General features: G+C 35.9%; 66 protein-coding genes and 1 riboswitch (1 of these 67 only partly in view). Of the genes, 54 read left to right on the top strand and 12 right to left on the bottom strand.

Features of this window, described 5'->3' with window-relative positions:
* On the bottom strand, positions 1-128 hold the 5' portion of the coding sequence (locus tag F9U64_RS05250; protein ID WP_153401950.1) for a DUF2627 family protein. 115 nt of this gene lie to the left of the window's left edge; only the first 128 of its 243 coding nucleotides appear in the window; it begins with the start codon at positions 126-128; its stop codon lies beyond the left edge, outside the window.
* Between the two features lie 149 nt (positions 129-277).
* Here F9U64_RS05250 and F9U64_RS05245 point away from each other — a divergent pair, with 149 nt between their 5' ends.
* The 8 genes from F9U64_RS05245 (at position 278) to F9U64_RS05210 (ending at position 9,096) form a co-directional block, all read left to right on the top strand.
* Positions 278-1,936 (top strand): AAA-type ATPase lid domain-containing protein, encoded by a 1,659-nt coding sequence (locus F9U64_RS05245; protein WP_194287282.1) that lies wholly within the window; start codon positions 278-280, stop codon positions 1,934-1,936.
* A complete protein-coding gene (gene buk / locus F9U64_RS05240; RefSeq protein WP_153401948.1) occupies positions 1,933-3,003 on the top strand; it encodes a butyrate kinase in 1,071 nt (356 codons plus the stop codon). The genes F9U64_RS05245 and buk overlap by 4 nt, the downstream gene beginning before the upstream one ends.
* A gap of 18 nt (positions 3,004-3,021) precedes the next feature.
* Positions 3,022-4,440 (top strand): dihydrolipoyl dehydrogenase, encoded by a 1,419-nt coding sequence (gene lpdA, locus F9U64_RS05235; protein ID WP_153401947.1) that lies wholly within the window; start codon positions 3,022-3,024, stop codon positions 4,438-4,440.
* Positions 4,433-5,419: a thiamine pyrophosphate-dependent dehydrogenase E1 component subunit alpha gene (locus F9U64_RS05230; protein ID WP_153401946.1), complete on the top strand. Its 987-nt coding sequence runs from the start codon at positions 4,433-4,435 to the stop codon at positions 5,417-5,419. The genes lpdA and F9U64_RS05230 overlap by 8 nt, the downstream gene beginning before the upstream one ends.
* Positions 5,420-6,403 (top strand): alpha-ketoacid dehydrogenase subunit beta, encoded by a 984-nt coding sequence (locus F9U64_RS05225; RefSeq protein WP_153401945.1) that lies wholly within the window; start codon positions 5,420-5,422, stop codon positions 6,401-6,403.
* Positions 6,404-6,444: 41 nt separating this feature from the next.
* The gene (locus tag F9U64_RS05220) at positions 6,445-7,701 is read left to right on the top strand and encodes a dihydrolipoamide acetyltransferase family protein (protein WP_407647289.1); all 1,257 of its coding nucleotides are present in this window, start codon (positions 6,445-6,447) and stop codon (positions 7,699-7,701) included.
* Between the two features lie 129 nt (positions 7,702-7,830).
* Complete coding sequence (locus F9U64_RS05215; protein ID WP_153401943.1) at positions 7,831-8,448, top strand: transporter; 618 nt, start codon at positions 7,831-7,833, stop codon at positions 8,446-8,448.
* Between the two features lie 9 nt (positions 8,449-8,457).
* Positions 8,458-9,096, top strand: a complete 639-nt coding sequence (locus tag F9U64_RS05210) for a trimeric intracellular cation channel family protein (RefSeq protein WP_153401942.1) — start codon at positions 8,458-8,460, stop codon at positions 9,094-9,096.
* A gap of 1 nt (position 9,097) precedes the next feature.
* Here the strand turns inward: F9U64_RS05210 and F9U64_RS05205 are convergent, their stop codons facing one another.
* On the bottom strand, positions 9,098-9,775 hold the full coding sequence (locus tag F9U64_RS05205) for a TerC family protein (protein ID WP_153401941.1): 678 nt from the start codon (positions 9,773-9,775) through the stop codon (positions 9,098-9,100).
* Between the two features lie 281 nt (positions 9,776-10,056).
* Here F9U64_RS05205 and F9U64_RS05200 point away from each other — a divergent pair, with 281 nt between their 5' ends.
* From F9U64_RS05200 to F9U64_RS05190, 3 genes are all read left to right on the top strand, one after another.
* Positions 10,057-11,046 (top strand): BMP family ABC transporter substrate-binding protein, encoded by a 990-nt coding sequence (locus tag F9U64_RS05200; protein ID WP_153401940.1) that lies wholly within the window; start codon positions 10,057-10,059, stop codon positions 11,044-11,046.
* 29 nt (positions 11,047-11,075) lie between these two features.
* Entirely contained in the window at positions 11,076-12,887 is a 1,812-nt protein-coding gene (locus tag F9U64_RS05195; protein WP_153401939.1) for a sensor histidine kinase, read from the top strand.
* 69 nt (positions 12,888-12,956) lie between these two features.
* Complete coding sequence (locus F9U64_RS05190) at positions 12,957-13,388, top strand: BrxA/BrxB family bacilliredoxin (protein WP_153401938.1); 432 nt, start codon at positions 12,957-12,959, stop codon at positions 13,386-13,388.
* Positions 13,389-13,448: 60 nt separating this feature from the next.
* On the opposite strand, the gene prli42 is transcribed toward F9U64_RS05190, so the two are convergent.
* Positions 13,449-13,550, bottom strand: a complete 102-nt coding sequence (gene prli42 / locus F9U64_RS05185; protein WP_153401937.1) for a stressosome-associated protein Prli42 — start codon at positions 13,548-13,550, stop codon at positions 13,449-13,451.
* Between the two features lie 108 nt (positions 13,551-13,658).
* Here prli42 and F9U64_RS05180 point away from each other — a divergent pair, with 108 nt between their 5' ends.
* Positions 13,659-14,774, top strand: a complete 1,116-nt coding sequence (locus F9U64_RS05180; RefSeq protein ID WP_153401936.1) for a M20/M25/M40 family metallo-hydrolase — start codon at positions 13,659-13,661, stop codon at positions 14,772-14,774.
* Between the two features lie 18 nt (positions 14,775-14,792).
* A complete protein-coding gene (locus tag F9U64_RS05175) occupies positions 14,793-15,881 on the top strand; it encodes a DNA polymerase IV (RefSeq protein WP_153401935.1) in 1,089 nt (362 codons plus the stop codon).
* Positions 15,882-15,915: 34 nt separating this feature from the next.
* Here the strand turns inward: F9U64_RS05175 and rnz are convergent, their stop codons facing one another.
* Positions 15,916-16,830 carry a ribonuclease Z gene (gene rnz, locus F9U64_RS05170; protein WP_153401934.1) on the bottom strand — a complete coding sequence of 305 codons (915 nt, stop codon included), beginning with the start codon at positions 16,828-16,830 and terminating at the stop codon, positions 15,916-15,918.
* Between the two features lie 12 nt (positions 16,831-16,842).
* Complete coding sequence (locus F9U64_RS05165) at positions 16,843-17,577, bottom strand: glycerophosphodiester phosphodiesterase family protein (RefSeq protein ID WP_153401933.1); 735 nt, start codon at positions 17,575-17,577, stop codon at positions 16,843-16,845.
* Positions 17,578-17,802: 225 nt separating this feature from the next.
* On the opposite strand from F9U64_RS05165, the gene F9U64_RS05160 reads away from it, so the two are divergent.
* Both F9U64_RS05160 and F9U64_RS05155 read left to right on the top strand, forming a co-directional pair.
* Entirely contained in the window at positions 17,803-18,597 is a 795-nt protein-coding gene (locus F9U64_RS05160) for an SDR family NAD(P)-dependent oxidoreductase (RefSeq protein ID WP_153401932.1), read from the top strand.
* 14 nt (positions 18,598-18,611) lie between these two features.
* Positions 18,612-18,929 (top strand): iron-sulfur cluster biosynthesis family protein, encoded by a 318-nt coding sequence (locus tag F9U64_RS05155; protein WP_153401931.1) that lies wholly within the window; start codon positions 18,612-18,614, stop codon positions 18,927-18,929.
* A 144-nt stretch (positions 18,930-19,073) separates the two neighbouring features.
* Here F9U64_RS05155 and F9U64_RS05150 read toward each other — a convergent pair whose 3' ends face one another.
* A complete protein-coding gene (locus F9U64_RS05150) occupies positions 19,074-19,988 on the bottom strand; it encodes an aldo/keto reductase (protein ID WP_153401930.1) in 915 nt (304 codons plus the stop codon).
* Between the two features lie 90 nt (positions 19,989-20,078).
* Between F9U64_RS05150 and F9U64_RS05145 the strand changes: the two genes are divergently transcribed.
* The 19 genes from F9U64_RS05145 (at position 20,079) to F9U64_RS05055 (ending at position 36,422) form a co-directional block, all read left to right on the top strand.
* Positions 20,079-20,621, top strand: a complete 543-nt coding sequence (locus F9U64_RS05145) for an NUDIX hydrolase (RefSeq protein WP_153401929.1) — start codon at positions 20,079-20,081, stop codon at positions 20,619-20,621.
* A gap of 2 nt (positions 20,622-20,623) precedes the next feature.
* Positions 20,624-21,781: an endonuclease Q family protein gene (locus F9U64_RS05140; RefSeq protein WP_153401928.1), complete on the top strand. Its 1,158-nt coding sequence runs from the start codon at positions 20,624-20,626 to the stop codon at positions 21,779-21,781.
* Positions 21,782-21,862: 81 nt separating this feature from the next.
* Positions 21,863-22,504, top strand: coding sequence for a stage II sporulation protein M (spoIIM, locus tag F9U64_RS05135; RefSeq protein WP_153401927.1), 642 nt, complete (start codon positions 21,863-21,865; stop codon positions 22,502-22,504).
* 104 nt (positions 22,505-22,608) lie between these two features.
* Positions 22,609-23,058, top strand: coding sequence for a ferric iron uptake transcriptional regulator (gene fur, locus F9U64_RS05130; protein ID WP_153401926.1), 450 nt, complete (start codon positions 22,609-22,611; stop codon positions 23,056-23,058).
* Positions 23,059-23,128: 70 nt separating this feature from the next.
* The gene (locus F9U64_RS05125) at positions 23,129-23,350 is read left to right on the top strand and encodes a DUF4227 family protein (protein ID WP_153401925.1); all 222 of its coding nucleotides are present in this window, start codon (positions 23,129-23,131) and stop codon (positions 23,348-23,350) included.
* Positions 23,351-23,361: 11 nt separating this feature from the next.
* Positions 23,362-24,246, top strand: coding sequence for a site-specific tyrosine recombinase XerD (gene xerD / locus F9U64_RS05120; RefSeq protein WP_153401979.1), 885 nt, complete (start codon positions 23,362-23,364; stop codon positions 24,244-24,246).
* 234 nt (positions 24,247-24,480) lie between these two features.
* Positions 24,481-25,668, top strand: coding sequence for a phosphopentomutase (gene deoB / locus F9U64_RS05115; protein WP_153401924.1), 1,188 nt, complete (start codon positions 24,481-24,483; stop codon positions 25,666-25,668).
* The gene (locus F9U64_RS05110) at positions 25,665-26,483 is read left to right on the top strand and encodes a purine-nucleoside phosphorylase (protein WP_153401923.1); all 819 of its coding nucleotides are present in this window, start codon (positions 25,665-25,667) and stop codon (positions 26,481-26,483) included. Before deoB ends, F9U64_RS05110 begins: the two co-directional genes overlap by 4 nt.
* 25 nt (positions 26,484-26,508) lie before the next feature.
* Positions 26,509-27,810 (top strand): pyrimidine-nucleoside phosphorylase, encoded by a 1,302-nt coding sequence (locus tag F9U64_RS05105; RefSeq protein ID WP_153401922.1) that lies wholly within the window; start codon positions 26,509-26,511, stop codon positions 27,808-27,810.
* A 347-nt stretch (positions 27,811-28,157) separates the two neighbouring features.
* On the top strand, positions 28,158-29,333 hold the full coding sequence (locus tag F9U64_RS05100; RefSeq protein WP_153401978.1) for a D-alanyl-D-alanine carboxypeptidase family protein: 1,176 nt from the start codon (positions 28,158-28,160) through the stop codon (positions 29,331-29,333).
* Positions 29,334-29,453: 120 nt separating this feature from the next.
* On the top strand, positions 29,454-29,807 hold the full coding sequence (gene spoIIAA / locus F9U64_RS05095; protein WP_407647286.1) for an anti-sigma F factor antagonist: 354 nt from the start codon (positions 29,454-29,456) through the stop codon (positions 29,805-29,807).
* Positions 29,804-30,244, top strand: a complete 441-nt coding sequence (spoIIAB, locus tag F9U64_RS05090) for an anti-sigma F factor (protein WP_153401921.1) — start codon at positions 29,804-29,806, stop codon at positions 30,242-30,244. Before spoIIAA ends, spoIIAB begins: the two co-directional genes overlap by 4 nt.
* 9 nt (positions 30,245-30,253) lie before the next feature.
* Positions 30,254-30,997 (top strand): RNA polymerase sporulation sigma factor SigF, encoded by a 744-nt coding sequence (gene sigF / locus F9U64_RS05085; RefSeq protein WP_407647285.1) that lies wholly within the window; start codon positions 30,254-30,256, stop codon positions 30,995-30,997.
* Positions 30,998-31,293: 296 nt separating this feature from the next.
* The gene (locus tag F9U64_RS05080) at positions 31,294-31,908 is read left to right on the top strand and encodes a stage V sporulation protein AA (RefSeq protein ID WP_153401919.1); all 615 of its coding nucleotides are present in this window, start codon (positions 31,294-31,296) and stop codon (positions 31,906-31,908) included.
* Complete coding sequence (locus F9U64_RS05075) at positions 31,901-32,338, top strand: stage V sporulation protein AB (RefSeq protein ID WP_153401918.1); 438 nt, start codon at positions 31,901-31,903, stop codon at positions 32,336-32,338. The genes F9U64_RS05080 and F9U64_RS05075 overlap by 8 nt, the downstream gene beginning before the upstream one ends.
* Positions 32,339-32,369: 31 nt before the next feature.
* Complete coding sequence (locus tag F9U64_RS05070) at positions 32,370-33,839, top strand: spore germination protein (protein ID WP_153401917.1); 1,470 nt, start codon at positions 32,370-32,372, stop codon at positions 33,837-33,839.
* A 199-nt stretch (positions 33,840-34,038) separates the two neighbouring features.
* Positions 34,039-35,343 (top strand): diaminopimelate decarboxylase, encoded by a 1,305-nt coding sequence (lysA, locus tag F9U64_RS05065; protein WP_153401916.1) that lies wholly within the window; start codon positions 34,039-34,041, stop codon positions 35,341-35,343.
* A 2-nt stretch (positions 35,344-35,345) separates the two neighbouring features.
* The gene (locus tag F9U64_RS05060; protein ID WP_153401915.1) at positions 35,346-35,780 is read left to right on the top strand and encodes a peptidylprolyl isomerase; all 435 of its coding nucleotides are present in this window, start codon (positions 35,346-35,348) and stop codon (positions 35,778-35,780) included.
* A gap of 288 nt (positions 35,781-36,068) precedes the next feature.
* Complete coding sequence (locus tag F9U64_RS05055; protein WP_153401914.1) at positions 36,069-36,422, top strand: GNAT family N-acetyltransferase; 354 nt, start codon at positions 36,069-36,071, stop codon at positions 36,420-36,422.
* Between the two features lie 136 nt (positions 36,423-36,558).
* Here the strand turns inward: F9U64_RS05055 and F9U64_RS05050 are convergent, their stop codons facing one another.
* Positions 36,559-36,642 carry a YjcZ family sporulation protein gene (locus tag F9U64_RS05050; protein WP_022543564.1) on the bottom strand — a complete coding sequence of 28 codons (84 nt, stop codon included), beginning with the start codon at positions 36,640-36,642 and terminating at the stop codon, positions 36,559-36,561.
* 172 nt (positions 36,643-36,814) lie between these two features.
* On the opposite strand from F9U64_RS05050, the gene F9U64_RS05045 reads away from it, so the two are divergent.
* From F9U64_RS05045 to F9U64_RS04980, 14 genes are all read left to right on the top strand, one after another.
* The gene (locus F9U64_RS05045; protein ID WP_153401913.1) at positions 36,815-37,567 is read left to right on the top strand and encodes a segregation/condensation protein A; all 753 of its coding nucleotides are present in this window, start codon (positions 36,815-36,817) and stop codon (positions 37,565-37,567) included.
* 2 nt (positions 37,568-37,569) lie between these two features.
* Positions 37,570-38,151 carry an SMC-Scp complex subunit ScpB gene (gene scpB, locus F9U64_RS05040; protein ID WP_153401912.1) on the top strand — a complete coding sequence of 194 codons (582 nt, stop codon included), beginning with the start codon at positions 37,570-37,572 and terminating at the stop codon, positions 38,149-38,151.
* 96 nt (positions 38,152-38,247) lie between these two features.
* Positions 38,248-39,360 carry a D-alanyl-D-alanine carboxypeptidase family protein gene (locus tag F9U64_RS05035; RefSeq protein ID WP_153401911.1) on the top strand — a complete coding sequence of 371 codons (1,113 nt, stop codon included), beginning with the start codon at positions 38,248-38,250 and terminating at the stop codon, positions 39,358-39,360.
* On the top strand, positions 39,353-39,943 hold the full coding sequence (locus F9U64_RS05030) for a nucleoside recognition domain-containing protein (RefSeq protein WP_153401910.1): 591 nt from the start codon (positions 39,353-39,355) through the stop codon (positions 39,941-39,943). The genes F9U64_RS05035 and F9U64_RS05030 overlap by 8 nt, the downstream gene beginning before the upstream one ends.
* On the top strand, positions 39,940-40,473 hold the full coding sequence (locus tag F9U64_RS05025) for a spore maturation protein (protein WP_323125821.1): 534 nt from the start codon (positions 39,940-39,942) through the stop codon (positions 40,471-40,473). Before F9U64_RS05030 ends, F9U64_RS05025 begins: the two co-directional genes overlap by 4 nt.
* A 95-nt stretch (positions 40,474-40,568) precedes the next feature.
* Entirely contained in the window at positions 40,569-41,300 is a 732-nt protein-coding gene (locus tag F9U64_RS05020; RefSeq protein ID WP_153401909.1) for a pseudouridine synthase, read from the top strand.
* A gap of 55 nt (positions 41,301-41,355) precedes the next feature.
* A complete protein-coding gene (gene resA / locus F9U64_RS05015; RefSeq protein ID WP_153401908.1) occupies positions 41,356-41,928 on the top strand; it encodes a thiol-disulfide oxidoreductase ResA in 573 nt (190 codons plus the stop codon).
* Between the two features lie 31 nt (positions 41,929-41,959).
* Entirely contained in the window at positions 41,960-43,591 is a 1,632-nt protein-coding gene (locus F9U64_RS05010) for a cytochrome c biogenesis ResB family protein (protein ID WP_153401907.1), read from the top strand.
* Between the two features lie 26 nt (positions 43,592-43,617).
* A complete protein-coding gene (gene ccsB, locus F9U64_RS05005) occupies positions 43,618-44,808 on the top strand; it encodes a c-type cytochrome biogenesis protein CcsB (protein WP_153401906.1) in 1,191 nt (396 codons plus the stop codon).
* Positions 44,809-44,908: 100 nt separating this feature from the next.
* Positions 44,909-45,616, top strand: a complete 708-nt coding sequence (locus F9U64_RS05000; protein WP_153401905.1) for a response regulator transcription factor — start codon at positions 44,909-44,911, stop codon at positions 45,614-45,616.
* Positions 45,615-45,790, top strand: a riboswitch (cobalamin riboswitch). Its footprint overlaps the gene before it by 2 nt.
* Positions 45,791-45,874: 84 nt before the next feature.
* The gene (locus F9U64_RS04995; RefSeq protein WP_153401904.1) at positions 45,875-46,255 is read left to right on the top strand and encodes a DUF4430 domain-containing protein; all 381 of its coding nucleotides are present in this window, start codon (positions 45,875-45,877) and stop codon (positions 46,253-46,255) included.
* The gene (locus tag F9U64_RS04990; protein WP_153401903.1) at positions 46,255-46,767 is read left to right on the top strand and encodes an ECF transporter S component; all 513 of its coding nucleotides are present in this window, start codon (positions 46,255-46,257) and stop codon (positions 46,765-46,767) included. Before F9U64_RS04995 ends, F9U64_RS04990 begins: the two co-directional genes overlap by 1 nt.
* 80 nt (positions 46,768-46,847) lie before the next feature.
* Positions 46,848-47,378 carry an RNA polymerase sigma factor SigX gene (locus F9U64_RS04985; protein WP_153401902.1) on the top strand — a complete coding sequence of 177 codons (531 nt, stop codon included), beginning with the start codon at positions 46,848-46,850 and terminating at the stop codon, positions 47,376-47,378.
* A gap of 1 nt (position 47,379) precedes the next feature.
* Positions 47,380-48,606, top strand: coding sequence for a hypothetical protein (locus F9U64_RS04980; protein WP_153401901.1), 1,227 nt, complete (start codon positions 47,380-47,382; stop codon positions 48,604-48,606).
* A 49-nt stretch (positions 48,607-48,655) separates the two neighbouring features.
* Here F9U64_RS04980 and F9U64_RS04975 read toward each other — a convergent pair whose 3' ends face one another.
* Positions 48,656-48,883, bottom strand: coding sequence for a ferredoxin (locus F9U64_RS04975; RefSeq protein ID WP_153401900.1), 228 nt, complete (start codon positions 48,881-48,883; stop codon positions 48,656-48,658).
* 253 nt (positions 48,884-49,136) lie between these two features.
* Here F9U64_RS04975 and F9U64_RS04970 point away from each other — a divergent pair, with 253 nt between their 5' ends.
* Genes F9U64_RS04970 through F9U64_RS04960 form a run of 3 tightly spaced genes read left to right on the top strand, consistent with a single transcriptional unit; the run spans position 49,137 to position 52,243 of the window.
* Positions 49,137-50,183, top strand: a complete 1,047-nt coding sequence (locus tag F9U64_RS04970) for a YpbB family protein (protein ID WP_194287281.1) — start codon at positions 49,137-49,139, stop codon at positions 50,181-50,183.
* A gap of 17 nt (positions 50,184-50,200) precedes the next feature.
* Positions 50,201-51,736, top strand: coding sequence for a RecQ family ATP-dependent DNA helicase (locus tag F9U64_RS04965; protein WP_153401898.1), 1,536 nt, complete (start codon positions 50,201-50,203; stop codon positions 51,734-51,736).
* A 27-nt stretch (positions 51,737-51,763) separates the two neighbouring features.
* Positions 51,764-52,243 (top strand): LysM peptidoglycan-binding domain-containing protein, encoded by a 480-nt coding sequence (locus tag F9U64_RS04960; protein ID WP_194287280.1) that lies wholly within the window; start codon positions 51,764-51,766, stop codon positions 52,241-52,243.
* Between the two features lie 144 nt (positions 52,244-52,387).
* Here the strand turns inward: F9U64_RS04960 and F9U64_RS04955 are convergent, their stop codons facing one another.
* From F9U64_RS04955 to F9U64_RS04945, 3 genes are read right to left on the bottom strand one after another with little or no spacing between them, the layout of a single operon-like run.
* Positions 52,388-52,957 (bottom strand): manganese catalase family protein, encoded by a 570-nt coding sequence (locus F9U64_RS04955; RefSeq protein WP_153401896.1) that lies wholly within the window; start codon positions 52,955-52,957, stop codon positions 52,388-52,390.
* 13 nt (positions 52,958-52,970) lie between these two features.
* A complete protein-coding gene (locus tag F9U64_RS04950; RefSeq protein WP_153401975.1) occupies positions 52,971-53,222 on the bottom strand; it encodes a spore coat protein CotJB in 252 nt (83 codons plus the stop codon).
* 2 nt (positions 53,223-53,224) lie between these two features.
* Positions 53,225-53,443 (bottom strand): spore coat associated protein CotJA, encoded by a 219-nt coding sequence (locus F9U64_RS04945; RefSeq protein WP_228275588.1) that lies wholly within the window; start codon positions 53,441-53,443, stop codon positions 53,225-53,227.
* Between the two features lie 230 nt (positions 53,444-53,673).
* On the opposite strand from F9U64_RS04945, the gene F9U64_RS04940 reads away from it, so the two are divergent.
* Together F9U64_RS04940 and F9U64_RS04935 are read left to right on the top strand one after the other, a co-directional pair.
* Complete coding sequence (locus tag F9U64_RS04940) at positions 53,674-54,909, top strand: Glu/Leu/Phe/Val family dehydrogenase (RefSeq protein ID WP_153401894.1); 1,236 nt, start codon at positions 53,674-53,676, stop codon at positions 54,907-54,909.
* Positions 54,910-54,935: 26 nt separating this feature from the next.
* Positions 54,936-55,916 (top strand): YpdA family putative bacillithiol disulfide reductase, encoded by a 981-nt coding sequence (locus F9U64_RS04935; RefSeq protein WP_153401893.1) that lies wholly within the window; start codon positions 54,936-54,938, stop codon positions 55,914-55,916.
* Positions 55,917-55,920: 4 nt separating this feature from the next.
* Here the strand turns inward: F9U64_RS04935 and F9U64_RS04930 are convergent, their stop codons facing one another.
* A complete protein-coding gene (locus F9U64_RS04930; RefSeq protein ID WP_153401892.1) occupies positions 55,921-56,889 on the bottom strand; it encodes an asparaginase in 969 nt (322 codons plus the stop codon).
* A 48-nt stretch (positions 56,890-56,937) separates the two neighbouring features.
* Here F9U64_RS04930 and prsW point away from each other — a divergent pair, with 48 nt between their 5' ends.
* Positions 56,938-57,603 (top strand): glutamic-type intramembrane protease PrsW, encoded by a 666-nt coding sequence (prsW, locus tag F9U64_RS04925; RefSeq protein WP_153401891.1) that lies wholly within the window; start codon positions 56,938-56,940, stop codon positions 57,601-57,603.
* Positions 57,604-57,671: the final 68 nt, after the last annotated feature.

Raw genomic sequence — 57,671 nt, 5'->3', positions numbered from 1 at the left:
ATAAATTGCACAACTATATGGAAGAATATTGCTGTTAACTCCCCGAAAAAAGCATCCCTCATTAATTTAATTCCATAAGTCGCTAAAACCGCAGGCAGAACTAATAGCAAAAGCGCAACTAATCTCATAATAGAACCCCATTCTAAACAATTTCGCTCAACAAATACTATGAGTAGTATAGCATAATGGTAATATATATCGCAAAAAAAGTTCTAGCTTGCTAAATGTTGCATAAAATTATATCATGAATGTATGCAAAAAGATGCAGGGTGTGATAATGTTGTTTGCAAATGATGGTCAATTCGATAATATAACTAGTGAAACTATTATAAAAAACTTTCCGTTCGGTTTGTTAATCCTTAACGGGAGCAAACAAATAGAGGAGATAAATGAGCATGCAATAAATTACATGGGTATTGATAAAAACACTCCGTTAATTGGAGAGTCTTTATCAAGGTTCATGAGTCTGGACATGGTAGAGTCCGTTTGGCAACAAAGAAAAGTTGTTTTTCGTACAGAAACCCTATTGAATAATGGTGAGAAGGTCTTCTGCACATACAGCCCTATTCTGGATAAAAAGGGAATAACAATCAAGACATTCATAATTATCGAGGAATATGATTCTTTTATAGAAAAAGTACGGGAACAAACAGATCACTATCCTATGACAGAGCTGATCCCGTTAATTGCAGAATATTCTCCAGATGCGGTTTCTTTTATTTTACCTAATTTCGAAAAATCTTATTACAACAACAAATGGAATTTGCTTGTCGAACAAATGTGTAAATATGAAAAGAACGCTCGCACCGAACTTAATATGGTTCTGGCCCAAATTGTAAAAGATACAATAAAACAGAGACGCAAAATCATACAAGTTGTCACAATAGGAAACAATTTAGAGATTGAAATAACTTCAAAACCAATTATTATTTCCGGCAAATTATATGGTTGTTTTCAAATGATTAAAGATTATAAGGAAGTCAATAAGTATAAAAGACAGTACCAGCTGGCAACATCGATCATCAGGAAATTAGAGAAGAGTTATCTAATGGATGATCTTGTTGGTGAGTCCTTTGAAGTAATAATGGCAAAGAAACAAGCAATACTATATTCAAATATGAATGTACCTGTTTTTCTTAAAGGCGAGCAAGGAACTGGCAAAGAATTAATGGCCAGAGCGCTGCATTTTGATAGTAAAAGAAAGGAATACCCCTTTAAAATAGTACGAGTAAATGGGAAAGAAGAGAATTTAGAAGCTATATTGTTTGGAGAAGGTTCTAATAGTGGTATTTTGCAAGAAGTAAGGAAAGGCACACTATTCATCGATGAATGTATGGCTTTTCCTAAGCAGATTCTTAACCGGATTGCAGAGAGAATCGAAAATGATACGGCTGATGATTTATTTCAATTGATTGTTTCTACAAGTAATCTGGACGAAGCACTTCCAAGAAGCTTATTTTTCGATTGGATAAGCAGATATCAAGTAGAACTTCCCCCATTAAAAAAGCGAAAAGAGGATATAGAACTGTTAACAGGTCATTTTATCGAGCAATATAACAGTAGATATAAGACAAACATACACAGCATTGATAAAGACTTACTTACTTTATTCCAGCAGTATGACTGGCCTAAAAATATTGCTGAGTTAGAGAGCCTGATCGAAAGTGCTGTATTGAAAGCTGATTATAGCGAAACAGTCCTTAGGAAAGAGTTATTACCCGCTCACCTTTTTTCTGAATTAGAAAAGAAGGAACCAACCTTCTCAGAAGGAATGGAATTGCAGCAGGCAATTGATTCATTTGAGAAGGATTATATTAAAACAACATTGGAAAATAATCATTTTAATAAAACAAAGACTGCAAAACAATTAGGCATATCAATTAGAAGTCTTTATTACAAAATGGATAAATACCATATGGACAGGGGGAGCTCATGAGTAATCGGACGTTTCGAATTTTAGTTATTAATCCATTGGTTCATTCAACCAAAATAGCCATTTATGAGAATGACCGTAACATATTCGAACAAGACATCTTGCTATTAGAACAAGAAAAAGATTTATACAAACAGATTGATTTTAGAATTACTTCAGTAACCGAAACCATTATAGATCTAGGATTGAATTTGTCATCAATTGATGCGGTTTGTGGCCGAGGAGGCTTACTCAGACCGATCAGTGGCGGAACATATCGTATCAACGACAAAATGATAAGTGATTTAATCAATGGGATAAATGGAACGCACGTTTCTAACTTAGGTGCAATCATAGCATATAATATTGCGAATAAATTAAATGTAAATGCCTATATAGTGGATCCTGTGGTTGTAGACGAAATGACTTCTTTGGCCAAAGCAACAGGAAGACCTGAAATTAAACGGAAAAGTATTTTTCATGCACTAAACCAAAAATTTGTTGCAAGGGAACTGGCAAAACAGTTAGATAAAAAAGTCGAAAACTTAAGTATGATTGTCGCTCATTTAGATGGTGGAGTAACTGTAGGCGCACACTTTCATGGCAAGGTGATTGATGTAAATAATGGTTTGGATGGAGAAGGACCATTTTCGTTTGAACGTTCTGGAAGTTTACCTAACAACGAACTAATCAATTTAAGTGTAGAAGCAGGCAGACAGATGCAGCAATTAAAACAAAAACTGATCCATCAAAGTGGTTTAAAGGCGTACTTAAGAGTAAATCAAATAAGTGATGTGATCAACCTTGTACAGCAAAAAGACACAGAAACGATGGAAGCTCTTGGTATTATGGCATATCAAGTAGCAAAAGAAATTGGGAAAATGGCGGCAGTTCTGGAAGGGGAAGTTGATGCCGTAATTTTAACAGGTAATCTGGCGAAGATGCATTATTTAAATAGTCGGATTATAAATAAAGTCAGCTGGATTGCAGATGTATTTACTTTTCCTGGTGAAAATGTGCTTTTAGCGTTAGCCAGAGGTACTTTAAGAGTTCTGGAAGGCAAAGAACAAGCGAAAGAATATGATTTTTAGCAAAAGTGAGGGATTTAAATGGCATTTGAGTATGACGTTGTCGTGCTTGGCGGCGGAACAGGCGGCTATGTAGCTGCAGTCCGTGCAGCGCAATATGGATTAAAAACAGCAATTGTCGAAAAAGATAAATTAGGTGGAACATGTTTACATAAAGGCTGCATTCCAACAAAAGCCTTGTTAAAAAGTGCAGAAGTATTCGGGATGGTTCAATCAGCATCCGATTTCGGAGTAGAAGCTGGACAACCGAGCTTTTATATGGATCAAGCAATCGAGCGAAAAGATAAGATAGTCGAAACGTTGCATCAAGGTGTTAAAGGGTTGGTTGCCACTGCAAAAATAGATATCTATGACGGCTTTGGACGTATTTTAGGACCATCAATCTTTTCGCCAATGGCTGGTTCTATTTCAGTAGAATACGATGATAACAGGGAAAATGATGTGTTAGTTCCCAAGAATGTAATTATCGCTTCTGGATCTTCTCCTAATCCTATACCAGGTATAGCAATTGATGGGGAAAAAGTAATCACTTCAGATCATGCAGTAAATATGGAGAAGCTTCCTGCTTCGATTATTATTGTGGGCGGTGGTGTGATAGGCGTAGAGTGGGCATCTTTCTATCAATCAGTTGGTGTCGACGTAACATTGGTAGAGGCTGCTGAAAATATTCTGCCAAATATGGACAAAGAGATCGCCAAAGAGATGAGCAAATATTTAAAACGACGAGGGGTTAAGCTGCATACTAGCACAAGTGTTGAGCCAGCCAGTTTAACGACAACAAATAGCAGTATTTCGATAAAATCCTCTGATAAGGAGCTTGAGTGGACAGCAGACCAATTGCTAATATCTGTTGGACGAAAAGCTAATGTTGGGAATATGGGAATAGATAACACGGATATCCAGCTCAACAATAACCACATCGATGTGAACGACTTTTTCCAAACGAAAGAGTCTCATATTTATGCCATTGGTGATGTGAATGGTGGTAAGCAGTTGGCACATGCAGCTACATATGAAGCGAATGTGGCTGTAGAACATATTGTTGGTAATCTGCCAACATTAATTCCACAAACTGACATTCCAGCTTGTGTATATGGTGAAATGGAAATTGCAGCAATTGGTCTTACAGAGTCTGAAGCAAGAGAGCAATATAATAATGTGAAAATCACAAAAACATCGATGCAAGCAATTGGTAAAGCACATGTTAATGGAAACAGTGCGGGCTTTGCCAAAATCATAATTGATCAAGATACAGATGATTTAATCGGTTTCCACATTATCGGAAAAGGTGTAACAGAGCTGATCGGACAAGTGAGTTTAGCGAAATACTTTGATGGATCAGGTTTGGAAATGTCAGAAGCAGTCAATCCGCATCCATCAATCTCAGAAATTATAAGTGAGGTTGCATTAGCAGCTGAGGGGAGGAAATTACATGGATAACGTGCAGGTAAGTAATGAACAGCATTTAGCAATGTATGAAGAAATGCTTTTAGCAAGAAGAATTGATGAAAGAATGTGGTTATTAAATCGGGCGGGCAGTATTCCGTTTGTAGTATCGGGGCAAGGTCAGGAAGTCATGCAAGTTGCTGCATCATTTGCGCTTGATAAAGAAGTAGATTATATTCTGCCATATTATCGCGATTTAGCTGTTGTATTGCATTTTGGCATGACAACTAGAGACATCTTTCTGATGGCATATGGGAAAGCGGAAGATCCTAACTCTGGCGGAAGACAAATGCCAAATCACTTCGGACAGAAAAAGAACCGAATTGTTACACAATCATCCCCTGTAACAACCCAAGTTCCACATGCGGCAGGAATAGCGCTTGCAGCAAAAATGGAAGGCAAGTCACTCGTTTCCTTTGCCACAATGGGAGAAGGATCTACAAATCAGGGAGATTTCCATGAAGGTTTGAACTTTGCTGGTGTGCATAAATTGCCTGCAATTTTTATGGTGGAAAATAATAAATATGCCATTTCTGTGCCTCTCAGCAAGCAAGTAGCTTGTGAAAATATTGCGGATCGCGCGATAGGATATGGAATGCCTGGCATTAAGGTTGATGGTAATGATCCTGTTGCAGTTTATCAGGCGGTTAAAGAAGCGCGCGATAGAGCATTAAATGGTGATGGACCGACATTGATTGAGGCAGAGTCCTATCGTCTTACACCACATTCAAGTGATGATGACGATATGACTTACCGTACAAAAGAAGAAGTGGATTACGAAAAGTCAATTGATGGCCTTTTGCAGTACAGAAAAAAATTAATGGAAGAAGGCATTTTAACAGAAGATAAAGAAAGAGAAATGGAAGAAAAGTTAAAACAAGAGATTAATGAAGCAACAGATTATGCAGAGAAAGCTGCAAGTCCAGATCCAAAGACATTGCAGGATTTTGTTTACAGTGAGGAGGGGTTTTAAATGGCAGTCTTGAATTATATTCAAGCGATAACAAAAGCACTCAAAGAAGAGATGGAGCGTGATGAGAAAGTTTTTATCCTGGGAGAAGATGTCGGGCCTCGAGGCGGAGTTTTTCGTGCAACAGATGGTCTGTATGAGCAATTTGGCGAAGCCAGAGTGCTTGATACACCATTAGCCGAATCAGCTATTGCAGGTGTCGGCATTGGTGCCGCAATGTATGGAATGAAGCCCGTTGCAGAAATGCAATTTGCTGATTTTATTCTGCCTGCTGTGAATCAGATTATGTCTGAAGCTGCCAGAATACGATATCGTTCCAATAATGATTGGGATTGTCCGATCACTATTCGTGCACCATATGGTGGAGGAGTGCATGGAGGTTTATACCACTCCCAATCCATTGAGGCTATTTTTGCTAATCAGCCTGGATTGAAAATTGTGATGCCTTCAAGTCCGTATGATGTAAAAGGTTTATTAAAGGCTTCGATTCGTGATCAAGATCCTGTTTTGTTTTTAGAACATAAAAGAGCTTATCGTTTGCTAAAAGAAGAAGTACCAGAAGAAGATTACACCATTCCAATTGGTAAGGCTGCAGTAAAACGTGAAGGCAGTGATGTAACGGTGATAACTTATGGTTTGTGTGTGCATTTTGCTAAACAAGCTGCAGAAAAACTGGAGCAGGAGGGAATCAGTACAGAGATTCTCGATCTGCGTACAGTGTACCCGCTTGACCAGGAAGCAATTATTAAGGCAGCTTCCAAAACTGGAAAGGTGTTACTAGTAACAGAAGATAATAAAGAAGGTAGCATTATTGGTGAAGTAGCAGCTATTATCAGTGAACATTGTTTATTTGATTTGGATGCACCAATCAAAAGACTGGGTGCACCAGAAGTGCCTGCAATGCCGTTTGCTTCTAAATTAGAAAAAGAAATGTTGATGAATTCGGACAAAATTGAAACAGCCATAAGAGATTTAGCAGAATTCTAATGGTAAGGAGTGTGAATGAATTGGGATTACAAAGAATTAATATGCCGCAGCTAGGAGAAAGTGTCACAGAAGGTACTGTGAGCACATGGCTGGTGAAAGCAGGCGATCATATTGAAAAATATGATCCAATAGCAGAAGTAATGACAGATAAAGTGAATGCAGAAGTACCATCATCCTATACCGGGGTAATCAAAGAGCTTGTCGCAAATGAAGGCGACACACTTGAAGTTGGACAACTGATGTGCTACATAGAAGTTGAAGGGGCGGAATCCGGTGAAAATCGTACCCAGCCTGAGAAGCCTGAAAAAGCACCAGAGAATAACGCACCTGCTGATAAAGATCAGTCAATGAAAAACAGATATTCCCCAGCTGTTATGCGCATAGCTCAAGAGAATGATCTGGATTTGACCCAGATAACAGGTTCAGGAAAAGGTGGGCGTATAACAAGAAAAGATGTCGAGAATGCTGTGAATAATAAAGATCAGGCAAGTAACCAGCCTAATGTGAAATCACAGCAGATTCCTGAAGAAAGTCAAAAAGAGCAAGTGGAAGATTTTACACCACCGATTATTCGGAGAAAGCCGATAAAAGTTAATGAAGGCGACCGGGAGATACCTGTGACAGGTTTACGCAGGACGATCGCGCAAAATATGGTCAGGTCTAAAACAGAAATCCCACACGCCTGGATGATGATTGAAGTGGATGTAACAAACCTAGTAGCTTACCGTAATGCAGAAAAAGATCAATTTAAAGAAAACGAAGGCTATAATTTATCCTATTTTGCTTTCTTCTTAAATGCAGTGGCCAAAGAATTGAAGAAATTCCCTGAACTGAACAGTTGCTGGGCAGGGGATAAGATTATCCAGCGAAAAGACATTAACCTGTCTATTGCAGTGGCACATGGCCATGAATTATATGTACCAGTTATCAAAAATGTTGATGAAAAAAGTATCAAAGGAATTGCCAAAGAAATTAATGAACTTTCAAGAAAAGCTCGAACAGGCAACTTGACCGCAGATGATATGGAAGGTGGTACATTCACAGTTAATAATACAGGATCATTTGGTTCGGTAGAGTCAATGGGTGTGATTAATTATCCCCAATCAGCCATTCTGCAAGTAGAATCCATTGTCAAAAGACCTGTTATCATTAATGATATGTTTGCAGCACGAGATATGGTCAATTTGTGCTTATCGCTTGATCATCGTGTATTGGATGGCGTGATTTGCGGTGCGTTTATGTCCCATGTAAAATCCATTTTAGAAAATATCTCAAGTGATACGACACCAATCTATTAATTGTCGAAAAAAGTGTTCCAATTTTATAATGAATCTCGTATACTTAATTGAGAAAAGAAACCCATCTTTGTTACAAATGGGTTTCTTTCCTGTTATTTTTTACTATCAATTTGATATGGTGTGGTTATAATGCAGGGAATTCTAAAAGTTACCTATGATATGTTCATGATTTGTTTAGTTATTTTAACAATCTTAACATTATGGACTGATAACCAGGTAAACTCTCCAATAAACTGGCTTGTCTGGCTAATTTTTTTCATTGATTTTATTGTACGGATCCTGACAGTTGAAGATAAATGGACTTTTATTAAGAAAAATCCATTTTTGATAATTGCGATTATTCCTTTTGATCAGTTCTTTCAATTAGCAAGATTTGTCCGGATTATTTATTTATTCCGGATTAAGACAATTACTAAATATTATATCCAGCCTTATTTACAAAAAATGAATCTATACACAAAGATTGCAATCATCACCCTTATACCGATCAGCTTAATCATTGAATCATTGCTGATTTGGCAGATGGATAATGACTTTCATAGTTGGATTGATGCACTTATTATTGTTTTTCAACATTTATTCTTTTTTGCCAATAGCCTGCAATCAGTAGATCATTTTCCTACAATAGTCTGTTTGACCATTACTTCTATTCTTGGTGTGATCATTCAAGGGTTGGCACTACAGTGGGTATTCAATAAATTAGATGTTATCTATAAAGGCTTTAAAGTACCTGATCAGGAAAAATAGGAGGTTGTCATGTTACTTATCGAAATGTTTGTATTTATTGGGACCATCGCATTTGCGATATCAGGTTCTTTGCTTGCTATTCAAAAAAGACTAGATATATTCGGAGTCATCTTACTAGGATTGACAACGGCTTTAGCAGGTGGTGTGATCAGGGATTTGATGATTGGGAATATCCCGCCAACAAACTTGGCCGAACCACAGTATTTTTTAGTTAGTTTGTTAGCTAGTTTAGCTACTATTCTTTTTTATGAGAGAATTGAGAAAGTAACCTACAGTATCTCTCTTTTTGACGCAATTGGATTAGGTGTTTTTACGGCAGTTGGTGCGAATGCAGCGCTTAGTTTTGAATTCTCTCAGCCATTCCTGATTATTGCAATGGGATTAGTAACTGGTATAGGCGGTGGAGTGCTTCGTGATGTTTTTGTTCAGGAAATCCCGCAAGTTTTTCGAAAAGAAGTTTACGGATTGGCTTCCATCGCTGGTTCTGCTGCTTTAATTCTAAGTGATGATTTTGTCACACCAATATTAAGCTTATATATTTGTTTAACGGTTACGTTTACGATCAGAATGCTGGCACTTAAATGGAAATGGAATATTCCGGTTGTTGAAAGAAAATCGAAAATAAAACAGAAATCTATAAATTCATAAATCATGAGTTTTGCTGTTTGGTAATAAAACCACTCCAGACTACCCCAATTGTTAGAATAATGGAAAGAATAATAGTGGTAAAGTGGTGGTTCAGATTAAAAGTCTGAAGAATAAAAGGCTCATGCATAATCATATCAGAACCTGTAAAAATCAGAATCCCTGCTCCGATATACATTAAGTAACTGTATTTATTTAGCAGGATAACGATAAATTTAGCTCCGAAAATCATTAACGGGATACTAATTAATACACCTATAGCTAGTAATGTTATATTCCCTTCGGAAGCACCAGCAATAGCAACAACATTGTCTAAACTCATCACAACATCAGCGGTTATAATGGTTAGCACTGCTCGATAGACAGAGTCATGAGAAGCGATATGTTGTTGCTCCTCATTATTAATCAGTAATTTATAACTGATCCAGACAAGCAAGATCCCTCCAATTAAATAAATAAACGGAAATTTGAGCAAGAAAATAATTCCGCTTGCAAATAAAATTCGCAGAGCAATAGCACCGCCAACACCAATTAAGATAGCTTTATTTTGAAATTTTTTCGGCAAATTTTTGGTTGCTAAAGCAATTACAAGAGCATTATCTCCTGAAAGCACAATATCTATTGAAATTATCTGCAGCAGCCTTAGCCAATCAATATCAAGTGTTGATAAAAAGAATAACATCCTCTTCCCTCCTGATTTTTCTTTGGACAATCTTTTTTATTGTATGCTTATCCATCTGTAAATTATGATTAATGAGCGAAAAGGAAATAACAACATAGATCAATATCGCATTTTGTCGAAATCAAATGAATGATGTAAAAAAATGTGTTCAAAATGGAAAAACTTATGTATAATGGGGTTGTAATACAATATTACTAAATCTTCTTTCTTAAATCCTGTCTGGGACAGCTTATATAGTAAAATCAGCGCAATTTCTGCAAGTGGAATATTGAGGTGCTTATATGAAACGAAATCAGCAAGTAAAATACATATTATTAATTACACTAGGAGTTACGGCTGTTGTTTTTGTCTTTCTTTTATCCCGTTCCATGAAGATAATGGATGATATGAACGCAGCAGTTGATAAAGAGCATGAACAAGTGTTAATACTGACAACTGATAAAGTAACGGATCAGAGTTGGGGCAGCAGGGCATATAAAGGCAAAATGAAAATGGAAAGCTTGTATGATGTGGAAGTGGACCTTGAAAGTGAAGTAAACCTGGAAAATGATTTAGATAGTTTAGTTCAGCAATATATCCAAGGTGGTACAGAACTGATCATCGGACATGGAAGGGAATTTTCAGAGAGTTTTTATGAATTGTCGAACCAACACAGTGAAACTCAATTTGTAACAGTGCACGGTGATTATATAAACAATAACTTGGCTGTATACACATTTGATCATCAGGAAATAGAATATGTTGCTGGTGCAGCTGCCGCTCTGAAAACAAAAGCACAAAAAATTGGTGTTATCGATGCGATAAATAATAAACATAAGGACTGGGGTTTCCCGGCAGGAGTTCAATCAATTAATCCTGAAATAGAACTAGTTTATGATGTTGTATATAGCAGAGATGATCATAAGAAAGCTTTGCAAATTGCTAGAGAAATGATGGAACAAGGTGTAGATGTCATTTACTCTAAGGGGAACAGTTACAACCAATCTGTCATTAATTTTGCTAAGACAAATGGTATATTCGTAATCGGTTACTTGGAAGACCAGGCATATATGGCGGAAGATGCTGTGCTGACAAGCGTACTGAATGATGTGTCACAAGTTTATGCAGCTATTATGAAGGACTTTTTAAGTGAGGAAGGAATAGAGGCGGAAAAAAAATACCTTACGACAAGAGATGGCGTATATGGATTAGCATCATTAGGTAACATGTATACAGAAGAAGAAATGATATTAATAGAGAACATAAAAAAAGAGATTTTGCAAGAATCTTAAATCTGTTTTTAAGTTAGGGGAAGAGTTTTATGACCAATTTAATTAGCAAATTATCTTTGCGAAATAAGCTGCTTACAATTCTTCTCATTATAATGGTTATATTTAGTGGATTTTCTATTTTTTTAATTCAATCAATAGATGAAGTAAGTAAGGTGACAAACTCAATTAAAGACACTAATCTTCCCCATCTGGTCTGGTATAATCATTGGGACAAAGAACTGGATATTAAAAGAAACCTCGTTCAGACATACGTGAACGATCAAAGCAACCAGAATATTAACAGGGAATATAGTTCTATTATCAGCGCATTACAACAAGACTCATTGGAAGATGTAATTAAGTTACCTGAAGACTTAGAAGATTTGCATAATAGAATAATGCTGTTAGATTTCATTATGACAAACAAAGTGGCTGGCTTATTAGAATATAATGAGGTTCAGGCTGCAAAAAACGTACTGCGAAATGAATATTTACCGGAATTAGAATCATTAAAGAAAGAGATCACAGAGAAGAGAATGGAAGAACTTTATGCTTTTGACGCAAATACAAAGGCATTTCCGGAAATTATAGAAAAGTCTATTTATATCTTATTGATCCTTACGTTTGTAGGGATAGTTATGTCCGTTTATTTGTCTTTCCGGATGAGTAGGAATATGACTAAACCTATTGAACAAATGGTGGATAAAGTGGATAAAATAGCGAATGGTGATTATGGAATAATATTAAAACAGCCTAGACAAATTGAATTTCAAAGCTTAACAAAGTCAATTAATCAAATGTCATTCAGTTTACTTCACTCCTTTCAGAAAATCGTCCGTGATAAATTAAAACATGAAAAGATACTTAATTCTTTGCCTATTGGTATTATTACATACGATAATAACGAACAAGAATATACTGCGAATTCTTTTGTAATGAATTTATTAAAGATTAATTTGAAAAGGTTTAGTGACCCGGTTCATCTAGAGAGTGCAAGATCAAATCCTTTGATTGAAATGTTTTTATCTGAAGAAAACTATTTTAACAAAAAAGTTACCATAACAATAACGGACAAAGAGTATGTATTACTAGTTTCACAAACAACTATGAAAGACAGCAATCATAATGTGATTGGAAGAATATTCTACTTTGTTGATATAACGGAAACAGCCATGCTTGAAAAGCGGATCGTTCAATCAGATAAATTGGCTCTGGTAGGAGAGATGGCTGCTTCATCAGCACATGAAATTAGAAATCCTTTAACTGTTATTCATGGATTTTTGACACTTATGCAAGAATCATTGAGTGAGGAAGAGTTAAAAAGATTCAATTTTCAATTAATGATGAAAGAAATAGAGCGTTTATTCGATATTGTTGAACAAATGTTATTGATGTCTCATCAAAAAGAGCCAGAGAGACGATCATTAAAATTAACAGAAATTCTAAATGAATTAGTACCTTTGTTACAAAGTACTTTTGATGCGAAAAGTATTTTGTTTACAATGGATATTAATGACCACGAGGTTTTTGTGGATTCGAAACAGATGAAGCAGGTGTTTCTTAATCTTATAAGAAATAGTCTTGAAGCAATTGGTGCTAATGGATCTATACATATTAAAACATTTGTCCAAGACAGAGAAGTAATATTAAGGATCAGAGACAGTGGACCAGGTGTCCCGGATTCTATTAAAAATTCTCTGTTTGAGCCATTTTCTACATCCAAATCCAATGGAACCGGATTAGGTTTAAATGTTGTCAGGAAAATAATTAACAGTCATGATGGACAAATTTCATTATATGAGAGCAATTCTAATGGAACTGCATTTGAAATAAGACTGCCGCTTTGCACTAAGTGTAAGTAATTCTGATTGAAAAAATAAAGGTATGTTGTTAAGATGATATATAATGAACTATGAAAAGGAGTTTGACAGATGGAATTTAATTTATTTATGGGTGATATTGTAGAAACTGCCAGAAATGAAATAAAAGAAGCAGGGTATGAAGAATTAAAAACACCTGATGAGGTTAAAGAAGCACTAGAACAAAATGGCACTACATTAGTTATGATAAATTCCACATGCGGCTGTGCCGGAGGGGTAGCAAGACCTGCAGCTGCCAGTGCTGTACACTATGATAAACGACCAGATCAGCTTGTTACAGTATTTGCTGGCCAAGACCGGGAAGCAACTGAAAAAGCGAGAGAGTATTTCGAAGGGTATCCGCCATCATCACCTTCTTTTGCTTTATTAAAGAATGGGAAAATTCAGAAAATGGTTGAAAGACATGAAATTGAAGGACATAGCCCTGTGGAAGTAGTTAATAAACTCCAGCAATTATTTGATGAATATTGTGAGGAAATTTAATTCCATTTTCTCTGGTTAATAAGAAAGGAATCAACATTGGATGTTGATTCCTTTTCATGATTAAATAAATGCAGACAGACCCATTGTTAGAGTAGATAATACCATTGCAATAATCATAATATATACAATTAGCTTAATACGCTTTTGTCGCTTTGACGCCATATTGACAGCCTCCTTTAATTACAAACAATACTATCATTATTTTACATGGTATTTATCTTTAGGACAAGTAAATAATAAGTGAAAAAATCGATCGGAGGAACATAAAGAGTGAAAACAGACAGAATTATCCAACAATTTATCGAATTAGTAAAAATTGATTCAGAAACAAAATATGAAAGAAAGATTGCAGATTATTTAATTAAGCTTTTCAAAGATAACGGGTTAGAAGTAACGGAAGATAATACACCCCTAGAGACGAACCATGAAGCAGGTAATATCCTTGCTTACTATCCTGGAAATAAACAGAAAGAAGCAATTTATTTCACCAGTCACATGGATACAGTAGTCCCTGGCAAAGGTATTCAACCTTCTATTCAAAATAATTACATTTGTTCAGATGGCACCACGATCCTTGGGGCCGATGACAAAGCAGGAATTGCAGCGATTATTGAGACAATTCATTTGTTAAAAGAAAATACAATCGATCACGGTGATATTTACTTCCTTATTACTAGTGGGGAAGAATCAGGCTTGGTTGGTTCTCGTTATTTTGATGAAACATCACTTCCGGTAAAATATGGTTATGCATTAGACAGCGATGGCGATGTTGGTCACATTATCACTTCGGCTCCATCACAAGTAAAACTTTATGCAACTATTTATGGAAAAGCTGCACATGCTGGAGTAAGTCCGGAAAAAGGGGTATCAGCTATCAGCTTGACTGCTAAAGCAATTACCAAGATGCCGCTTGGAAGAATTGATGAAGAAACTACTGCAAATATCGGCAGTTTTGAAGGGAAAGGGCCAACAAATGTAGTTTGTGAACAGGTATTATTAATTGCAGAAGCGAGATCCTTATCTGAAGAGAAGTTAGATAAACAAGTAAAAGCAATGGTGGAAGCACTTCAAACAACTGCAGAAGCAATGGGAGGGAAAGTGGATATCAAGACAGAAGTTATGTATCCATCCTATCGTTTCGATGAGACGGACAAAGTAGTCAAAACAGCGATCCAGGCAGCAAAGAAAATTGGAGCTGAACCAATTCTTACAACCAGCGGTGGTGGAAGTGATGCCAATCATTTAGCTGGTAAAGGTGTCCCAACAGTTAATTTAGCAGTCGGTTATGAGAATATACACACTACTAGTGAAAGAATACCGGTAAACCAACTAAAACAAATACCGCAATTAATGATAGAGATAATAAAAGGTGTGGACACTTTATAGTAAAAAGAAGTGAGACGTATGAGTAACTGGTATCCAAAAAACGGGTATGTAATATTACATGTTGATATGAATAGTTTTTATGCATCTGTGGAAATCGCTGAAGATTCTACTTTAAAAGGGAAACCTGTTGCAATTGCCGGAAATCCTGATGAGCGTAAAGGAATCATTGTTACATGCAGCTATGAGGCAAGAAGCTTTGGTGTAAAAACAACAATGGCATTATGGGAAGCTAGAAAACTATGTCCGAACTTAGTTGTATTAAAACCAGATTTTCCGAAGTATCGGGAGGTTTCTCAGCAAATTTTCAAATTGCTAGGAACCTATACACCATATATAGAACCAGTATCGATTGATGAAGCATTTATGGATATTACTACATGCAGCCATATTGGAAGTCCTGTTGAAATAGCTAACTCTATTCAGAAAGTACTATTAGAAAAGTTAGATTTGCCATGCAGCATCGGAATTGCACCAAACAAATTTTTGGCTAAAATGGCTTCAGATATGAAAAAACCAAATGGGATCACAATACTGAGGAAAAGAGATATTGCTGCGAAATTATGGCCGCTGCCAATCGAAGAAATGTATGGAGTTGGGAAAAAATCTGCTGAAAAACTAAAAAAGCATAACATCATTTATATTGGTGATATAGCAAAAGCGGAAACACACTTGATAAAGTCTCTGTTAGGTATTAATGGAGAAAAACTGAAAGCAAGAGCTTTAGGAAATGACCCAAGACCGGTTGACCCAGAGAAAGCAGCAAGTTTTAAGAGCATTGGCAGCTCCGCAACTTTTCCTGAAGATATAACTGACTTTGAAGAGCTCTTGATTCAATTAAAACTTCTGGCGCAAAATGTAACACTTCGCTTGGAGCGTAAAAATGCAGTAAGCGATACGGTTCAATTGACGATCCGTTATTTTGATCGAAAAACAATTACGAGAAGAATGAAGCTTCCAACATATATATTTTCAACAGAAGATATATTTTATTACAGTGAGTTACTGTTGAACCAACACTGGAATGGCTCTGCTATTAGGTTGCTTGGTATTACCATGCAAGATGCAAGGAGTAAGGATCATGCAACCTATCAACTGAGTTTTTTCTAATGAATAATAACAAGAAAGACTATACTTGATTGTTTTATACAGCAAACCAAGTATAGTCTTTTGCAATCTCGGTATTTGGAAAGATTTCTTTTGCTTCATTTTCTAATGAAGAAAGATCCTCCTCTTGAAACCTTGCTGAAATATGGGTGAGAATCAGTTTCTTTACTTTTGCTTTCTTAGCTAATGTTGCAGCTTGTTTGGTTGTGGTATGAAAATACTCATAAGCAAGCTTCTCTTGATCAGCAGAGAATGTTGCTTCGTGGATGAGAAGGTCCGCATTTTCTGCTAATTTATCTTGCTCTTCCTTAAAGCGGGTATCCCCGAAAATTGCGACAACTCTTCCGGGTTTTGGTTTCCCGATGAATGGCGCAGTTTCTAATGTTTGTCCATCAGGAAGGACTACTTTTTCCTGATCTTTTATTTGCTGATAGAGAGGTCCTGGCTGAATATTATGCTGTTTTAGTTTATCTACTAACAAGGCACCAGGCAGATCTTTTTCTATAATTCTGTATCCATAACTAATAACACCATGATCCAATGAATTAGCGACGACCTTGAATTTGTTATCTTCATAAATAATTCCATTATGTGTTTCTACAAAGTTAATTTGATAAGTTAATCTTGTTTGGCTTATTTCCAAACTGGTTTTGACATATTCTTCAATACCCCTAGGTCCAAAGATGGTTACTGGTTCAATTCCCCCTTGAAATGATCTGCTGCTCAGAAATCCCGGCAGCCCATAAATGTGGTCACCATGTAAATGTGTAATAAAGATTTTTGTCACTTTTCGTGGTTTTATATTCGTATATAAGATTTGGTGCTGAGTCGCTTCACCACAATCAAACATCCACATTGTGTTGTTTTCTTGTAACAAGTCAAGCACAAGGGAAGTCACATTTCTGTTTTTGCTTGGTAAACCTGCACCTGTTCCTAAAAATACTACTTGCATATGGCCACTCCTTTAATTTTCAAGTTTCTTCCTGATAGACCATGCAATATCTGGTACATCTGTAATTATGGCATGGCAATTGCTTTTTATTACTTTTGATATGGAGAATGGCTGATTAACAGTATACACAGCAGTGTAGAGGTTATTATTTGCTGCTTTATCTACTAACCTTCTTGATAGTAATCGAAAACGGATATGTAAGCCATCTACACTCAGGTGTTTCGCAGTCTCTATTAAATCTCTGGATCGTTTACTTGTGAGCAGGGCTGTTGCAATATCGAATTTCAGCTTTTTCATTTTCAGCAAGCTTTTTCGGCTGAAAGTGGAGATCACCGTATTTTCTTCCATTTGGTATTTTTTTATTTTTTCATATACTATTTTCTCTATGTTAGGATATTCAATTAAATTATTTTTTAATTCAATGTTTAATTTTAATTGTTTTTCCTTATTCCAAGTTAATAAATCATCAAGAGTGGGAATGACAGTTTGACGGAAATTTACTGAATGCCAGGAACCTGCATCAAGTTTTTTTAATTCATCATAAGAATAGTCTTGCACAAATCCCATACCATTGGTTGTACGTCTTAAATTCTCATCATGAATTAATACAGGAATATTGTCTTTGGTTAACTGTACGTCTGTTTCAATACCATCGGCTCCTTGTTGATAAGCTAATTCGAATGCTGGCATGGTGTTTTCAGGAGCTTTCTTACTAGCGCCTCTGTGAGCATAAATATATGTAGACACATTGAACACCCCATTTTTCATTGTATTCTTACTGTATTTTTATTACACTGCGAAAAGTCTGAAATACCATACTGGTCAAAAGCTCACTTTATTGTGCTTGATTTCGGTAATCCTGTCAAATTGATCTCTTCTTCCATTCATAGTATGCAAAAATTCCAATTGTATTAATAATCAGATAAATTCGACTCCTGTTCTATTCGTGTTAAAATAGAAATGGTGATGAGGATGAATCAATTAAAAGGAAAAGTAGTTGTGATAACTGGTGCCTCTTCTGGAATTGGGGAAGAAGTTGCCAAAAAATTAGCATGGTCAGGTGCAACTGCAATAATGATTGCACGATCAGCTAATAAGCTGGAATCTTTGCAAAAAGAAATAAGATCCACCTATAACCAGGAAGCTTATTATTATAGTGTTGATTTAACAGACCGGAAACAATGGGAAAATACAATAAACCGGATAATGAGTACCTTTCCAAGAGTTGATGCATTGATAAACAATGCTGGTTTCGGTGTTTTTGAATCTTTTGACGAAATGGATTGGGATAAAGCGGAGAAAATGCTCTCCTTAAATGTGAATAGTTTAATGTATACAACTTATCGTTTACTGCCTGCTTTAAAGCAACAGAGAAGTTCCCATATTATTAATATAGCTTCACAAGCTGGCAGAATTGCTACACCGAAAGCGGCTGTATATAGTGCGACAAAGTCGGCGGTGATTAGTTTTAGTAATGCCCTCCGGATGGAATTGGCGCAAAATACTCAAGTGAATGTGACGTGTGTAAATATAGGTCCAGTAAAAACGAGTTTTTTTGACCAGGCAGATCCTTCCGGGAAATATCAAGAAAGTGTTGCCCGCTATATGCTGGAACCTGAAAAAGTCGCAACCAAAATCTGCCAGGCATTATTCACAAATAAACGGGAAATAAATTTGCCAAAATGGATGCAGTTTGGATCAGTTTTGTATCAACTGTTCCCATCTGCTATGGAAAGATTATTAAAAAGTCAATTTGAAAAGAAATAAGGAGGAATAAGAGCATGGAACTGTCTATTACAGAACAGGCGCTTGCGAAAGTGAAGGAATTAAAGAGTGCAAACCAGCATTATCTCGCATTAACTTATGATACAGAGGGCTGTGGATGCGGTGTAAATGGAATGCCAACGATCAATTGGAAAGCAGAAAAAGAGAATAGTGATTTAGCTGTAGAATGTGAGGAGATACCTGTAGTGGTTCATTATCAGCAAAAGGTTTTCTTCGCTAAAAAAATGACGCTTGATTATAATGGTCAGACATTTCGATTAACAAGTCCTGAAGGTGTATTAAATCCATTTATTTCGCCAATGACGATAAATTAATAATCAACACTTGTTCATGAGGAAAGCATAATCACTTCCAGCTGTATAAAAGGCACTGGAAGTGATTTTTTTAGGAACTGACAGTATTATCACATCTTAAGACTGCCATATTGTGCAGATCAGGCCTCCCATTTATAAAGCAGTTTACCTGTGTTGCGTATAGGTGTTTTGTCTAACTATTTCTTTTACTTTCTCTAACTGTTCAGAACTGAATTGCTGTGATAGGGCATGGATATTATCATTCAACTGATCGATTGAACTTGCTCCAGCCACAACAGAAGAAACTGGATTATTTGCTAATACGTATGCAATAGCAAGTCCATTCAGAGTCTGAGATTCTGTTAAGAGATCCCCCAATTTATTTACAGCATGCTGCAAATCGGTTTTGCTGTGATCTAAATAACCATCTTCTGCTTTTGTTGCTATTTTAGTGGAAGCCTTACCCGATAACATTCCTTTCGCCAATGTTCCTCTTGTTACAACATTAATATTATTTTCCGCCAGTAAGTCCAATACTTCTTCTTCCGGTCTGCGGTCAAAAATACTGTATTGCATCATAACACTTGTGATGTTTGATTTCCTTACATATTCTCTAATAACATTTGGGCGAATGGAAGAAATACCGTAATAGCGGATGATTCCCTCTTGCACTAAATCTTCGAACGCTTCAATTGTTTCATCAATTGGATCATCAATTGTCCCGCCATGTAGTTGATACAAATCAATATAATCAGTTTGCAATCTTCTCAGACTATTTTTCACTTGCTGTTTAATATAAGCTTTAGATGGATCCCAAAACCATGTGCCATCATCTTTTAAGTGGTTACCAACTTTAGTAGCAAGAATTATATCCTGGCGTTTATGTTTAATAGCTTCACCTACGATTTCTTCATTCCTGCCGTGATCATACAAATCAGCTGTGTCCAAATAATTAATTCCCTTATCCAGTGCACTATCCATTATTGTTTTGGCTTTATCTTTGTCTGTGCCCAGTGACATGCAGCCAAGTGAGAGTTGGGATACATTCAGTTCCGATTTTCCTAATTTATTATAGTTCATAATAAACTCCTTTCCCGCTGATAGTTTCATATTCATTGTATATATTCCGGAAAAGAAATACAATTAATGTAGAAGAAAGGATGATGGGTAGTGAATTTTGAAGAGAAAACGAACAAGAGCAAAAACATTTTTGAAGGCAGGATAATTAAAGTGCAATTAGATGAAGTAACCTTGCCTAATGGTAAAACATCAACAAGGGAAATTGTTAAACACCCAGGTGCAGTTGCCATCATTGCTGTAACAGAGAATAATAAAATAATCTTTGTGAAACAATATCGAAAAGCTTTAGAAAAAACACTTGTTGAGATACCCGCAGGGAAATTGGAAAAAGGCGAAGAACCGGAAGTAACCGCATTGCGTGAATTAGAAGAGGAAACAGGTTATACAACAGACGAGTTAAACTATGTTACATCTTTTTATACTTCACCGGGCTTTGCAGATGAGATTATCTATTTATATGAGACAAACAAGTTAAAAAAACTGGAAGAGAAGAAAGAACTTGATGAAGATGAATTTGTTGAGCTTATGGAATTATCGATCTCGGAAGCTGAACAATTAATCAAGAATCAGGAAATCCATGATGTAAAAACAGCTTTTGCAGTCCAATTTTTAAAAAGTAAAGGTATGAGGTAGGAATGGATCAATTTTTTGCAGATTTGCATATCCATATTGGCAGAAATAAATATGGAAAACCTGTCAAAATTACTGGTGCAAAGTCGTTAACCATAACGAACATACTGAAAGAAGCATCTGACAGAAAAGGAATGAATATTGTAGGTGTCATTGATTGTCATGCACCTTCTGTTTTAGAAGAAATAGAAGATAACATTAATAAAGGTTTTGCGACAGAAGATAAAGATGGCGGTATTCATTACAAGAATACAACCTTATTTTTAGGAAGTGAAATTGAAATATATGACCCTAATTGCCAAGGACCAATTCATGTTTTATGCTATCTGCCGACTGTCGGAGTCATGAAGCAATTCAGTGCATGGCTAAGTCAACATATGAAAAATATTGAGCTTAGTTCTCAGCGATACTATGGCACGGCTAGTGAATTACAGGAAAAAGTGCAGGAGCTCAATGGAGTTTTTATTCCAGCTCACATATTTACTCCATTTAAAAGTGCTTTCGGTAAAGGCGTGAAGGAATCTCTTGAGGAAGTCTTTCAGGTTAAAATGATAGATGGAGTTGAGTTAGGGCTTAGCTCAGATACTCATATGGCAGATAAAATTGAAGAACTTCATCCATTTCCTTTTTTGACTAATTCTGATGCACATTCCCTGGCGAAAATCGGAAGAGAATATCAATTATTCCAAATGGAGGAACCTACTTTTCAGGATTGGAAGAAAGTGTTGAAAGGCGTGGGTGGCCGCAAGATAGTAGCCAATTACGGCATGCATCCAATGCTGGGTAAATATCATGCAACCGTGTGTAAAAATTGTCTGACCCCTATTGAGAAAGTGCCTTGTATTCATTGCGGGTCTGTCTCCATGATCAAAGGAGTAGCTGATCGAATTGATGAATTAGCTGGTGACAGTCGGAATTTAACGGAGCGTCCACCTTATATTTATCAAGTACCATTAGAGTATATCCCTGGATTGGGTAAGAAAACTTTTGAAAAATTATTAGACCATTTTCATAATGAAATGAATATTATCCATTATGTACCAGAAGACCATTTAATAGAGGTTGCGGGAGACAAAATTGCGAAATCTATTATAAATATCAGAAATGGTATTGTGCAAGTAGAGCAAGGCGGCGGTGGAAAGTACGGAAAATGGCTCAGCTAGAAATCCAAAAAGAATAAGTTCTATTTCTATTACTCTATTCATAGATTTAAGTGAGAATATGAATAGAGGATGTGAAGGGAAATGCCAAAAAAAAGAAATATCATTGTAAACCATTTAAATCAATATTACACCATCTATATTTTTACGATCATTTTATTTTTAACCGGCATTATATTTGGTGCGATTATAGTGAATAGCATGTCATGGATTCAAAAACAGGATTTATATTTTTACTTAGAGAACTTCTTTCTCAATTATTTGTCAGATAATAATATGGCTCAAACCGACTTATTTAAAAATGCGATGCTTTATCATATTCAGTTCCTGGCTTTATTGTTCTTTTTAGGTTTAGCAGTCATTGGCCTTCCAATTATCTGGGTTCTGTTATTTGTCAAAGGAGTTGCGGTTGGCTTTACTGTCGGTTATTTTGTAAATCAATTAGGCTGGAAAGGTTTAATGTTAGCTTTTTCCTCTATTGCTTCTCAAAATATGATAATTATTCCAATTTATATTATTGCAAGTGCATTTGCGATGATTTTTTCCTTTACATTGCTGCAGAGCATCTTTTCAAAAAGATATAAACTGCCGGTTATCCAGGTTTTTTACCGTTATATCGGTGTGTTTTTTATCTTGACAATCGGTGCGACAATTGCCGCAGGCTTAGAAAGTGTCATTTCTTTTAAGTCAATGCAAATGATATCTGATTACTTTATCAAAAAATAATAATTATAGATTAATAATTAATATTATTTATCTTTTTATAATTATTTTAATTGACACCTAACATCTCGATTATTATAATTGAGAATGTGAGGGAGGTCTTACTAATGGAACATCGCTTAGACCGTATTAAGAAGGAATTACACGCGCAAAGTTATAAATTAACACCACAGCGTGAAGCAACCGTCAGAGTGCTTTTGGAAAGAGAAGAGGACCATTTAAGTGCAGAAGATGTATACTTACTCGTAAAAGAAAAAGCACCGGAAATCGGCTTAGCTACAGTATATAGAACATTAGAATTGCTAACAGAATTAAAAATAGTTGATAAAATAAATTTTGGTGATGGTGTATCTCGTTATGACTTGCGTAAAGAGGGAGCGAAACACTTCCATCATCATTTAGTTTGTACCGAATGTGGTTCTGTTGAAGAGATTATGGATGACCTGTTAGAAGAAGTGGAAGAAATTGTGCAGAAAGATTGGGGCTTTCTCGTAAAAGACCATCGATTAACCTTTCATGGAGTATGTCGAAATTGCCAAGCGAAAGAAGAAAAGTAATAGGTATATTCTTTCTATTTCCTGGCATATAATCTAATAGAATGATGATTTCTATTAGGAGACTGGTATGATGCAGACAATTGTTCGAGCTTTCTACGAAATGATAAAAGTTCTTGTCATATTTGTATTATGTACATTTCTATTTTATTATGTTATCAAAGCATTGCATCAAGAGTATGAAAAATTAGACAGGTATGATGCTCCGCAAGGTACTGCAGTTAAAGTTTTTCACCAGGAAGATGACAGTGATTTATGGGATCGCTTGAATATATTTTTTCGATTGGGAGAATAGTCATGGATGATATGCAATATGCAATGGAAGATTTCTTTCATTATTTACAAATCGAACGAGGGCTTTCCACCAATACAATACAAGCATATAGACGAGATCTGAAGCAGTATTATCTGTTTTTAAAGGAAAGACAGATTAGTAAATGGGAAAGTGTTACAAGATACGATATATTGCAATTTTTATACAAATTAAATGATCAGGGGAAATCCAGTGCGACACTTGCCAGGTTCTTATCAACGATACGATTATTTCATCCTTTTTTAATGAGAGAATATCAGATGTCAGAGGACCCCAGTTTACATATTGAAACTCCAAAAACGAATCGCAAATTGCCAAAAGTACTGTCTGTAGGGGAAGTAGACCGGTTACTTACCTTTCAAAATGAGGACAAATTCTCTCTCAGGAATAAGGCCATGCTTGAAACAATGTATGCTACTGGTTTACGTGTTAGTGAATTGATAGAATTAACTTTAGCAGATTTGCATTTGTCAATGGGCTTCGTCCGTTGCATTGGAAAAGGCTCAAAAGAAAGAATAGTTCCTTTAGGAGAAGTGGCAAAAGAAGCAATTGAAATGTACTTAGAACATAGCAGACCTCAATTTGATAAACAACGGAATTCTGACCGCGTTTTTGTAAATCATCACGGTAAGGCGCTTTCTCGTCAAGGTTTCTGGAAGATTATTAAGCAAATTGCCAAAAATGCAGAAATTGAAAAGGAAATTTCTCCCCATACTTTAAGGCATTCATTTGCGACTCATTTACTGGAAAATGGTGCAGATTTAAGAGCTGTCCAGGAAATGCTTGGCCATGCAGATATATCAACAACACAAATATACACACACGTATCAAAAGCAAGACTTAAGGACATATATAAAGCTCATCATCCGAGAGCATAAGTGGCCACGATAATATGCGTGGTTTTTTATATTTTTAAAATTATCACAGTACGAAATGCCAGTAATACCCCAAATGTTCAAAGTCTCACTTTATAAGGGAGATTGTACTCCTAAGTATTAAAGTTTACACAGGACATAGAGATCTTCCAGGCTTTTATATAATTTTCTTTATGATGAAATATTTAGGCTTAATCGGTTAAGATAAAGGGTAACAAAGGATTAGGAGGGATTCATATGACTTTTAAACGTATTTTTTTAGTCGTATTAGATTCAGTAGGAATAGGTGAGGCACCTGATGCGGACAAATTTAATGATATTGGTGCTGATACATTAGGACATATTGCAGAATATCAGAATGGACTAAAAATGCCTAATTTAGGAAAACTAGGATTAAGTAATATACGTGAAATTAAAGGAATTGAAAAAAGTGCACAACCATCAGCATACTATACAAAAATGGAAGAAGCCTCGAACGGTAAAGATACAATGACAGGGCATTGGGAAATTATGGGTTTACATATTGAAACACCTTTCCGGACTTTTGAGAGATTTCCAGATGAATTAATTCAGGATCTTGAGACAAGAACAGGCCGGAAAATTATCGGGAATAAGCCGGCATCAGGTACGGAGATTATTAAAGAATTAGGGCAAGAACATATGGAAACAGGGAGTTTAATTGTTTATACCTCTGCTGATTCTGTTCTGCAAATTGCAGCACATGAAGAAATCGTTGCAATTGACGAACTATATAACATTTGCGAAATTGCAAGAGAACTGACATTAGATGAAAAATATATGATTGGCCGAGTAATTGCACGACCTTTCATAGGGGAACCAGGAGCATTTGAAAGAACAGCGAACAGGCAAGACTATGCATTGAAACCATTTGGCCGCACAGTGATGAATGAATTAAAAGACAATGGACTCGATGTGATTGCATTAGGTAAAATCACGGATATATATGATGGGGAAGGTGTTACGGAAACCATCAGGACAAAAGATAATGATGATGGCATGCAAAAGTTTATTGATTCAATGGATAAGGATTTCCATGGTCTGAATTTTCTAAACCTGGTTGATTTTGATGCAAAGTACGGGCACAGAAGAGATCCGGGTGGTTATGCCAATGCACTAGAGAAATTTGATCAAAGATTGCCGGAAATGCTGGAAAAGATAACGGAAACTGACTTGTTGATTATAACGGCTGATCATGGGAATGATCCTACTCATCACGGTACAGATCATACAAGAGAATATGTCCCGTTATTGGTATACTATCAAGAAGCTATTGGCAAGGAACTTCCTGTAAGAAAAACTTTTGCTGACATTGGGGCAACCATTGCAGATAATTTTAAGGTTAAGCTGCCTGAACATGGAACAAGTTTCCTTACTGATATTACAAATAAAGGAGAAACTCAATGAATCTTAATCAAATCAACGAATCTGCTCAATATATTAAACAAAAAATTAGCAGCATGCCTGAAATTGGCCTTATTTTAGGTTCTGGACTTGGGGTGTTAGCTGATGAATTAGTTGACACAACAGTCATTGATTATGGAGAAATTCCACATTTTCCCGTATCTACAGTTGAAGGGCATCATGGCCGGTTAGTTTTTGGGAAACTAGAGAATGTGAATGTAGTGGTAATGCAAGGTCGCTTTCATTTTTATGAAGGCTATTCACTTGAACAAGTAACTTTTCCTGTTCGAGTATTCCAGTTACTTGGTATGAAACAACTAATTGTTACAAATGCTGCCGGTGGAATTAACGAAAATTTCTCAGCAGGAGATTTAATGATAATTACGGATCACATTAACAATTTAGGGACAAATCCGTTAATTGGATCTAACGAAATAACATTAGGTGTGCGTTTTCCTGATATGTCACAGGCATATGATAAAGAGTTAATTGCTATTGCCAAAAAATCTGCAGCAAAGCTTGGGATTCAGACGAAAGAAGGCGTTTATGTTGCTAATACAGGACCTTCCTATGAAACACCAGCTGAAGTAAGAATGCTGCGTACATTAGGTGGAGACGCTGTGGGGATGTCTACTGTGCCTGAAGTAATCATTGCTAATCATGCTAAAATGCGAGTATTAGGAATTTCCTGCATTTCCAATATGGCTGCAGGTATTCTGGATCAGCCATTAAGTCACCAGGAAGTAATAGAAACAACAGAACAAGTAAAAGAAGATTTTATTCGGTTAGTACGTCAAATCATTCAAGAAATGTCTTAATAATTTCCGGAAAGGGTTGATTGTAATGCGGATGGTAGATGTTATTGCGAAGAAGAGAAATGGATTAAAGTTATCAGAAACAGAGATTAAATATTTTGTTGAACAATATATGACTGGTGATATTCCAGATTATCAAGCATCTGCCTTAATGATGGCCATCTATTTTCAAGGAATGGACCAGGAAGAAACAGCAACATTGACCAAGTCTATGGTGGATTCTGGCGACACGATAGATTTGTCCAAAATAAATGGACATAAAGTGGACAAACATTCCACTGGTGGTGTAGGTGATAAGACTACCTTCATCGTGGGACCATTAGTTGCAGCTGCGGGAATCCCTGTAGCAAAAATGTCCGGGCGCGGTTTGGGACATACTGGTGGAACGATTGATAAGCTTGAATCTATTCCGGGCTTCAAGGTAGAGTTAACGAAAGAACAATTTATTGAGAATGTGAATAACCATAAGTTATCAGTTGTTGGCCAGACAGGTAATTTAGCTCCTGCAGATAAAAAGTTATATGCGTTAAGAGATGTTACAGCAACAGTAAATGCCATTCCGCTTATTGCCAGCTCCATCATGAGTAAGAAAATAGCCTCAGGTGCAGACAGCATTGTCTTAGATGTAAAAACTGGCTCGGGTGCTTTTATGAAAACATTAGCGGATTCAAGAAAACTGGCACAGGAAATGGTGACAATCGGTAATCAGCTAGACCGGCGTACAGTTGCAGTGATCAGTGATATGAATCAGCCTTTAGGATACGAGATCGGTAATGCGAATGAAGTGAAAGAAGCGGTGAGAGTGCTACAAGGCGAACCTGTTGAGGATTTGCGAGAATTAGCTCTCGAATTAGCAGCACATATGACTATCCTGGCAGGAGTATATCCAGATTATGATAAAGCAATGGAACAATTAGAACGTTTAATTGATGAAGGACATGCGTTACAAGCATTTAAAGATTTCATTAAGGCACAAAATGGCGATATTTCAGTAATCGAGAATCTAGAAAAACTGCCAACATCTTTTTATCATATTGATGTTAAGACAACATTAAACGGATATGTGCATGAGATGAATGCAGAGACTATTGGTGTAGCAGCCATGCACCTTGGCGCCGGGAGAGCGACCAAAGAGGATAAGATCAACCATGGTGTGGGAATTACCTTGCATAAGAAAATTGGTGATATGGTGAAAGAAAATGATATATTAGCTACATTACATGCTGATACACAAAATGTAGATAATGTGATTGAGCTGATCCAGCAATCGTATCAAATAGGTGAGAAGCAAGTTAAAAAGAATAAAATGATTTATGATGTAATTAAATAAAAATGTTAAAAAGTGCGTGTTCTAAAAAGTCGGCAGATAGAAGCAAGAAGGTCGTGGCGGTGCAGTGAGGAGCATCGGAACGAATGGTCTGGATACGAGAGAAGCGGACTCGCAAACCAACGAGCTTCTACAGGATGTGGTGACTTCAACGTTCGACACACGACGTGTCGGTTCTTAGTTGAAGCTCCGCTAGAATCGCCGCTTATCATTTGGTGACTTTTTAAACATCCTCTAAAAAGATGATTATCGCTGATAGTCATCTTTTTTTGTTATAAATTTAGCTGATTTTGGCAAAAATAGATATTATTAATAATCGGAGGTGTTATAGATTGAGTAAATTAGATAATATGATAAAAATACTTATTTGTTTTTCCGTAATCTTTAGTTCAGGGATTGGGCTGAACCTGTATGCAACACACCATCAACCTGTTAATGAATCAAATGCTTTGGATCTAGCTGCCAATTCTAAATCGGCAATATTAATAGAACGTGATACTGGGGAAGTTTTGTTTAACAAAAATGCACAAGAGGTTCTCCCACCTGCCAGCATGACAAAAATTATGACACTGCTGCTAGTTATGGAAGAATTGGAAAATGGGAAATTACAACTTTCTGAAAAGGTAAGAATTAGTGAGAAGGCGGCATCGATGGGAGGTTCACAGATTTTCCTTGAACCGGGTGAGGAAATGACTGTTAATGATTTATTAAAAGGTGTTGCAGTTGCCTCGGGTAATGATGCATCAGTAGCGCTCGCAGAAAGAATTGCCGGCAGTGAAGAAGCTTTTGTCGAGATGATGAATCAAAGAGCAAAACAGTTACATTTAAAAAACACATTATTTCAAAACCCGACAGGATTACCTGCCGAGAATCATTACAGCACAGCGGAAGATATGGCTTTACTGGCAAAAGAATTATTAAAATATGATGAAATAACAAAATATACAAGTATTTATGAAGACTATTTGCGAAAAGGACAGGAAAATGAATTCTGGTTAGTGAACACCAACAAGTTAGTGAAGTTCTATGAAGGTGTTGACGGTTTGAAAACAGGATTCACGAATGAAGCAAAATATTGCTTAACAGCTACAGCTGAGAAAGATGGAATGCGAGTGATTGCTGTAGTAATGGGGGCAGATTCAACGAAGAATCGGAACAGCGATGTAAGTGCAATGTTAGATTATGCGTACAGTAAATATACGACAAAATCTCTGTTCGATAAAAACCAGCAAGTGACAAGTTTTAACTGGCTAAAAGCAGACCAGCAAAAAGTAAATGTTATAACGAATGATTCTATCTCTATTCTTCATAAGAAAGCAGAAGATCTAACAGGCATTGAAACAGATGTGAAAATAGATCAGGATATTTCACTACCAATAAAAAAGGGAACAGCAATCGGAAAGTTAGAAGTAAAGAAAGATGGCAAAGTAATTTCTGAAACTGATCTGGTAATTGAAGAGGATATGGATAAAGCTGGTACTTTTCAATTAATGGGAAGAATTCTCCGTTCTTTTTTAAACAAATAATGAAAAAATTTAACATTAATGCATGAAAAAAATCGATTTAATTCTACTTTTGTCATGTAGCAGGATAACTCATTGGAAAAATAGAATAAAGAATATAATAAAATCTTGGGAGGGATTGCTTTGCAATTAGTATCAGAGTTTATTGCAATGGAGAATGTATTAATCGTTCGGTTAGACGGTGAGCTTGATCATCATTCTGCTGCAAGATTAAAAATAGAATGGCAGGAAAAAATTCAAAAACATCAAATTAAGCATGTTGTTTTAAATTTAGCCAATCTTCATTTTATGGACAGTTCAGGATTAGGTGTTGTCCTGGGTAGATATAAGGAAGTACAGCAGTTAGGCGGAGAAATGGTCGTTTGTTCCATCTCGCCTGCCGTGAAACGTCTGTTTGATATGTCGGGATTATTCAAGATTGTTCGTTTAGAGCAGGATGAAGCCTTTGCTCTATTAACGCTGGGGGTGGCATCATGAATAATTCAATGAAATTACAATTCAAAAGTGTGAGCGAAAATGAAGCTTTTGCAAGAGTTGCTGTAGCTGCTTTTGTATCACAAATAGATCCGACAATGGACGAATTAACAGAAATCAAAACAGTGGTATCAGAAGCAGTTACCAATGCTATTATTCACGGTTATGAAGAAGACCCAAATCAAACAGTATATATAGAATGTGAAATATCGGATAGTGTGTTATCCATTATTATTGAAGATCATGGAATTGGTATAAATAATATTGATCTTGCAAAAGAACCACTGTTCACATCAAAACCTGAATTAGAAAGGTCAGGAATGGGTTTTACAATCATGGAGAATTTTATGGATAAAGTGAATGTAAGTTCAAAACTTGGCGTCGGAACAAAAGTGATGATGGTTAAAGATTTTCTGACAACTAAAAGTTATTGTAATTAGGTGATGCCAATGACAAAAATTCAAAATCCAAAGACATTAGATGATAAAGATGTCAAACGATACATTGAACAAAGTCAACAGGGCGATGAGGCGGCAAGGACTATTTTAGTTGAAAAAAATATCCGCTTAGTCTGGTCTGTTGTTCAACGCTTTCTTAACAGAGGTTATGACCAGGACGACTTATTTCAAATTGGATGCATTGGGTTATTAAAGTCAATTGACAAATTTGACCTTTCTTATGATGTTAAGTTTTCGACGTATGCTGTACCGATGATTATTGGCGAGATTCAGCGCTTTATTCGAGATGATGGGACCGTCAAGGTAAGTCGGTCTTTGAAAGAAATTGGCAATAAAATAAGAAGGGCTACAGATGAATTGACAAAAGAATTAGGCAGAGTACCGACAATACAGGAAATTGCCAGCAAACTAGAATTAAGTCCTGAAGAAATCATCCATGCACAAGAAGCAACCAAAAAACCACAGTCGATTCATGAGACCGTATTTGAAAATGACGGAGACCCAATTACATTGCTTGATCAAATAGCAGACTCGAACAACAATTGGTTCGATAAGATGACAATGGAACATTTAATTAATGATCTTGATCAAAGAGAGCGATTAATTGTTTACTTGCGGTATTACAAAGATCAGACCCAGACAGAAGTAGCAAACCGTTTAGGAATCTCGCAAGTACAGGTTTCAAGAATTGAAAAGAAAATCTTAGAAAAGATGAAAGAAGAAATGTTAAATTAACCATTAGGTGTTTAAGTATATACCTAATTCCATAACAGTAGAGTATAAAATGTTGACAGCATTTTGTGCTCTTTTTTTTTATGTTAGGAAATTGCCACCAAGGCTGCTTTGCTAGAATTAGCAGAGAATTTATGTTACGAGTGAAAATCCTCCTGTAAACCTTGCGAGAAGCCGGATAAGGTTTGCTGCTCCATAGGAACTGTTAGAACAAATAATCTTGTCAGCCTTACTGTTTTGTATAAAAACGCTGCAATATTTACATACTAAAAAAAAGGAAGGTTAGGAGGCAAGGGACTATGGAAGAGAAAATTTACCTACGCCTTAAGAAAAAAATAACGGTCGATCCCAATCATCTTTTACGTTTATCAGATATTGCTTTTGTAACTGGAAATGTTAAAGATTTATCAAATTTAAATCAATTAAAGATTTATCAAATTACGGAAAAGGATAAAAATGTATCTGTTATTGACGGTTTTCTCTTATTAGACAGGCTAATGCAAGTATACCCTAATTATTCTTTTGATTTGGTTGGTTTTAATCAGACGATTGTTGAAATAAAAAAACAGGTCAAAAAAGTAAACATTCTAATCATTACAGCAATCTGGCTTCTCCTTTGTGTCGGTTCAGCTATGGCGATTATGAACTTTCATTATGATGTCAGCATGCAAGAAGTCCAAAAAAGCATTGCATATCTGCTAACAGGTGAGAAAGTCGAAAAACCGCTATGGATTCAAATTCCATATTCATTTGGTTTAGGGTTAGGGATGGTTCTTTTTTTTAATCACATTTTTAAGAAAAGGTTTAATGAAGAGCCAAGCCCTTTAGAAGTCGAAATGTTTAACTATCAGCAAGATCTGGATAATTATTTAATTTACCATGAGAATGTAATAACCAAACGTGATGATGAGTGATACTATCAGAGTGCTTATAGTAGAAATATTTATTGGGTTTGGAACAGGGATTATGGTAGGTTCTGGATTTGTTGCATTCTTAACGGTGTTAGGTATTATTCCAAGGTTAGTTCAATTAAGTAAATCAGAAAATTATCTGCATTCTTATCAAGCAAGTGTTATTGTCGGAGCGCTATTTGGAACTTTTTTGTCTTTTACAAATGTAACCTTTAGTATACCAGTTATCCTCTTAGTTTTCTGGGGGTTGTTGCATGGCATATTTGTGGGAATGTTAGCTGCGGGCTTAACAGAAGTATTAAATGTTTTTCCGATTTTAATGAAAAGACTTGGTATTGACAAAGAATTACTCTGGTTATTAATGGCAGTAGTAATTGGGAAAATAGCTGGATCAATTTTTCACTGGACTGTATTTGTCGACATTATGAGATGAAAATTACTTTCTAAGGGGTCAATGTTTTATTATGAGAAAAAATAAAAAACCAAAATTAATACATCACCAGATTGAGGAAAATGAAGCATTTTTAAAAACAAAATTAGGTCTTGATGTTTCATTTGATATAGGATTTCGGGAGTTAACAATTCTCAAGAAAAAAATACAGTTATATTATGTAACAGGCTTAGTGGACAGTGAATTCGTAATCGAAATTATTAAGAAATTAGTTTCAGTAAATGATGAAGAAAACAGTGATACTTCTATATACGAAATTTTGGATAACCGTGTTGTACATCAGCAAGTTGAGAAGACTGATACCTTTGATAATGCAGTGAATAAATTGCTTTCAGGGTTATTGGTTATATTTGCAGATGGTGAAACCGAGTGTTTCATTGTCGATGTAAGAAGTTATCCTGGAAGAACACCACAAGAACCGGATACAGAGAAAGTTGTCCGAGGGTCACGAGATGGTTATACGGAAAATATAATCGAAAATACTGCTCTAACAAGAAGAAGAATCAGGGATGAACGACTTAGAAATGAGATAATGCAAATCGGAGAACGTTCCAAAACAGATGTATGTATATCTTATTTACAGGATGTCGCGGATGATGGATTAATTGCCATAATAAAAGATGAACTAAACCAGATTGAAGTTGACGGAATTTCGATGGCGGACAAAACAGTGGAAGAATATTTAGTCCATCAAGGATTCAATCCATATCCATTAGTCAGATATACAGAAAGACCTGATGTTGCTTCCACCCATCTGCTGGAAGGTCATGTGCTTATCATGGTAGATACTTCTCCCAGTATGATTATTATGCCGACAACATTTTTCCATCATGTTCAACATGCTGAAGAATACAGAGAATCTCCTGCTGTTGGAACGTTTGTGCGGTGGGTGCGGTTTATCGGGATTATGGCATCAATATTCTTACTGCCTCTGTGGTTATTGCTTGTTATTGAGCCGCAATTATTACCTCAGCAATTACAATTCATCGGACCGAATGAAACTGGTAATATTCCAATCGTTGTGCAATTATTGCTTGCAGATATAGGGATTGAATTCCTCAGAATGGCGGCGATTCATACTCCGACACCTTTATCTACAGCTATGGGCTTAATTGCTGCGGTTTTAATTGGAGAAATTGCCATTAAAGTAGGCTTATTCAGTGCTGAAGTAATTCTTTATGTAGCCATTAGTGCAATCGGATCCTTTGCCACACCAAGCTATGAATTAAGTGTAGCAAATAAAATGATAAGGATATTACTTGTAATCATTACATTTTTCTTTCATGTACCTGGTTTCATGATTGGCATGACATGTCTTTTGCTAATACTGGCAAATATTCGCTCATTACAAACACCATACTTGTGGCCGTTTTTGCCATTCAACGGAAAAGCACTTTCGCAAATTCTGTTCAGAGTTTCTGTACCATTATCCAAAACAAGGCCAAGTATTGTTCATCCCAAAAATAATCGTAAACAAGTTTAATGTGTATCTTCTTCATTCAAAACTTGATAAAAGATTATGTTCTATATTATAATTACTCTTATGTATGAGTTGGTATTTATTACGGAATAAATAATAGATCCCTCTTTCTTTCTCATTTAGCTTAAAGGGAAAGGAAAAGGGGTTTTATTTGACCCTATGAAGACGATACAGGCATAATCTTTGGAGGTTGGATGAAAAGATGACAAATTTGGCAAATATTAATGAACAAGGTCATCTTACAATTGGTGGAATTGATAGTGTAACTTTAGCAAAGAAGTATGGTACACCACTATTTGTATATGATGTGGAAAAAATTCGAAATAACGCGAAAGCCTTTGTTGATACTTTTGCAGCGCACAATATAAAAGCACAGGTTGCTTATGCCAGTAAGGCATTTTCTTCGGTGGCAATGGTACAAGTGGCTAAACAAGAAAAGCTGAGTCTTGATGTAGTTTCAGAGGGAGAGTTATATACGGCTTTAAAAGCAGGCTTCCCTGTTGACAAAATTCATTTGCATGGCAATAATAAGAGTTTGAACGAACTAGAAATGGCTGTTAATGAACAGATTGGCTGTATTGTGATCGACAACTTTTATGAAATTGACTTGTTAGCAACTGTTTTAGAAGAAAAACAAGCGGAAATGAATGTATTAATTCGTGTAACGCCTGGAATTGAAGCACATACTCATGATTATATTTTAACAGGAAATGAAGATTCTAAATTCGGCTTTGACTTAGCTAATGGACAGGCTGCTGAAGCGGTTCAAAAGATTGCGGCGATTGATTCGATTCATTTAAAAGGAATCCATTGCCATATTGGTTCCCAGATCTTTGAAACAGACGGGTTTGTGATGGCAGTTGATCGATTGTTTAAAACACTTGCTGAGTGGAAAGAACAGTATCAGTTTACAGCAGAAGTTGTTAATTTAGGCGGTGGTTTTGGGATTCGCTATACATCAGAAGATGATCCACTGCCATTAGAGCAATATGTCCAAACATTAATTAAAGAAGTAGCAAAACAAGTAAAAGAGTATGATCTTGCTTTTCCGGAGATTTGGATAGAACCAGGCAGGGCAATTGTTGGAGATACAGCGACAACATTATATACAGTCGGTTCTACAAAAAATATACCCAATGTAAGAAAATATGTAGCAGTAGATGGCGGGATGACGGATAATTTAAGGCCAGCTCTGTACCAGGCAAAATATGAAGCCTTGCTTGCTAATAAAGCAGACCAGGAAATGAACGAAAAGGTATCAATTGCAGGAAAATGCTGTGAATCTGGTGATATGCTGATTTGGGATATTGACTTGCCTGAAGTCAAGGCAAATGATATACTTGCAGTCTTTAGTACTGGCGCGTATGGGTATTCTATGTCAAGCCATTATAATCGTTTCCCGAAAGCAGCAGTTGTATTTGTCGAAAATGGTGAAGACAAACTGGTGATCAAACGAGAAACTTATGAAGATGTTATTCAAAATGATTTATCCTATGAGGAGGAATGAAAATGAAACAAGCAACAATCGAATTTGAAAATGGCGAAAAAATATTAATTGAAATGTATGAAAAAGCAGCACCTAAAACAGTAGAAAATTTTGAAAAATTGGCTAACGAAGGATTCTATGACGGTGTAATTTTTCACCGTGTAATTCCTGGGTTTGTTGCCCAAGGTGGAGACCCAACAGGAACTGGAATGGGTGGTCCTGGTTACACTATTAAATGCGAAACAGAAGGAAATCCGCATAAACATATTGCAGGTACACTTTCTATGGCACATGCTGGAAAAGATACAGGTGGAAGCCAGTTCTTTATCGTTCACGAGCCACAACCACATTTAGATGGTGTACACACAGTTTTCGGACAAGTTATAGAGGGAATGGATACAGTACTTCGCATTAAACAAGGTGATGCTATGCAGACAGTACGAGTACAAGAAGTATAAGATACCCGGAAATTAGTAAAAGATTGACATATTGTGGAGTATATAATATTGTTAACAATGTAGATACTTTTGTCGTTAGGTAAATGAGGTTTGCTGAAATGAACAAAAAGCGTAAAAATTTGATACTCTTTGTCACAATATTAATTCTTGCGATCATTTGGGGATGCTACTACTGGTTTGGAATTGCATTACCAAATTCCGCTTGATAAATTTAGTAGATAGTGTAACGACTTCATCGATCAGTACATAGCATATTTATAAAAATGCTATGAATAATGAGGGGTAAAAATGTTAATTCGTTATAAGAAAAGGTTAGAAAAAATAGCAATGGGACTGCTTTCATTTATGCCTGATGAAAAAGAAGTGAAAAGGTTACAAGACACTATTAAAGAATATGAGTCAAATGATCATTGGCAATTATTTTTATGGAAAGTGGAAGAAGATATCCTTGGTGCTGTTGGTGTAATTGTTTCTACTGAGGACAATGAAGTCATCGTGCAGCACATAACAGTAGATCCGTCCCACCGAAATCTGGGAATTGGCAAAAATATGGTGCAAGCTGTTAAAGAATATTACCCATCACTTCAAGTAAAGCCAAATGTTCAAACAGAAAAATTCTTGGATAAATGTATTGATTGTTAAAGATTGCAGTTTCTTGTAATCCTTATCTAGCTATTTTATAATTTATGTAAGAGATAGAGAAAGAACCTTTGCTAAATCAGCTTGCAAAGGTTCTTTTCTTTCTTGTGCCCGTTGATTAGCACATTTGTCTATTATCTTACAACCAAGCTGCACCGACAATAATTAGAAGAATAAACAAAACAACGATTAAAGCAAATCCACCGCCATAAGCGTAGCCCATCAATAATTCCTCCTTAAATCATATTAATCAATTATATAAATTGATTTCTCGAAATTAATGTATGCAACTATTACAAAAAAGTATGGGCATATATAATAGAAACAGGCAATTTTGCCAATTTCAATTAAGACATTCATTAATGGATTAAATTTTTACAAATGCTTGGAGGTATATGAACTTGGCGAAATATGAAGTCAAATTAGATCAATTCGAAGGTCCATTAGACTTATTATTACACTTAATTAATAAGTATGAGATAGATATTTATGACATACCTGTAGCAGAAATCACCGCACAATATATGACATATATCCATACAATGCAACAATTAGAACTAAATATTGCAAGTGAATATTTAGTGATGGCAGCAACCTTATTAGAAATGAAAAGTAAAGTGTTACTGCCAAACCCAACAATCGAGATGGATGAAGAATATGAAGAAGATCCACGAGAAGATCTAATGAGAAGACTTATTGAATATAGAAAATATAAAGAAGCCGCAGAGCAATTAAAAGAACGTGAAATGGAACAGAGTCATGTACTGACAAGACCGCCAATTCATTTTGACCGAGAAGAGTCGAATACAGTACCAGCAGGGGCAGCGGATGTACTTGATATGATAAAAGCGATGAGCAAAATTCTTGAGAGAAGAAAATGGAATAAGCCTGTGGCCACAACCGTACAAAGAAGAGAGATCCCAATCAAAGAAAGAATGTCAGAAATAATCAACATAATTTCAGAAAAAGAAGATGGAGTCTCATTTTATCATTTGTTTCCTGAACAATCTAAGTCTTATCTTGTAGCAACCTTTATCGCAGTCTTAGAACTGATGAAATTAAATGAAATTTATTGTATGCAAAAAGATCATTTTGATGACCTGGTTATATATAAGCAGAATCAAGTTAGTTATACGGAAGGTGAATAAATATGGATTTATCTGAAATAAAGGCAATTACAGAAGGGTTAATTTTCGTGTCAGGCGATGATGGTATTACCAAGAGAGAACTGCAGAAAATGCTTGATTTAGATAAAGACATGTTAGAACATGTCTTAAATGAATTGAAATTCGATTATGAAAGCAGCAGCCGTGGGATGATGATCATTGAATCAAAGGGCGCGGTGTTTTTTACAACAAAGCCTGAACATAGTGAATATTACGCTAAGTTAACAGAAACGAAATCCATTTCTAAATTATCTCAGGCAGCATTAGAAACGTTAGCTATTATTGCCTATTTGCAGCCAATTACACGTACAGAGATTGAACAAATAAGGGGTGTTAAGAGTGAACGGCCTGTCCAGACATTAATTGCTCGTGCACTTATTGAAGAAGTAGGACGAAAAGAAGGTATTGGACGACCCATATTGTTTGGAACCACATTGGAATTTCTTACATATTTCGGACTGAAATCACTGGAAGACCTGCCTCCGCTACCTGATGAAATTGACGAAATGGACGTGGAGCAGGAAGCTGATCTATTCTTTGATCGCTTTCAGGAGTTGGAAAATTAGCAGTAATGTTCCATTTTAGATGAATAAGCTTGTCTTTTCCGCATAGAATGTTACAAATGTTAAACATTGGATGGGAGAAGATGGGGTGAAATGAAGATGCGTTATCTATTAATTATTTCAATATTACTTTTTGCATTTGTCTTTCCTGTGCCAAAAGTAGAAGCGAGTGTTCATGTGTCTGCTGAAAGTGCTGTTTTAATAGACCAGTCGACAGGCAGAGTCTTATATGAAAAAAATGCAAACGAAAGATCACTCATAGCAAGCATTACTAAAATAATGACAGCAATCGTTGCCATTGAGTCAGGAAAATTGAACGAGTATGTGTCTGTAAGTGACCGATCCATTGGCACGGAAGGATCCTCGATATACTTAACTAAGGAAGACCAATTTACTTTGGAAGAACTGGTATACGGGTTAATGTTAAGATCAGGCAATGATGCAGCTGTGGCGATCAGTGAACAAGTAGGTGGAAGTGAAGAAGGTTTTGTTCATTTAATGAATGAGAAAGCTGATTGGATCGGAATGACAGATACGCATTTTGATAATCCCCACGGTTTAGATTCAGATACACATTTTTCGACAGCTTATGATATGGCACTATTAATGAAATACGCGATGGAAAATGAGACATTTGTTGAAATTTCAGGTACAAAGTCCTTTAAAGCAAATGATCGTGACTATTCTTGGCATAACAAAAATAAACTATTAACTTCTTTATATGAATATTGTATAGGCGGCAAAACCGGATATACAAAAGCCGCGGGAAGGACCCTTGTTACAGCTGCGGAAAAAAATGGACAAAGACTGATAGCTGTTACCATAAATGGGCCAGACGATTGGAATGATCATATTCAGATGTTTGAATGGGGATTTCAAACATTCGATCAAGCTGAACTTCAATCAAAAGGAGTTTATTCTTATCAAAAGAACAAAAGTGGCGATATTGTCCAGGGAAAAGTTACCGAGAATCTAACATATCCTTTAAAAGCTGGTGAAATAGACCAAATCGAAGCTAAAATAACCCTTACTACTGCAGAAACACCAACCGAAAAATTAGGAAAAAAAGTTTTTTATTTAAATGAGGAGAAAATAGCAGAGACAACGATTTATCGTATGGATGAAAAGGTGAATGATAAATCTGGTCCAGAGCGATTCTGGCCGCAATTGTGGTCCGCGTTTTCCAGAATAATCGGTGGTAACTATGATTAATTTAATCTGGGCGTTAATGGCAAGTATCGGGATTGTCTATGCTATGTTAAATGGAACGATGGATAAGGTTAATGAGGCGGTATTCGAAGGAGCAAACGATGCCATCACCCTCGTGATAGCCTTGACCAGTGTGCTTGTTTTCTGGTTAGGAATGATGAAAATTGCAGAGGAAGCAGGTATATTAAGAGGACTGAGCAAACTTTTTAAGCCTATTGTAACTAGAATCTTTCCCGATATTCCTCCAGATCATCCTGCTATGGGATATATTCTCGCTAATTTCAGTGCCAATTTATTCGGGTTGGGAAATGCAGCTACTCCTATGGGGATAAAGGCAATGGAAGAAATGAAAAAATTAAATAATTCAGCTGCTTATGCCAGTAATTCGATGATTACCTTTTTAGTGATTAATACATCAAGTATTACATTGGTACCAACCCAGATTATTGCCATCCGTATGCAATATGACTCCCAATCACCGACAGAGATTGTTGGAACTACTCTTATTGCCTCACTAGTTACGACGATTTCAGCTCTATTGATTGATGCATTTTTAAGAAAAAGAAGGGAGTTATCTTCCTTATGATCCAGTGGATTTCAGCTGTTAGTGTCTGGTTAATTCCGTGCATAATCCTGATCATTTTACTGACTGCAACAGCAAAAAGAATACCATCATATGAATTATTTGTGGAAGGCGGGAAAGAAGGCTTGAAAATGGCAATTTCTCTTCTTCCATTCTTATTAGGGATGTTAGTTGCCATTGCTATTTTAAGAAGTTCAGGTGCTCTTGATGCCTTCATCCAATTGATTGAACCAGTTCTTTCTGCTTTGGGATTCCCTGCAGAGATGGCCCCATTAGCAATTATCCGTCCAATTTCAGGAACTGCAGCACTAGGTGTAACAACCGAGATGATTCAGACATACGGTCCGGATTCCTTTCTGGGAAGACTCGCTTCTACCATGCAAGGCAGTACGGATACAACATTGTACATTCTAACCGTTTATTTTGGTGCTGTCGGAATTAAAAGAATGGGAGATGCATTAAAAGTTGGACTTATTGCTGATTTTATTGGTATAATTATATCAGTTATTGTAGTATCGTGGGTTTTTGCTTAGAAGCGTTAACAAATATGTTAGCGCTCCTTTTCATTATTGACAAAGAAAGTAAAAGAGCTTGATACAAATTTATTGATGAGAAAGAGTGTGAATATATGAGTGAAAGACTGCAAAAGGTGATTGCAAAAAGTGGGATAACATCCAGAAGAAAAGCGGAAACACTGATTGAAACAGGACAAGTTAAAGTAAATGGCAAAGTAGTCACCGAATTAGGAGTTAAAGTAACAGACCAGGATCATATTGAAGTTAATAATGTTCCCATCGAAAAAGAACAGTCTGTTTACTACCTTCTATATAAACCTAGAGGAGTTATATCGAGTGTTAGTGATGATAAAGGACGGAAAACAGTTACTGATTTTTTTATAGAACTCGAGGAAAGAGTTTTCCCTGTTGGAAGACTTGATTATGATACATCAGGTCTAATTATTATGACAAACGATGGTGATTTTGCGAATTTACTGCTTCACCCTAAGTACCAATTGGATAAAGAATATATCGTAAAAACAAAAGGTATCCCAACAAAAGAGAATCTTCAAAAATTCAAAAAAGGGATTCATTCTGATGGAGACATTTTAAAAGCCAAACAAGTGAAAATAATGTCAATTGATAAAAAGAAACAAACAGCCATCTTGAAAATTATTTTACATCAGGGTAAAAACCGTCAGATAAGAAGAATGTTTGAAAGTATTGGACACCCAGTATTGAAACTAAGACGGGAACGTTTTGGCATTTTGACATTAGAAGATCTGCAGCCTGGCGAACACCGCAAGTTAACACCACATGAAGTAGACCAGTTAATTAAATCTGCAAAAAAAATTGTTAAATAAATGTCACAATATAATGACGCATACATGATAAAATGGGTCGAGGGGAGTGAGTGGATTGGACAAAATTGAGCAAGCAAATAAGACCAAGAAAAATAAAAAAAGAAATCGCTTGATCTATCGCACTTCTATATTAACCGTCTTGTTCGGTGCGTTGTTATTTGCTCTGATTTCAAATTTGATGGCTGATGATGAGACATTAGATGTTGGTGACAAAGCACCAGATTTTCAGTTAACTCACTTAAACGGCGGACAGTCAGAAACCATCCGTTTAGGAGATCTGAAAGGGAAAGGTGTTATGCTCAATTTCTGGGCTACATATTGTGAACCGTGCGAACGCGAAATGCCTTATATGGAAACCCTTTATCCGGAATATAAGCAAAAAGGTGTGGAAATAATTGCAGTAAGTGTAGATGCAACTGAATTAGTTATCGACAAATTTGTAGAACAATACGGTTTAAGCTTTCCTGTCTTACATGATAATAATAGTCTTGTAATGGATGCATACGGAATAAGACCTCTTCCTACTACATTCTTTATAGATGAAAATGGTGTCATTGTCGAACGTGTAATGGGAGAATTGACTTTAGAGAATTTGGAAGGATATTTACAGAAAATTGAACCAAGTTAAATAATTATGAATCAAATAACGAGGGGTAACTATGAATGAAATAAAATGTGAGTCGTGTGGTTTTCTTAATTCTGCAGGTACAAGCATATGTAATAAATGTGGAATGCCTTTAGATAAAGAGAATGATTCCAAATTACTGAATATGCGTTATGATGGGAGAGCAATCCGTTCCAAAACGAAAAACACATCCATAGTTGATAAGATATGGAACTTTTTTTCATCTATTAAAATCGGAGTAACATTAATTGCGATTGCTTTAATAGCCTCGGCTGTAGGCACCATTTTACCGCAAAGCATGTATATTCCAACCAACGTTGTCGCTGAGGAACACTATCGTGATCGTTATGGATTAGCAGGCCAAATTTATTATCAACTCGGTTTTCATGAGTTATATAGTTCCTGGTGGTATTTAATTCTAATTGCACTTATAGGGATTTCTATATTTATCGTTAGCTTGGATCGCGGAATACCACTCTATAAAGCTTTGAAAAACCAAAATCCCAAGCGGCATATTCATTTTTTAAAACGGCAGAAATTATTTAATCAATATGATCAGTATTCTCAGGAAGATCTTGATAAGTTAGTAACAAACATAAAGAAACGAAGATATAAAATCTTTGAAAAAGATGGACACATATTAGCGGAAAAAGGAAGATTTTCCCGTTGGGGACCATATGTTAATCATGCAGGACTGATCATTTTTCTAATTGGTACATTACTCCGATTTGTGCCATTTATGTATGTAGACGAGTTTGTATGGGTCAGAGAAGGAGAGACTGCAATAATACCTGGTACAAGCCAGCAATATTATGTGGAAAATCAGGAATTTATCTTTGAGACCTATGGAAATGATGAAGAAGATGCGAAATTTAGCGAAATATTATCTCAACAAAACTCCGCGATTCCGAAACACTTTGAAACAAAAGCAGTTATATATGAAGATGTCTCGGAAGGTGTAATCGGATCCGAACCAGAATTGGAAGAAGTGGCGAGCGGCGAAATAATAGTAAATAAACCAATTCAATTTGGAGGTTTTGCTTTATATCAAGATAGCTATCAACTAAATGAGTTTCAGAGTATGTCTTTTAAGTTACATGAAACAACTGATGAAAATGAAGCTTCGATTGTTGAGTTTACAGTTGACTTAACAAATCCTGATTCTGTTTACACATTTGAAAATGGCTTTAGAATAGAGTTAGATCAATATTATCCAGATTATATCCTGGATGATGATGGGACTCCGCGGTCGCAAACTAATTATCCGCGTAATCCAGCATTCGTATTTTTTGTCTATCCACCTGGTGAATCAGACCCGGAAGCAAGTTTTCTGGCAATTGGACAAAACATTGATGGAACTGGGGAAAATACATATAAATTAGGTCTTACTAATTTTGATGTCAGAGATGTAAGTGGATTGAATGTTACAAAAGACTTAACTTTACCTGTGATTGGACTAGGAGCATTTATCTTTATGATTGGTGTAATTCAGGGTATGTATTGGCAGCATCGCCGAATCTGGATACATCCAGCTCAAGGGAAACTTTTTATTGCAAGTCATACGAACAAAAACTGGTATGGTATGACAAATGAATTCGAGAAAATTATTACGAACACCAAATTTAGTATGTTACAAGATCAAGAGAAAGTGACCAAAGATAACTAAATACTATAAAATGGAGGGTCACAGCTATGGAAGATTTAATTGTATGGAGCAGTCGATTGCTCTACACAGCATTCATTATTTATTTAATTGCAACAGTGTTGTTTGCTGCAACGATTAAAGATAAAAGACATGAAAAGACTTTTTCAAAAATACATATTTTGGCTATCAGTACAACTATTTTAGGTTTCTTTGCTCAATTAGGTTATTTTATTACAAGATGGATTGCCAGTGGCCACGCACCTGTAAGTAATATGTTTGAATTTGTTACATTTTTTGGTATGATGCTGGTTTTGGCATTTATTATCTTGTATTTTATCTACCGAATTGAATTGCTTGGACTTTTTGCATTACCTATTGCACTGCTTATTATTGGATATGCTAGTATGTATCCACGGGACATCTCACCATTAGTTCCTTCTTTGAAAAGTCACTGGTTATATATCCATGTAACAACAGTAGCTTTGGGTGAAGCAATCTTGGCAGTAAGCTTTGTAGCAGGTATCATTTATCTCATTCGTCAAATAGATCAGTCAAGAACATCTCTTAAAACGATATGTCTTGAGATTATCATGTATTCTATTTTTGCGACAATTGGATTTGTAATTGTTACAACAGCTTTTTCCATTAGTGACTATTCTTCTACATTTGAATATAACGTGGAAGGTCAGCCAAGTGAGCTGGAGTATCATTTGCCACCTATTTTCGGGCCAAGTGAAGGCCAGCTTTTGACAGAGAACCGAATGGATGCGCTCCTGCCTACTCCAGAATGGATGCTTGGAGCAGAGGCGCCAAGAAAGTTTAATACATTAGTCTGGTCATTACTTGCCGGAATCGTACTTTATATTGGCATGAGATTAATCCTGCGCAAAAGAATTGCAGCAGCTATTCAGCCATTTCTTCGTAAAGCTAATCCTGAATTATTGGATGAAGTTTGTTATCGGGCGGTCGCGATTGGGTTCCCCGTATTTACATTAGGTGGTTTAATATTTGCAGCAATTTGGGCACAGGAAGCATGGAACAGGTATTGGGGCTGGGATCCAAAAGAAGTTTGGGCACTTATTACATGGTTCTTCTATGCAATTTTCTTACACTTAAGGTTAACTGTCGGCTGGCATGGAGAAAGATCAGCCTGGTTTGCAGTGGTAGGTTTTGCTATCATCATGTTTAATCTAATTGTGGTTAATTTAGTACTGGCAGGACTTCATTCTTATGCGTAAATAAGTTTTTTGAAAAATATAACCAAAAAGTACAAGAGATAATTGTCCCTTGTACTTTTTCCGTATATACTATTATTGGGACAGGGGGTATGAGTTACATATGGATAAACGAAAAGTATTAGTGGTGGATGATGAAGAAAGAATCAGACGGTTATTAAAAATGTATTTAGAAAGAGAAGAATATGAAGTAGACGAGGCAGAAGATGGTGATGAAGCAGTACATAAAGCATTAAATAATGAGTATGAAATAATTTTATTAGATGTCATGATGCCAGGAAAAGATGGCATAGAGGTTTGTAAAGAAATTCGCGAGAAAAAAAATACACCTATTATGATGTTAACAGCAAAAGGCGAAGAGATCAGCAGAATACATGGTTTTGAAGCTGGGACTGATGATTATATTGTAAAACCATTTAGTCCGCGAGAAGTTGTTTTGCGTGTAAAGGCTTTACTCCGCCGAACAGGCAGCCAATCTCCAGCTAATCAAACGAATCGTTCAAAAGACATGATAGAATTTCCACATTTGGTTATCGATAACGATGCCCATCGGGTTTTGGCTAATAATAAGGAAGTTAACCTTACACCTAAGGAATATGAATTATTGTTATTCTTAGCAAAGGAACCTGATAAAGTATTTGACAGAGAAGAATTGCTGAAAGAGGTTTGGAAATACGAATTCTTCGGTGATCTGAGAACTGTGGACACCCATGTTAAAAGGTTACGAGAGAAGTTAAGTAAAGTTTCAGAAGAAGCATCCAAAATGATTGTAACGGTTTGGGGTGTCGGGTATAAGTTCGAAATTAAATAACTATCTATTATGTAATGGTGTATAAGATACTTAATAGGGAATCTGGTGAAAAACCAGAACTGTCCTCGCAACTGTATGTGTTCACGAAATGGAACTGTCATTGTACTTAGTATGAGAAGACCCAGAGTAGGTTAAAGCACAAGTCAGGAGACCTGCCATTACATAGACCGAAATGCTTCGAGGATTAAGCATTGCAAGTAGGGATTGTTCAATAACTGCTTACATGTTAAATCCTCCTATTATGGGAGGGAATTTTTTATGAAAAGATTTATTATAACATTAATAACCATATTGATGCTTGCAGGCTGTTCTGGACAGGATGTTGCACCTGATTCAACGGACACAAGCGGAGAAGGAACAGTTTCCATTACGATTTCAATTAATCATCAAGAAGAGATCCTTGCAAATAAAGAGTTAAATATTAAAGAAACCAATAATCTTATGGAACTATTAGAAGCCAACTTTGAAGTTGAAGCGAATGATGGTTTGATAACTTCCATAGAAGGTTATGAACAAAATATAGAGAAAGAAATATATTGGTTATATGAGGTAAATGGCGAGCAGGCTACAGTTGGTGCCAGTGATTATGAACTAAGCCCAGGAGATAAAGTGGTATTTGATTTAGGGGCATTTAAATAATGAGACTTAATGTCCATAAGCTGACATTTTTAGCATTATTATCAGCTGCAGCAGTTGTCGGCAGAGTTTTTTTTCAAATCCTGCCTAATGTACAGCCTGTTTCAGCTATCATAATTATCACAGGTTATTTTCTTGGTCCTTATTATGCTTGTCTATTAGCTGTTGTTACTGTCTATTTATCTAATCTTGTGCTTGGTATGGGACTTTGGACGATTTGGCAAATGATTGCATGGGGAATTGTCGGCTATGTTGCTGGACTGTTTAAGCTCTACCATTGGAAAAGACCCCTTATTCCCCTGACATTATATAGTTTTTTTGCTGCCTATCTATATGGGTTAATATTAGATTTGGGTACATACACATATAGTGGCCATTTTTATTCATACTTTTTAGCTAGTCTTCCTTTCAGTACTTTCCATGCAGCAGGAAATATTGTATTTATGATTATATTATATCCGGTATTTCAAAGGTTATTTCGGTCTCGCCAGATAACAGAACGATTCCATAAATAAAATTTTGTTAAAAAGTTGCAAGTATATTGTAACTTTTTTTCATATAAATCGACAATTATTCTAGTAAAGGGGGTCTTAATGTGAAGGCCACTTTTGATGATCTTTATCACAAATATCATCAAGATTTATACCAGTTTGTTTTCTATATGGTTAAAAATAAGCAGGAAGCAGAAGATATTATTCAGGAAGTTTATATTCGTGTATTAAAGTCTTATGACAAATTTAATGGAGACAGCAGTGAAAAAACATGGTTATTCTCTATTGCCAGGCATGTTTCTTACGACTATTTCAGGAAATTAAAAAGAAAAAGAAGCCGTTTTTTATCTTTCTTTAACTGGTCTGAAGCAGGAGAGACTTTACCTTCCCATAACCCAATCCCTGAAGAGGTGGCGGTTTTAGATGACGAAATGAAGCACTTATATTATGCCCTGGATAAATGTACCCCAGATCAAAAACATGTGATCATTCTAAGATATTTACAAGAATTTTCGATCCAGGAAACTTCAGAAATCTTAGGGTGGAGTACAAGTAAAGTTAAAACAACACAACATCGTGCCATCAAATTACTGCAGGATTTAATGGGAAATGTTGAAGATAAGGAGGATGTTTAATATGACAACAAATCATCCTGATCCCAATAAAAATATAGAAAAGTTATTAAAACAATTGCCAAAGATAGAAAATACTCAGGAGAAAGATGCTCTTTATCGAAAAATTCAAGCAGAGATAAATAATTCAGAACCAAAATCAAAAAATAAAAAAAGATTGTTTCTTCCTGTTTTCACTATTATTGGCTGTCTGATTATCTTGCTAATAACTTGGAATGGGATGGGCGGTTTCTCCTTCTACACCGGTTCTGATATCGATACACGCCAGGAATCAACAACAGATTCCAGTAAAGTTAGTGAGATGCAAAAAGCCCAAATTATGGAGGATGCAAGTATAGAGCAGAACACTTTGAAAGAAAATACTGAAGAAAGTAGTCAAGAGCTTCTTCCGCCGGTGAAAGATCAGTCATTGTTTCAGTATGCAGATGAAGATTCATTTGTTTACAGGACAGATAATCCGGATAATCAAAATATTATTTATACTTCCTGGGCAACAGAGGATGTACAATATGTTTTGCCTATTTCATTTATAAATACTGATGTACCAGCAAACGACGTTACTAATTTCAATGTTAGAGTTGAAGAATATGTTTCACTAGAAGCCAATGGCCTCTTTAATCTTGAATTCGATAAGTTAGAGATCAATATAAACCAGGATGAAAAACGGGCGGAAATCCAAATCGATAATGCTTATCCCGTTTATTCAAGTAGTGGAAACTACCAAATGTTTAGATATATGTTATCAGATATGCTTGTTCCGTTAGGGATTGAGCAAGTTGTATTAAATGGGAATCACCCATTTATCGAACAGCAAAATAACTTTTCCCCTCAATACCGAACAAACACTTTATATAAAATATATCAATTTCAGGACGACTCGCCATTTTGGCTAATTCCAATTCCTGCTAATTATCAAGTGCAGTCATTTAGTGATGCTTTAGAAGAAATGAAGAAGGATGAGGAAGCTTTCCATGTTACTGCTGTAATTCCGCCTGAGGCAGAGATAGAAATTTCAGACAATGGGGATTTGGTAAATGTTGCAATTACTTCATCACTATTCGGCAATAATCAAGGTACAGTAACAATGATAGAAGCAATCTTATTAACAGCTAAAAGCTATGGTTATGAACAGGTAAGGTTTGATATCGGTATTAATCAAGCAGGGAATTATCAACTGACAGAACCAGTCGATATTCCTGATATTATTAATCCGGTGTATGGAGAGCAATAATATTTACCTCCATTTAGAAAGCAACTAGTTCCAGATTGACTAGTTGCTTTCACAATTCAGGTGTGGAACTCTTTTTAATGGATTCTGTCGGACAGGATTCAAACGCATCAATAAAATCTGATTCATCATCTGCTGGAACAGGAATTGTAGCACTGTTACTGTCAAGCTTACTAAAGGCCAACCCCTCATCATCATAGTCGAAGATCCGGCTGGCAGTTGCCCCACAGACTCCACAAGCTATACATGTCTCCTTATCTACCCATGTATAATAAGGCATTGTTCATTCTCCTTTATCGTTGTAATGATTTATTCATCATAACATAACAATATATGAAAAAAAATAAGTTTATTTCGCAGCAATAAACGTCTTTAATATACCCACTTTAAGTTTTGAGTAAGTGGGGGATATCAGACGCTAAATATACTGAAGAGTTTCGTTAAAGTATGGAGGTAAATATCGCCATTGATTAAAGTCTAACTTTATCTTTTATATTAACCTTGATAAAATGAAGATAGATGGGAGTTTTCTTATGTTCCAGTATATTATATTATATTGTTTAAATAATTTGAATGGCGAACGATCGGTAGCCAATATATATTACTTATTAAAAGGGAAAAAATCTACCCAAACCATACAAGATAGCTATCTGTATAATTTAACAGAATTTTTTGGTGTTTACCGTTCCATAGCCAGAAGTAATTTTAATCGTGTAATCGATGAATTAGCTGAGTTAAACTATATTTCCATTAGCGGCAAAGCTTTTGCCACCGTTAATCATGAAGGACAGCAGAATCTGGCACAATTGGATTCAGAATTTCAGAATACTTATTTTAAAGGAATGACTTATGAGAAGCATGCTCCGCAGTTTTTGGCAACATTCATTCTGTTAATCCAGACTGTTACAAACTTACATATAAAAAAGTCCAGGTTTATACCAGTTATTGATAATGGGTCCATCCAAACTAATGTCAAAAACTTCTTGCAAAATAAGCCATTAGACATGTCAGTTTTATTACGGGATATATATGATGATCTGCGTCAGATATTTTCAACGGCCAGCTTTCCTGATTTTAGTATCGATATTTTTGTTGATTATTTAACTTCAGCTAATGAGATTGGTTTGAGTCAACAGCAGATAGCTTTGAAATACAATATTTCAAAAGAAGATGTTCACTTTCATTTGTTCAATATCATTCATTACATACTTGAGCAAATGAAACTTGCCCCTGCAAAATATAAAGTACTTCCCTATATGTCAAATCAGAGACAGGATCTCTCCTTAACAGATTCAGCAATGGTTACATACAACTACTATGGTAAAGGTTATTCCATCAAAGAAATTGCAGGCACAAGAGATCTGAAAGAGAGTACAGTTCAAGATCATATTGTTGAAATAGCTTATGTAGGTGAAGTAAAATGGTCTGATCATATGAGTGATGAGGAATATTCTATGATAAAAAAGGCGCTGGTACAGACGAACACAAAGCAGTTAAAGACATTAAAGGAACTTTTACCTGATTTTATCACATACTTTCAAATTAAATTAGTAATTGCCCTATGGCATAAAAACGATTAAGAAAGGGAGCTGACGTGATGTACGATTTCTCAATAGAAGATTATTTATACAAGTTTTTTGGTTATCGTTCATTCCGAACAGGTCAGAAAGAAATTATTGAGTCAGTGCTGGCTGGTAATAACACTCTCGCTGTTTTACCAACAGGTTCCGGAAAGTCGATATGTTATCAGCTTCCAGCAATGATAATGGAAGGATCTATCCTGGTTATTTCACCATTACTTTCACTCATGACAGACCAAATTAAAGAAATCAAATCATTCGGATTAAAAGATGTTATCGCTATTAACAGTATGACTCCTAAGCATGAAAAATCCTTTTCTATGAGAAATTTGCAGAAGTATAAGCTGATTTTTACTTCACCGGAAATGCTTCAAAATACATTTTTCATCAACAAGTTAAAAAATATTCATCTGTCACTTTTTGTCGTGGATGAAGCACACTGTATTTCACAATGGGGATATGAATTCAGACCAGATTATTTAAGGTTAACCAATGTGCATAAAGAACTGGAATCTCCTCCTGTGTTAGCTTTAACAGCAACAGCAACGCCAGAAGTTCAACATGATATAATCCAGTCATTACAGTTGAAAGTATGTAACAAATATATTTATCCGATGGACAAGCCGAATTTATCGTTTGTAGTTAAAAAAGTCCCTGAAATCGCCGATAAAAAAAGTGATATTGTGGATACATTACGAGAGTTTAGAGTACCGACAATGATATATTTTTCCAGCAGGAAAGAAGCGGAGAATATATCGGCATATTTACAACAAGAGCTGCCCCAATTAAGAACAGCCTTTTATCATGGTGGATTGGATTCGACAGATCGTTTATTAATCCAGCAGCAGTTCATGGCGAATCAATTAGATGTCATTTGCTGTACAAGTGCTTTTGGTATGGGTATCAATAAAATCGATGTTCGTCTGGTTATCCACTATCATGCTCCTGCCCAATTAGAATCCTTCATACAAGAAGTAGGAAGAGCAGGCAGAGATGGAAAAGAAAGTGTCAGTTTATTATATTTCCACGATACAGATCAGCATATTTCCAGACGTTTGATTGACTCTGAGCTTCCTGATATATTACTGATTAAAAGAGCATTAAACTATGTATTAGAAAACAATGTAACAAAATTAAGTGAGTTAGAGGAATACTTTCTGATGATCTCTGATAATAATGAGATTCAGTGGCGTTTTCTTCAATATCAACTAGAAGTGCGAGATGTGCTGAAAGTGAATGATGAAACAATAAATGTTGGGACAGTGGATACAGATAATTTGACGAGTTCTATTAACGAAAGTGCCCTGCAAAGACTTGTTTATAAGCAGAAAAAAATGTATCAGATGATTGATTGGATCAATGAAGACGAGTGCAGAAGAGCGGCTCTTTATAAACATTTTCAAGCAGGTTTCCAGCAGCCGGAGAATATGTGCTGTGATTATTGTGATTTTATGTGGCAGAATTGGCAACCCAAAATGATTGACAGCAATAAAATTCAAACAGATGCATGGCATGTTAAACTTGCAAGTAAGTTAATGATAAAGGAAGCATAGAAAGATTTATTTATGGAGGCAGAGAAAATGAAAACAAATATAGACGACCAAGCCTCTTCACTTCGCGAACTTGTAACAAAAAGTGATTTAGAAGATAAGGAAAATGAATACAGATTACCGCCAAGAAGCTCGATCCATCGTAAAAAGCAAAAAAGAGAAAAAAGAAAAAAGGTACATCTTATAAGTGTACTGCTTTTCGTCTTTTTATTTATTGTTATATTGTTACTGTTCTTTCCCTTTTGGGGTGAATCGATTTTTGTGTCAAGTTTGTCAAATGAACAACAAAACTTACCGATGGAGAAAGTCTATCTAAATAACGATATCACTGTAAATTTACAAGAAGGGATTTATCACACGGTTAGACCGCAAGATACATGGGATTCAATCGCCAGGCAATATTATCATGATGAAAAAATGGCAGAAGTGATTATGAAGGCAAATGATACGGAAGATAACAAGATAGTTGTCGGAAGCAGATTATTTATTCCGGATATTCATAAAAAGTGATGGTGACATAACTAAAACTGACAAAAGCTGCATCTGAAAAACTGAATATTATATATGAATTCAGATGCGATATATGCCGAAAATTGCAGGACAAAATTAAAATCCGAACCAATTGTTCGGATTTTTGTTACCTAAATTCAATTTCTAAAATATTTTCTTTCGGTCACGTTCTTCTTTCAATATTTCTACAGCTTCATGGAATCGCTGGGAATGCACAATTTCTCTTTCCCTAAGAAATTTTAAAGAATCGTTTAAAAACGGGTCGTCTGACAAATCAATTATCCACTGGTAAGTAGCTCTGGCTTTTTCCTCTGCAGCAATATCTTCATACAGATCCGCGATTGGATCTCCTTTAGCCTGAATGTAGGTAGCTGTCCAAGGGGATCCCGCAGCATTTTGATAATATAATGCTTGATCATGATTGACATAGTAGGCACCTAAACCAGCTTCTTCTAATTGGGCCGGAGTAGCATCTTTTGTTAACTTATAAATCAGTGTCGCTATCATTTCTAAGTGAGCAAATTCTTCCGTGCCAATATCATTTAATAAACCGACAACTTTATCAGGAATCGTGTACCTTTGGTTTAAATAACGCAATGCTGCTGATAATTCACCATCTGCACCGCCATATTGTTCGATCAGATATTTGGCTAAACGCGGATTACATGTACTTACTTTTACGGGATATTGCAATTTCTTTTCATAGACCCACATTTTTAAACCTCCTTTATACTTGCCAAGGCCATGGCGCATCCTTCCAGTTCCATGGATAATTGGAATAACTCAGTCCATACTGAAGTAAAGGACCAAATTGATTTTCGAACTCTGCTTTTAATTGTTTGCTTTCATATGCTTTTTGATTAAATTGTTTAATTGCTTCTAAATCATCTGGGTGTGTGTCTAAGTAGAGAGTCAAATCAACGAGGACAAAGTCAACTGCTTGAATCTTCTCCATTAATTGATAATAACTTTCGGGCATTGTCAATTTTCATCACCTGTCCTTTTGGGATTATAAGGATCGTAAAGACAAGTCCAGAGTGTACCATGGTATAATGCTTCTCTTGCTGTGCTGAATTGTTCAGAGTGCATTGGTTGAAACGGAATATATAAATTAGGTGGTGTTGAGTAACATTTTTTCAGTTTTGGCGGACACGGATCAAATGGACTGATATATGGTGAATAACACTTTACGGAAGACATCAATTCAATCTACCCCTCTCATTTCAAGTACCGCTATATTGTATGTCAGCGATAGATTGTCTTATGTCATTTTTCATAATGTGCCAGCTTGTTTTTACAGCTATCTTTGTTCTCCACTGATCCAAGTCTCATATTATTTCCAACGAAAATGATAAGTTAATTCACAACTTTCAGATAAAATAGTATAATTAGTAAAGTGGTATTTTTTTGTGCATTAGGAGTGAATAGTATTGAGAAGCGGATATGAGCATCTGCAGCATATGATAAAGGATGCACTAACACAGTTAGGCTATCCAGACGATATATATGAATTAATTAAAGAACCTTCAAGGTTAATGAAAGTGCGTTTTCCTGTAAGAATGGATGATGATTCTGTTAAGATTTTTACAGGGTTTCGTGCACAGCACCATGATGTTTTTGGTGTGACACAAGGAAATGTTCATTTCAGGCCAGATATTACAGAAGACGAGATTGCAGCACTGTCTATACTAAGAAGTGTGAAAGCAAGTAATTTACAGCTTCCACTGGGAGGAAGCAGTGGCGGAATTATTTGTGATTTGAGGGAATTATCATTTAGAGAACTGGAAAGGCTCTGCCGCGCCTATATTCGGGCTATTCAACATATAATCGGACCAAGCATCGATATCCCTACTTCTGATGCGTCGGTGGATCCTCAGATAATGGCATGGATGATGGATGAATACAGCAGGCTGCATACAGGGGTGAATCCCAATTTCATAACAGGTAAACCTTATATATTAGGAGGAATCAATAATAAGCAGACAGCTGTGGAAAAAGGTGTCTATCATACTGTGAATGCTCTAATTGATGTTTATCATTTACCTGTAAAAGACACCAGAGTCATGATACATGGTACTGGTATAATTGGCAGCTATTTAGCAGAGAAGTTATATCAGGCTGGGATAAAAATTGTCGGAATATCGGATCCGCAAAAGGCCTTATATAATCCTGATGGCTTAAACATACCAATGCTATTAAAACAGAAAGACAATTTTGGTATTTTCAGTCGTATGATAAAAGATACTATTTCATTAGAAGAATTTTTAGAAAAAGAAAACGATATGTTTATTATTACATCAAAACAAGAGCAAGTGGATTTACATATTGCTAAAAAGCTAAATACATCATTTATTTTAGAAACAGTAAACAATACTTTAGACAAGGAAGCAATTCATTATTTAGATGAGAAAGGTATTGTAATGATTCCTGAAGTCTTAGCAACGAATGGTGGTATTGTTTACGCCTACCTTGAGTGGATGGAATATAAACAAGGAAAGAAATTCACAGACAAAGAAATTGATGATTATCTGAAACAAATCATTCTTCATGCGATAGAGGAAGCTAAATACACATCCTTAAAGAAAAAAGTAAATATGTATTCAGCTAGTTATATGCTCGGCATGAAGAATCAAGCAGAAGCGATCAGGTACAGAGGATGGCTTTGATCTAAATTGTAAGGAGAGTGTTTGCTATGCAACAAGAACAAGTAATTATTATAGGCGCAGGTCCTTGTGGGATGTCTGCTGCAATTGAACTGCAAAATAATGGTATTCAGCCTTTGATTATTGAGAAAGGTAACATTGTTGACTCTATCTATCGTTACCCGACGCATCAAACTTTTTTTAGTTCAAGTGAAAAATTGGAGATTGGCGATGTCGCTTTTGTCACAGAAAAGCAAAAACCTGTCAGAAACCAGGCATTAGCATATTATCGAACAGTAGCAAAGCGAAAAGATTTGCGAATAAATAACTTTGAGAAAGTTTCTTCTATAGACAAGCAGGATAACCTTTATATTGTTAAATCATTTAACAAGGATGGCGAGTCAAAAGTATATTCAACTAAATTTGTTGTAATTGCGACAGGATATTACGATCAGCCAAATCCGCTTAATATTAAAGGAGAAGAGCTTGACAAAGTGTTTCATTACTTTAAAGAGGCGCATCCTTATTTTAAGAAAAATGTTGTCGTAATAGGTGGAAAAAACTCAGCAGTTGATGCCACGATTGAGTTGCATAAAGCAGGGGCGAATGTTACGGTTCTCTACAGAGGGAATGATTATTCACCAAGTGTAAAACCATGGATACTACCCGAATTTGTCTCTCTTATTAAACATAAAAAAGTTCAATTGGAATTTAAAGCAAGTGTTTTGGAAATTACAAATGAATCGGTTCTTTATGAGGTGGATGGAATAAAGAAGTCTGTTCCTAACGACTTTGTATTTGCAATGACCGGGTATCGCCCTGATCAGGAGTTTCTTAAAAAGACTGGCATTACGGTAGACATGGAGACAGGCAGACCTAACTATAATGAGAAAACAATGGAAACAAATATAGAAAATGTCTATATCGCTGGAGTTATTGCTGCAGGTTATGATAATAATGAAATATTCATTGAGAATGGAAGGTTTCATGGAGGACTGATTGCATCCTCCATAAAAGAAAAATTATTGTAAGTCGTTACGCTTGGAAAGCATGTTGAATTTCTTCTGCCGTTGCTTCTTGCTGGAGTAATAGCAGAAGTTTTAACCTTGCTTTTGGTCCATTAATCTGGTTAGTGAAAATCATGCCTGACTTTTGCAGTGCTTTTCCGCCACCTTCATAATCATATGTTGGCTGGACAATGCCGTTGTAACACCTTGATACGATGACGATGATTATTCCAAGCTTTTGAAGCTGTTCCAGTGCTGGAATGATTGCAGGTGGAAGATTCCCTTGTCCGAATGCTTCTATCACTAAGCCATGAGTATTTTCAGGGTTCAGTTGTTCAAATAACACAGGGGACATACCTGTATAGGCCTTAAATAAATGAATTGATTTGGTGATTTGTTGGACATTAATAGGTTTTTCAGAATATAAATATTGTTGATAATATATGATGCGATCATTATGAATTAAACCAATTGGTCCAAAAGGCGGACTCTTAAAAGTAGCCACATTACTTGTGGAAGTTTTTGTAACATATCTTGCTGAATGAATTTCATCATTCATAACAACTAACACACCATTATTTATCGATTCATTACAATTAGCTACCCGAATGGCTGACTGAAAATTATGAATAGCATCTGTTCCGATTTCATTTGATGGACGCATTGCTCCTGTTATAACGATAGGAATGTGAGTTTTAATAGTTAGATCAAGGAAGAATGCTGTTTCTTCCAGTGTATCGGTTCCGTGTGTTATCACAATCCCTGATAAGTTTTTCTCGTCATTAAGCAATTTGTTAATAAACTGCGAAAGTTCTAACATATGCTTTGGTGTTATATGGGGAGAAGGTAAAAAGAAAAATTCTATTTCATGAATAGGGATATCTACGTTATCGGTTATATTTGCTAACGGATGCTGTTCAGACAGCCCTATATTTCCTTCCTCATTTTGCTGCATGGAAATAGTACCACCAGTATGTATAACAACTAATTTACTCATTTAATTCACCTCACTAGTATCTTACCATTTATGAAAGTAGGTGTATATTTGTTTACATTAATTACAGCAGGCCTGGCACCTGTATTTGCCTTATTGTCATTTTTCTATCTCAAAGATGAATATGAGTTAGAACCGGTTATGTCGATTTTTAAAACCTTTCTGTATGGAGCTTTATTAGTATTTCCCATTATGTTTATTCAATATGCTTTTATGGAAGAAGGGCTTGCCGAAATATCGTTTGTCAGAAGTTATTTAATTTACGGTTTATTAGAAGAGTTCTTCAAATGGTTTATCTTTCTTTTTACTACATACAAGTATTCGAAATTTTCCAATGTTTATGACGGTATTGTTTATGGTGTTAGTATAAGTTTGGGATTTGCAACAGTTGAAAATTTATTATATTTATTTGCCCATGGAATTGAATATGCTTTTAGTCGAGCTATTTTCCCTGTATCCTCACATGCATTATTTGGAGTGATTATGGGGTATTATATGGGCAGAGCGAGGTTCAAGAGTAACCGATCCAGTTTCCATCTGTTTCTAGCTTTTCTTATTCCAACATTGTTACATGGAACGTATGATTTTATATTAGTAACCATCACGAGAACTTGGGTATATTGCTTAGTACCATTTATGATAGCTCTTTGGCTGTACGGTCTCCGCAAAGTTAAGAAAGCAAATGAATATTCCAGATTTAATAATCTCGAAATTTAGAGTTATTCAATACTTTTACAGTATGAATAACTCTTTTTTGTTAAAAATTTTCCAATGAATAAATTATG

It is taken from the genome of Gracilibacillus oryzae (genome assembly GCF_009498735.1).
GTDB classification, from domain to species: Bacteria; Bacillota; Bacilli; order Bacillales; family Amphibacillaceae; genus Gracilibacillus; species Gracilibacillus oryzae.
This window is presented reverse-complemented; position numbering and strand designations above follow the sequence as displayed.

Coding starts and splice junctions, on each gene's coding strand:
- F9U64_RS05245 (WP_194287282.1), top strand. CDS start 278: ATGTTGTTTGCAAATGATGGTCAATTCGATAATATAACTAGTGAAACT.
- buk (WP_153401948.1), top strand. CDS start 1,933: ATGAGTAATCGGACGTTTCGAATTTTAGTTATTAATCCATTGGTTCAT.
- lpdA (WP_153401947.1), top strand. CDS start 3,022: ATGGCATTTGAGTATGACGTTGTCGTGCTTGGCGGCGGAACAGGCGGC.
- F9U64_RS05230 (WP_153401946.1), top strand. CDS start 4,433: ATGGATAACGTGCAGGTAAGTAATGAACAGCATTTAGCAATGTATGAA.
- F9U64_RS05225 (WP_153401945.1), top strand. CDS start 5,420: ATGGCAGTCTTGAATTATATTCAAGCGATAACAAAAGCACTCAAAGAA.
- F9U64_RS05220 (WP_407647289.1), top strand. CDS start 6,445: ATGCCGCAGCTAGGAGAAAGTGTCACAGAAGGTACTGTGAGCACATGG.
- F9U64_RS05215 (WP_153401943.1), top strand. CDS start 7,831: ATGCAGGGAATTCTAAAAGTTACCTATGATATGTTCATGATTTGTTTA.
- F9U64_RS05210 (WP_153401942.1), top strand. CDS start 8,458: ATGTTACTTATCGAAATGTTTGTATTTATTGGGACCATCGCATTTGCG.
- F9U64_RS05205 (WP_153401941.1), bottom strand. CDS start 9,775: ATGTTATTCTTTTTATCAACACTTGATATTGATTGGCTAAGGCTGCTG.
- F9U64_RS05200 (WP_153401940.1), top strand. CDS start 10,057: ATGAAACGAAATCAGCAAGTAAAATACATATTATTAATTACACTAGGA.
- F9U64_RS05195 (WP_153401939.1), top strand. CDS start 11,076: ATGACCAATTTAATTAGCAAATTATCTTTGCGAAATAAGCTGCTTACA.
- F9U64_RS05190 (WP_153401938.1), top strand. CDS start 12,957: ATGGAATTTAATTTATTTATGGGTGATATTGTAGAAACTGCCAGAAAT.
- prli42 (WP_153401937.1), bottom strand. CDS start 13,550: ATGGCGTCAAAGCGACAAAAGCGTATTAAGCTAATTGTATATATTATG.
- F9U64_RS05175 (WP_153401935.1), top strand. CDS start 14,793: ATGAGTAACTGGTATCCAAAAAACGGGTATGTAATATTACATGTTGAT.
- rnz (WP_153401934.1), bottom strand. CDS start 16,830: ATGCAAGTAGTATTTTTAGGAACAGGTGCAGGTTTACCAAGCAAAAAC.
- F9U64_RS05160 (WP_153401932.1), top strand. CDS start 17,803: ATGAATCAATTAAAAGGAAAAGTAGTTGTGATAACTGGTGCCTCTTCT.
- F9U64_RS05155 (WP_153401931.1), top strand. CDS start 18,612: ATGGAACTGTCTATTACAGAACAGGCGCTTGCGAAAGTGAAGGAATTA.
- F9U64_RS05150 (WP_153401930.1), bottom strand. CDS start 19,988: ATGAACTATAATAAATTAGGAAAATCGGAACTGAATGTATCCCAACTC.
- F9U64_RS05140 (WP_153401928.1), top strand. CDS start 20,624: ATGGATCAATTTTTTGCAGATTTGCATATCCATATTGGCAGAAATAAA.
- spoIIM (WP_153401927.1), top strand. CDS start 21,863: ATGCCAAAAAAAAGAAATATCATTGTAAACCATTTAAATCAATATTAC.
- fur (WP_153401926.1), top strand. CDS start 22,609: ATGGAACATCGCTTAGACCGTATTAAGAAGGAATTACACGCGCAAAGT.
- F9U64_RS05125 (WP_153401925.1), top strand. CDS start 23,129: ATGCAGACAATTGTTCGAGCTTTCTACGAAATGATAAAAGTTCTTGTC.
- xerD (WP_153401979.1), top strand. CDS start 23,362: ATGCAATATGCAATGGAAGATTTCTTTCATTATTTACAAATCGAACGA.
- deoB (WP_153401924.1), top strand. CDS start 24,481: ATGACTTTTAAACGTATTTTTTTAGTCGTATTAGATTCAGTAGGAATA.
- F9U64_RS05110 (WP_153401923.1), top strand. CDS start 25,665: ATGAATCTTAATCAAATCAACGAATCTGCTCAATATATTAAACAAAAA.
- F9U64_RS05105 (WP_153401922.1), top strand. CDS start 26,509: ATGCGGATGGTAGATGTTATTGCGAAGAAGAGAAATGGATTAAAGTTA.
- F9U64_RS05100 (WP_153401978.1), top strand. CDS start 28,158: ATGATAAAAATACTTATTTGTTTTTCCGTAATCTTTAGTTCAGGGATT.
- spoIIAB (WP_153401921.1), top strand. CDS start 29,804: ATGAATAATTCAATGAAATTACAATTCAAAAGTGTGAGCGAAAATGAA.
- sigF (WP_407647285.1), top strand. CDS start 30,254: ATGACAAAAATTCAAAATCCAAAGACATTAGATGATAAAGATGTCAAA.
- F9U64_RS05080 (WP_153401919.1), top strand. CDS start 31,294: ATGGAAGAGAAAATTTACCTACGCCTTAAGAAAAAAATAACGGTCGAT.
- F9U64_RS05075 (WP_153401918.1), top strand. CDS start 31,901: ATGAGTGATACTATCAGAGTGCTTATAGTAGAAATATTTATTGGGTTT.
- F9U64_RS05070 (WP_153401917.1), top strand. CDS start 32,370: ATGAGAAAAAATAAAAAACCAAAATTAATACATCACCAGATTGAGGAA.
- lysA (WP_153401916.1), top strand. CDS start 34,039: ATGACAAATTTGGCAAATATTAATGAACAAGGTCATCTTACAATTGGT.
- F9U64_RS05060 (WP_153401915.1), top strand. CDS start 35,346: ATGAAACAAGCAACAATCGAATTTGAAAATGGCGAAAAAATATTAATT.
- F9U64_RS05055 (WP_153401914.1), top strand. CDS start 36,069: ATGTTAATTCGTTATAAGAAAAGGTTAGAAAAAATAGCAATGGGACTG.
- F9U64_RS05050 (WP_022543564.1), bottom strand. CDS start 36,642: ATGGGCTACGCTTATGGCGGTGGATTTGCTTTAATCGTTGTTTTGTTT.
- F9U64_RS05045 (WP_153401913.1), top strand. CDS start 36,815: ATGAACTTGGCGAAATATGAAGTCAAATTAGATCAATTCGAAGGTCCA.
- scpB (WP_153401912.1), top strand. CDS start 37,570: ATGGATTTATCTGAAATAAAGGCAATTACAGAAGGGTTAATTTTCGTG.
- F9U64_RS05035 (WP_153401911.1), top strand. CDS start 38,248: ATGCGTTATCTATTAATTATTTCAATATTACTTTTTGCATTTGTCTTT.
- F9U64_RS05030 (WP_153401910.1), top strand. CDS start 39,353: ATGATTAATTTAATCTGGGCGTTAATGGCAAGTATCGGGATTGTCTAT.
- F9U64_RS05025 (WP_323125821.1), top strand. CDS start 39,940: ATGATCCAGTGGATTTCAGCTGTTAGTGTCTGGTTAATTCCGTGCATA.
- F9U64_RS05020 (WP_153401909.1), top strand. CDS start 40,569: ATGAGTGAAAGACTGCAAAAGGTGATTGCAAAAAGTGGGATAACATCC.
- F9U64_RS05010 (WP_153401907.1), top strand. CDS start 41,960: ATGAATGAAATAAAATGTGAGTCGTGTGGTTTTCTTAATTCTGCAGGT.
- ccsB (WP_153401906.1), top strand. CDS start 43,618: ATGGAAGATTTAATTGTATGGAGCAGTCGATTGCTCTACACAGCATTC.
- F9U64_RS05000 (WP_153401905.1), top strand. CDS start 44,909: ATGGATAAACGAAAAGTATTAGTGGTGGATGATGAAGAAAGAATCAGA.
- F9U64_RS04995 (WP_153401904.1), top strand. CDS start 45,875: ATGAAAAGATTTATTATAACATTAATAACCATATTGATGCTTGCAGGC.
- F9U64_RS04990 (WP_153401903.1), top strand. CDS start 46,255: ATGAGACTTAATGTCCATAAGCTGACATTTTTAGCATTATTATCAGCT.
- F9U64_RS04980 (WP_153401901.1), top strand. CDS start 47,380: ATGACAACAAATCATCCTGATCCCAATAAAAATATAGAAAAGTTATTA.
- F9U64_RS04975 (WP_153401900.1), bottom strand. CDS start 48,883: ATGCCTTATTATACATGGGTAGATAAGGAGACATGTATAGCTTGTGGA.
- F9U64_RS04970 (WP_194287281.1), top strand. CDS start 49,137: ATGTTCCAGTATATTATATTATATTGTTTAAATAATTTGAATGGCGAA.
- F9U64_RS04965 (WP_153401898.1), top strand. CDS start 50,201: ATGTACGATTTCTCAATAGAAGATTATTTATACAAGTTTTTTGGTTAT.
- F9U64_RS04960 (WP_194287280.1), top strand. CDS start 51,764: ATGAAAACAAATATAGACGACCAAGCCTCTTCACTTCGCGAACTTGTA.
- F9U64_RS04955 (WP_153401896.1), bottom strand. CDS start 52,957: ATGTGGGTCTATGAAAAGAAATTGCAATATCCCGTAAAAGTAAGTACA.
- F9U64_RS04950 (WP_153401975.1), bottom strand. CDS start 53,222: ATGCCCGAAAGTTATTATCAATTAATGGAGAAGATTCAAGCAGTTGAC.
- F9U64_RS04945 (WP_228275588.1), bottom strand. CDS start 53,443: ATGTCTTCCGTAAAGTGTTATTCACCATATATCAGTCCATTTGATCCG.
- F9U64_RS04935 (WP_153401893.1), top strand. CDS start 54,936: ATGCAACAAGAACAAGTAATTATTATAGGCGCAGGTCCTTGTGGGATG.
- F9U64_RS04930 (WP_153401892.1), bottom strand. CDS start 56,889: ATGAGTAAATTAGTTGTTATACATACTGGTGGTACTATTTCCATGCAG.